Below are 57,671 nucleotides of genomic sequence, written 5' to 3' on the forward strand. Positions count from 1 at the left end.
AGGTTACACTCAATAAGTTTGTTGACAACCAGACCAGAGAGTTTCGGAGGAATAAGGAATTGAGCCGATAGCTCCGAAATATTGTAAGGCTTTTCCTGTTTGCAGAAGCGTTTTAGAATCACAGAAAGCATGGCGATTGACACCTTGCGGTGATAACCGGAAGATATGGAATCGGTCTGTTTTTCGAAAGAAAACATGTTGATGTTCTGTGACGAGCAGCAGACGAGCGCTCCGGCCAGTGTGATCAGCCATGAAAGCTGCATCCATATCAGCATAAGGGGAAGGAAAGAAAAACTGCCGTAAATAGCATTGTACTTGGCCACATAGACTTGCCCGGTAACGAAAAGCCATTGTAGGATCTGGAATGCTGTTCCGGCGAGGACTCCTGCAATAAGAGCGTTTTGAAAACGGACTTTTGTGTTGGGGATCAACATGTAGGCACCGGCAAAAAACAGCCATGACAAAGCCACCGACGCAAGGTCGAGAAGATCGCCGAGGAATGGCGTGATGTCTGCAAACGGCAGGAGTTTCTGGATGGTGGTCGACATGAAAATCTGTAGGCCGCTTGAGCAGATCATCAATACCGGCAGTATGATGAAAATAGCAAGATAGTCAGTCACTTTGCGGGCAAGCGGGCGGTCTGCAGTAATCCCCCAGATATTATTGAATGATTCTTCAACACTGTCAAGCAGTGAAATCAAGGTCCATAGCAGGAAGACGATGCCGACACCGACAAAGATGCCTTCCGAAGCCTGTGCGAGACAGGAGTCAACGAAAGAGAAGGCCATTTCGAGAGCCTTGCGTTGTGACGGAAGGTACTGATAAACCTGATTTTGCAACAGATTTTGAAATCCGAAACCGCGTCCGATGGCAAAAAGCAGTGCGAGCGCCGGCACAATCGCAAGCAAAGTGCGATATGTCATCGCACAGGCTTTTGACTGCAGATCGGCACTCATGAACGTCCTGATTGTCAGATTCAGAGTCTTGACAATCCGGATTTTAAGCGTGTCGCGCTTGTCTTCCCATACGCCTTTCGAACAATACTCCCAGATGTCCAGAGCCTTGTTTTTCAGACGCTCGAAAAGCGATTGCGGCTTATTGCTGTCAGCGGATATGTCTTTCTTTTTCTTTGTGAATATCATCTTGTTTTCAATAATGTGTGTTTGTGCAGTATGATTAAGAGTCTGTCTGTTGCCGGGCAAAAGGATCTACAGACATAAGGTTGTGGAGCCAATTATTTTGTGCTGTCTTTCTCCACAAATGTGCGTGACGCCTGACTGCGGGCAATGTCAACTGTCCGGCTCAGGCGCTCTTTTTCAAGCGATGCCACTTTGAAGCGGCGTATAGTGGCTGCATAGTCATAAGCCAACGCTATCTCGCGAGCTTCTTTGGACGGGAGGGTCATTGAATATGAGGAGGCGCCGTTGAACGTGAGTTTTATATCGCGATCGGTATTCTCACTGATGAATTTTCCCACTGAATCGCACTCTACCCCCATGAAGGTGATGACCTCTGCTCCCATAGAGCGGTCGTTGCGTTCGCCGTCATGGCTGACTACAGATGTGCTTGCTTCGCGGCCGCCGGCGCTCACGGTGACGGAAGTGCTTTTCACACTCTTGGCTTTCAGAGAGGATATAAGATAGAAATTGCCCTCAGGACTCACGCGGCCCTGCAGACCGTTGGTGCCTATGAATCTGGCAGGATCAGCGCTTGATGCCACATAATATCCTTCAATCGGATTTTTTATGTACTTCATCTGGCGCTGTAGCGAATCACCCAGTGCGCCTAAAACTGCGGTGAGCGAGTCGGCCTCCTGGAGTTTCATCACGCTCAGCCCTTCAGTGGCTCTTGTGGCCAGATGTAGAGCTTCGCGACGCACATCGATTTCGCGCGGATAACGGCTCTTAAGCGTGTCGATAAGCGCCATGACTTTCGAATAGTCACGGGCTTCATAGGCAGATTGGGCCTCATCAAGGAGGGCGTTGGCCTTTTCTGTGTCGCCTGATCCTGAACATGATGCTGCGATTGACAGCAGCAGGCACATTGAAGTGAGTTTTATAGTGCGTCCTAACAGTCTGCGGTCAGTTACTGCGTTGTACATCTTTTATTCCTTTTATGGTTTTGATTTTTTTGATTATATTGTTAAGAGCGTCCGTGTCACTGATCCCTATGACAAGGAAGCCTGAGAAAATGCCGTCAGAGGAGTCGATCGAGATGTTGCGCAGAGTGACGTCCTTCTCCTTGTTTATTATAGAGGTGATATTTGTGACGATGGTGATGTCATCGTTGCCTACAATCTTGAGTGTGGCGGCGAAATGGCTGCCGACCTTGCCTGACCAGCGGGTGCGGATCACGCGGTAGGGATATTTGTAGCGTATATGTTCGGCATTCGGACAGTCGTTGCGGTGGATCTTTATGACCCCTTCGGCCGAGACGAATCCGAACACATCGTCGCCGAAAATCGGATTGCAGCAACGTGAGAGCTTGTAGTTGATCCCCTTGATGTTGTCACCGATGATCAGAATGTCGTCTGACGCCGATTCCTGGCGGTGATCGCCGTTGTCAAGAAGTTCGAACTCTTCAGCGCTACGGCGTTCGCTTTCAGCTTTGCGGTCGGCATTCTCGATGAGCTCATACTGTGTGATCACGTCATTCACATCGATGATTTCATCGGAAATCGCCTTGTAGAAATCGGTGACAGTTCGGTAGCCCATCTTCTTGATGGTGCGCATCAGATAGCCCTCTTCCAGTTCTATCTTGCGGTTTTTGCACCGGCGCTGCAGAAGTTCCTTGCCGAGTTCGGCCGAACGGTTGGCGCGCTCGTTGAGCGTCTGTTTGATCTTGTTGCGGGCCTTGGATGTCACCACAAAACTGAGCCAGTCCTGCTTGGGGATCTGTCCGGGAGCAGTGGTTATCTCCACGGTGTCGCCGGAATGGAGCTTGTAGTTCAGCTTGCGGTTGCGCCCGTTGACTTTGCCTCCTACGCAGGTGCAGCCAAGTTTGGAATGGATGTTGAACGCAAAGTCAAGCACTGTCGCACCGAGAGGCAGGCGGTAGAGGTCGCCCCTTGGAGTAAAGACGAAGACTTCTTTGTCATAGAGATCCATCTTGAAGTTTTTCATCAGTTCCATAGGACCGTCGGCAGTCTCAAGGATGTCTCGGATATTGTTCATCCATGAGTCGAGATCGCCTTCGCTCTTTATACCCTTGTATTTCCAATGGGCGGCAAGGCCCTTTTCAGCCACAAGGTCCATGCGCCGGGTGCGGATCTGAACTTCCACCCATTTGTTGTCAGGACCTTTGACCGTTGTATGGAGCGATTCATAGCCGTTGCTCTTCGGAATTGACAGCCAGTCTTTCATTCTGGCCGGATTCGGAGTGTACATGTCGGTGACGATCGAGTAAACATTCCAGCAGTCGGCCTTTTCCCGGTCAAGAGGCACGTCAAGAATGATTCTGATGGCAAAGAGGTCATATATGCCTGAAAGTTCCACCTGCTGTTTGCGCAACTTATTCCAGATGGAATAGATTGACTTGGTGCGTCCTTTGATCTCATATTTCAGACCTGTGGTGTCGAGTTTGGCTTTAAGCGGGGCTATGAAGTCGGCTATGTATGCGTCGCGGGCCACCTTGGTCTCGTTGAGCTCGGCCGCAATCTTGCTATAGGTCTCGCGGGCTGTATATTTCAGCGACATGTCTTCAAGATCGCTTTTGATCTTGTAGAGGCCGAGACGGTGGGCGAGCGGAGCATAGAGATAATTGGCCTCGAAAGCGGTGTCGGCCACAAATTTTTCATCAGGATGATGGTTGATGGTGCGCATGAGAATCAGGCGTTCCACAATCATTATGATGATAACTCGAATGTCTTCCGCGAATGTCATCAGCAGTCTTCGGAAGTTGTCGGTTTTCACCACACCCTGTTTGCCGTAGAGGGTTGAAACCTTTATCAGACCTCCGACCATATGCTCTACATCCTCACCCCATAGTTTGCGTATCTGATCCTGAGAGAAGGCATCTTCCATGCAGAGCCCGTAGGTCATCGTGGCGATGATCATGTTGCGGTCAGGCGACACCATCTGGCAGAGGGCTATCGCGGTGCGCATCGAGTGGAGCACCCGGTTGATCCCGTGGCGGTCAACCGGCGATTTCTCTCCCGAATAGGCTCTGGCCACGGCATCCTTGACCGTAGCGAAATCTTTAGGTGACGCCACTTCAGCCGCCTCGCGCAGAAGAGTTCTGGCGAGGGCTTTCAGCTCGGTGGTTTCAGCGGATGTAAATATCGGTTTTTCCATTGTGTAAGTGAGGTTGGAGGGGGGAGTTACGATGTCTCTGGCCTGAAAACAGCAGATGTGATCAGTCGCGGCGGTGAATGCAGGCTCCGATTGAATTGAGTCGCGTGTCGATTGCCTGGTAACCGCGGTCAATCTGGTCGATGTTGTCAATTCTTGAAACTCCGCGGGCGCTCATGGCGGCGATGAGCATTGCGATGCCGGCGCGGATGTCAGGCGAGTGCATTTTGTTAGCCCGCAGCGGAACCTTGTGGTCAAGTCCTATGACCACCGCTCTATGTGGGTCGCAGAGCATTATCTGCGCACCCATGTCAATCAGACGGTCAACGAAGAAGAGGCGGCTTTCAAACATCTTCTGATGTATCAGAACACTGCCGCGGCATTGTGTAGCGGTGACGAGCATGACTGAAAGGAGGTCCGGGGTGAGTCCGGGCCAGGGAGCATCTGCTATTGTCGGGATCGAGCCGTCGAGATTGGTCTCGATTTCGTATGATTCCTGTGAAGGGATAAAGATATCGTCGCCGCGGCGTTCAAGGTTGATTCCGAGGCGGCGGAATGAGTCGGGAATGATTCCGAGGTTGTCGTAGCTGACATCCTTGATGGTGAGTTCGCTGCGGGTGATAGCAGCCATGCCGATGAAACTGCCCACTTCGATCATGTCAGGCAGAATCGTGTGATCGGCTCCGGATAGCTTATCTACGCCGGTGATACTTAGAAGATTCGATCCGATACCATCTATCTTCACGCCCATTTTGACGAGCATTTTGCAAAGCTGCTGCACGTAAGGCTCGCAGGCCGCATTGTAGATAGTGGTTGTGCCCTTGGCAAGAGCGGCTGCCATTACGATGTTGGCGGTACCGGTGACAGACGCTTCGTCAAGAAGCATGTAGCAGCCTTTGAGACCTCCGACAGAAACCAGATAATAAGCCTGACGGTCCTCATTGTATGCTATCATGGCTCCAAGTTTCGACAAGCCGGTGATATGTGTGTCGACTCTGCGGCGGCCAATCTTGTCGCCTCCCGGTTTGGCGAAGTATGCCTGGCCGAGTCGGGCGAGCAGAGGTCCTACCACGAGAACTGAGCCGCGGAGTGAGGCACAGCGTGCCACGAAATCAGCGCTTGAAATATAATCCTCGTCAAGATCGTCAGCCTGAAAACGATATGTGTCCTCGCTAAGTCTGTCTACTTTCACTCTCATGGCTTTCAGGAGATTGATGAGATTGATTACATCGAGGATATTGGGCACGTTGTGGATGGTGACAGGCTCCGAGGTGAGCAGTGTGGCGCTGATTACCTCCAGAGCTTCGTTTTTGGCTCCTTGTGGCTTTATGGAGCCGCTGAGTCTGTGGCCTCCCTCTATTATATAGGTGCTCATAATTGTTATGCAGGTTTTAGTTGGTGAGACAGTTGAAAAGTGATGCTAAAATAAGAATGCCTGATCCTCTAAATATGTTCAACCTCAGGGGTCAGCTTTATGCCGAAGCGTTGTTTCACGGAGTCGATGATCCGTGTTTCAAGACTGATTACTTCTTCAGGACTTGCCTGCCGGTCTGGATTTACAATGACCAGCGGTTGCAGATGCCACACACCTGTGTTGCCGTCGCGGTAGCCTTTCCATCCGCAACGGTCTATCAGCCACGCGGCCGGAATCTTGTAGCCGTCGCTGACTTTATAGTGAGGTGGTTCTGCCGGTGCTTCCTTGGCGCGGATTTCGGCGAAAAGCTCTTCGCTTATCACCGGATTTTTGAAGAAACTTCCCGCGCTTGGAACTTTGACCGGATCGGGCAGCTTTGAATTGCGGATCTCGATAATGGCCTTGCGGATGTCTGACGGCGAAAGTGTTGATTCATCGAATCCTTCAAAGTGGCTTTTGAGAGCCGGATATGAAAGATCGGGGGCGGGAATGGGGGAGAGTCTGTAGTCTACGGCATGGATTATATAGCGCTTCTTGAAATCGGCCTGCTTGAAAACGGAATCACGGTAGGCATAGTGGCACTCATCGGTGGTGAATGTGACAAACTCTTCCTCTACTTCGTCATATGCATGTACAGCCACAATGCTGTCAGCTGCTTCGGCTCCATAGGCTCCGACATTCTGCACGGCCGAGGCTCCGACTTCGCCAGGGATGCCTGAGAGATTCTCGATTCCCCAGAGTCCGCGCCGGCAGGCCCATAGAATCAGTTCATCCATAGTTTCGCCTGCGCCCGCTCTGACTATCACTTCTTCTGCAGTTTCAGACAGTATCTCAATTCCCTTTATGGCGCTGTGGAGTATTATGCCGGGAAAATCACCGGTGAAAAGCAGGTTGCTGCCCGCTCCGATATGGAATTTCTCTACGCCTTTTCTGATCGATGATATGATGAACGGAATGTCATCAGCTTTGGTATATTCCATAAACTCACTGCATTTCACATTCATTGCGAACGTGTTGTGTGCAGTCAGATTGTAATTGTCAAGAGTTCTGATCATGTCGGATGAATTGTTTGTGACGTGAGCGCGACGGAGCCGATAGGACATCGGGCTGAATTCATCCACAAAAATAACAAAAATTTTTGCAGCAAGCTTCTTTGACAGCTAAAAATTCACTTCCTGAAAGCGGGAACGGCAGATTTGTGGTCCGGAAAGCTGATTGAAAAACGTGTCAGTCCGTCCTGACCGGTAGCGAGTGAGAATTTGCATGAGTGCTTGTGGAGCACTTCGCTGACAAAAAGCAAGCCTATGCCGTGGCCGTTGACCTTCGTGGAGAAGAAGGGACTGAAGAGTTTTTTTGCCGCTTCAGGGTCAATGCCAGGACCGTTGTCAGTGACGGTCAGAGTGGCCGGCGAAGCGGATGTGGCCACGGTTATCAGTCCGCTCGAACCGATACTCTCTGCCGAGTTTTTCACGATATTGATTATTACCTGTTCCATTAGCACCGTGTCGGTCATCACGGGTATTGGCTGTGCTTCAAGCCGGAACTCAATTTTTATGCCATGTCGTCCGCAGAGGCTTTCGAGCATCACACGCCAGCTTTCTATCAGACTGTTCAGATCAGTCGGCTTGAGGCTGGCTTCAGGGATTTTAACCACATCGGCAAAAGCGGTTATGAATTTGCTCATCGACTGGCAGCGGGCCTCGCATACGCTGACCACTTCGCTCAGATCTGCGTAATCATCGCTGCTCTCACTGAGCATAAGCCGTGCGGTCGACAGCATGGAATTGACTCCGGCCATCGAATTGTTGACTTCATGCGCTATGACCCTGATCACCTTTTCGTAGCTCTTTTTTTCGGCGATCATCACCTCTTCGGTCAGTTTCTCTATAAGAAGGAAGGGGTGGGGATAGCCTTGATCCATGAATGACAGACGCGAACAGCGATAGATCATCGAGTCGTTCAGCCGCTCGGTGACGGTCTGTCCCTGACTGAGGCCGGAGAGCACTGCCGCAAGCTGGGAATCGAGGCTATCTACAGTCAGACCCTCCAGGGCCGAACTGTCGGCAAAGCCGAGAAATGCAGCAGCGGCTTTATTGGCTGTCTTGATACGGTCGGCGTCTGACAGAATCAGAATTCCCATCGGGGAGACGTCTACAAGCAGATCAAGAAAATGGTTCTGCTCGCGCAGCCTGAGCCGTTCCTCTTTGAGCGCCACCATCATGCCGTTGAACATGTCGACTATCTTGTCAGCTTCATGCTGATTGACGTGAGAGAGACGGCTGCTGAAATCCTGTTCGCGCAGCAGGTCAATGCCGTTTGTGATGCTGCGGATCGGTTTCATCACACTGCGGTAGAACACAATCAGCAGTATGATGGCGAGCACACAGGCTGACTGGGTGATATACAGCTCTGTCCCGGCTTCGGATACAGACAGCAGCAGGGAGCTGACAAGTGATGCTCCGAGCAAAAGGATGATTATGATCAGTATCCAGCTTATTCTCATGGGTTTGTAGCGCGGGTTAATTGCCTTTTATTCCGTACTTTTCCATACGGCGGTAGAGTGACTGCCGTGTGATGCCCAGAAGAGCCGCGGCACGTGTCAGATTGCCGCCGGAGTGGGCTATGGCCTGTTCTACGCTTTCCCGTTCCTGCATCTCAAGGCTGGAACGCGTCGGACTGTCAGGCATCGGAATGGCTCCGTCATACTGACTGCGGAACTCCCTTTCGTCAAGATGGTCGCCGGGGCTGACAAGCAATGTGCGCTCTATGAAGTTTTTCAGTTCGCGGATGTTGCCCGGATAGGGGAGAGAGCAGAGAAACGCCATAGCCTCAGGAGTGATTTCGGGAATCGGCCGGCCTGTCTGCGCGCAGTGTTCACGCATGATGTGGTCGACCAGCAAAGGGATATCTTCAGTGCGGTCACGCAATGGCGGAAGCGTGACGGTGATAAGGTTAATTCGATAGAACAGGTCTTCGCGGAAAGTTTTTTTGCCTACCATTGCCGGCAGATTGGCGTTTGTGGCGCACACTACTCTGACATCGGTGTGGCGCTGACGGCTGTCACCGAGCATTTCATATGTGTGTTCCTGAAGCACCCGCAGGAGTTTCACCTGACAGTTGAGGTCAAGTTCACCGATCTCGTCAAGGAAGATGGTGCCGCCGTCAGCTATCGCAAAACGGCCCTCCCGGTCTGCTACAGCACCGGTGAATGCTCCCTTCTTGTGGCCGAACATCTCGCTTTCGAAAAGTGACGATGCTATGCCGCCAAGGTTGACCTTGACCATGCTTTTGCCTTTGCGCCGGCTGTTGCGGTGGATGGCTTCGGCTATCAGTTCCTTTCCTGTGCCGTTTTCACCCATGATGAGCACCGGGGCATCAGTCGCGGCAATGCGTTCCACTGTGTCAAGCACGTTCATCAGAGCCGGTGACCGGCCTATTATGAATGAACGGTCAAAGCGTCCGGCGGGTAAGGAAGTGTCTGTTTTCGGGCTGTTAAGTTCCAGCGCCACATTTATGCGCTGAAGCAGAGCCGAGTTGTCCCACGGCTTTGTGATGAAGTCAAAGGCCCCGGCATGGATTCCCTCTACAGCAAGCGGTATGCTGCCCCACGCGGTCATCAGTATCACCGGTGTGTCAGGCTGGAAGATCTTGATCTGTCTGAGCAGGGTTATGCCTTCCTCTCCGGTTGTGGCCCGTGAGAAGTTCATGTCAAGCATCACCAGTTCCGGAGTTTCGGCGCGTACGGTTTCCATAGCCTCTTTGGGCGAAGCGGCCAGAACGGTCTCGAATCCGTTGCGCGACAGCAACAGTTTCAGAGACAGGCGTACTGCGGGATCATCATCGACTATAAGAATCATGATTGCAAAATTACGATTTTTTTCAACGTCGGACAATAGCTTCTATGTCAGCGTCGATGCTTCGGTTGGCCGAGAAATCCCAGAGGGCCACGCTGCGGAGCTGATAATAATAGTTCCAGTAGAGATAGAGTTGGTTGATGTAGGCCTGGCGGCTTTCATCTTTGCTCACCTGCGAGTCGTTCAGGTCAAGAGTGGAAATTTTACCGATCATGAATGTCTCTACATTGGTGGCATAGCGCTGGCGGGCTATGGTGTCGGCTCTCAGAGAGATTTCGAGCTGGCGGCGCTGATTGTTGAAACGCTCCACGAGTATGAAGATATTCTGGTCGAACTCCATCTGCTCTTTGCGCAGACGGCTCTGCACCACTTCGCGGTTGCTTTCGCTGACTTTGACCTTGCCGCGGCGTTTGCCCCAGTCGAGAATGGGAATTTTGAACCCGACTTCAACCACCTGGTTGTCCTTGAGCCGGTCATATGCCTCGCCGAAGCGGTCAGACGTGCCGGTGTAGCCTATCTGGGCGTAGAGCATTATCTGGCGCTGGTCTCCTTTAGCCTTGGCCACTTGGTAGTCGGCTTCGAGCTGACGGCGGCGGATGTTCTGTGCGAAACTGTTGTTGGCATGTGCCTTTTCGAGTACATCGTCATAGGAGACAAGGGCCTGGGGAATTGTGTCGGGGACAATTGGGTCAAGCGTCACGTCATCCTCGATGTCAAGAAAGGCGCGGAGCTTGAACATGTTTGCCTTGTAGTCGCTTTCGCAGTCGGTGAGTGTCGAGCGGGCGTTGAGCAGGTTCAGTTCAAGTTGCAGAAGGTCGTTTTTGCTGATCTGGCCCATCTCGCGCTTGGCTTTTGCCACTTCATAAAGTTTTTGTGCGTTGGCCAGATTCTGCCGGGCAATGGAAATATTTTCTTTTGACAGCAGCAGGGAGAAATAATAGTTTATGGCCGTCATGGCCACGTTTTCAGTAGCGCTGATAAAAGCCGCTTTGGCTTCTGCATAGCGCACGGGCTCGATGCGGCGGTCCCATTTGATGGTGTTGACACCGAAAATAGGCTGGGAGAGTGTGAGTGCCACCGGAATTGACATGAAGCGGTTGTAACGTGTGCCGGTCAGCTGCTTGAGATAGTCTATCGAAGTGTTTAGCGACAGAGTACCTCCGGTAAGCCAGATGTTTTGGTCAACCGAGATCTCGCCGTTCATTTCCATATAGTTGTTGCGGACAAATGTGAACGAGCCGTCGTCGAGCTGATAGCTGCTGTAGCTTTTCCGATAGCCGGGAGCTGTGGCGCTGAAGTTGATTTCCGGCAGAAGTTCGGCGCGATAGGTGCGGTATGTCCAGTAGGCGGTACGCAATTCGTTGAGTGCGACAGCGGCGTCTACGCTGTGTGACCGCGCTGTCAGTATGGCTTCGTCGAGAGTTATGCGACGCACCTCCGCTGCCATGCCTGCCGGCCTCGCGGCGGCAAGCATGAAGAGGAAAACCAATAATCTTAATTGCTTCATATGAATAGTAATGGAGGTGTTCAGAATTGAGATATGTTTATTTTGTGGATTGTGGCGATAGTTTTTATTCTTCGCCAAGAGCTTTGGCGGGAGCGGTGTTCATTGCTCTGTTGGCCGGGATGACGGTTCCGAGGAAAATCATCAGAGCCATAAGTCCCCAGGCAATGAGCAGGCAGCTGATGAAGCGTACCGGCTCGAAGTAAGTGCCGTGGTAATAGGTGTTCAGCTCCATCCTGGTGAGTCCCCAGTCAATGGCTGCGGCGAAGGGGGTGACAAGAAGCAATATCAGTTCTCCTTCGCTTATGACTCGGCGGAAGATGTCGGAGCGTGTGGCTCCGTTGGCCTTGCGGATGGCTATTTCCGGTACACGTTGTTGTGTGCGGAACCAGAAGGTGCCTAACAGACCGAGAAAGATGTTGAGAGCGAGGAAGGCTGCGCCTATGAAATAGTTGCGCAGATCGGCATCATAGTCTCGCTGATGGATTTCACGGATATCATCGAATGACTGGACCGAAGAGATGAAATAGTTGCCTGAACGTAGCGTTGTAGGAGCGTCTTTCATCAGGTTCTCAATGAAGTCATGGTCCATATTGTCTCTGACGCGGACCACCAACTCATTCAGATAGATATAGTCATCGGGGCTGCAGGTAAATATCATCGAGTGGGCCATATCTTCGCTGTTATAGTCATCATAACGAGCCGGTATAAAGGCGGCGGCAAGGACCAGTGTGTCATTGGTGGCATGGCTTGTAAATTCGTGGCCAATGAAGTCTTTCATATGGTTGATGCCGTAGTGTGAAAAGGCATTGTCTGAGATCAGGAAGGAGCGCGGATTGTTTCTGAGAATTTCAGCAAGTTCTTCGGGGCTCTCCCCGTTGGCTCCCATGATGCGGAACACCTTGGTGAAGTCAGGCGATACGAGGCGGCGCAGGAAGTAGTAGTTGCCAGTGTTGAACGTGTCGGTCTCCATATGGTTTCCGCTGTTTGAATGGTTATAGAAATACGCATTTTGTCCCATTGCCACGTATTCGATTTCCGGACGTTTTTCCAGTAGTTCAAGCAGGCGGAGCAGATTGTCGCTGCGCTCGGCCTTGTTCAGCTTGCCGGCATAGTCAGGGCTTTTGTCGTTCAGCTCACGGTACCCTATAAGATAACAATGGTCCGTATTAAATCCGCGCGGCGAGGTGTAGATTGATATGTTGGTGAATATATAATCTGAGACGAACCACATCACCACGCTGACAATGAGCAGTTCGATGGCGAGCCACACATTGTTTTGCCATTCGTTGGCTGTCTGTCTGAATAATTTTCTTTTCATGATTTTATGTAGGAGTGGTGAATTAGCGTTTGCCTGTCAGGGCGCTGACGATGTTGATTCGTGATGCGTTTAGTGCCGGGAGTCCTGCGCTGAGCAGATTGAGCAGGAAGCAGAAGAGCATTGTCCAGCCGAAAGTCGACCAGTGGAACAGAATTCCGAGGCTGATGCCGGACGATTCAATGGACGTTCCGAAGCCGGGGGCGAAGACCGTCCCTCCGAAAATCAGTCCGAAGCCGAGACTCAGAAGCAGGCCAAGCATACCGGCGAAAAGCGTGATGATGAGATTTTCAAGAAAAATATCGGTCATGATTACGGAACGACGTGCTCCGAATGCCCTGCGTACCCCGATCTCTTCCGACCGGCGGCGCAGGCGGCTGTGGGTCATGCTGCTCAGATTGACTGCCGGGACAAGGAGCAGTATCAGGTAGGTGGTGATCCGCCGGCGGTAGACTCCTGACATGTCAGGGCTGACGCTGGCCCAGGGGGTGTTGGCGGTGACTTCCTGTGTGTAAGGTCTCTCACGGAGTATGAATTTCCACCCGTTGATCTTTGCCTCGTCGCCGAGTTCGGCAAAAAGTCTGTCATATTCCTTCCGGATGGCCGGGACGTCAGCTTCATCGCGTGGCAGGATTGTCACACTGAGGGGGCCCATGTAGTCACACCAGCTGAAGTCTGCCGTGCTGGTCGATGTGAACGGAATCCAGGCCTGTGCATATGAGGCGGTGGCAAGATTAGATACGTCTTTGACCACACCGGCCACACGGAAAGTGACATAATTGAGCTGAAATTCGCGTCCGGCCGCATCGCTTGTCTGGAACAGACGTCGTGCTGTTGATTCCGACAGGACAGCCACCGGCAGTCCGGCCTCGAAATCTTCCTGTGTGTAAGGCTTGCCTGATATAAAAGTAAAGTCCATTACTTTCCAGAATCCTGCGTCCGTTGACAGTTCTTCCGCACAGAACGGAGCCTGACTGGGCACGGAAAACAGGCCGGTGGAAGGGGTAACGGTATAAGCTGTCACAGCCTCAGGGATCTCCATCCGGTAAAACACTTGCTTGACCAGATTGAATCCCATGCCTCCGTTTGATGAGTTGTCAGTGCCCCATGATTCGTTTGTGATGGAGGCATATTTCTGTACCAGCCAGCGGTCGCGGTTGCTTTCCGGTGCGAACGGGGCGGTCTTGACTTCCTCGATCATGACCACAACCATGATCAGGAAGATGGCGAGAGCCGTACCTGCAAGGCTTACGGCGCTGACAACCGGCTCTTGCTTTATGGATGACCAAGCCTGTCTGAAATAATTTATTTTCATTGGATGTTGTTTTCTTTGTTATCGCTTACTGTTACTGCACCTGACGGCCGTCGAAGAAACGGATGATGCGGTCTGTCTGACGGGCCTGCTGTTCGTTGTGGGTCACCATCATGATAGTGCGTCCGTCTTCCTTGTTAAGACTGTGGAGCAGATCCATTACCTCGGCTCCCATTTTTGAGTCGAGGTTGCCGGTCGGTTCGTCGGCAAGGATGATTTCAGGGTTTCCGACAATGGCGCGGGCTATTGCCACTCGTTGACACTGACCGCCGGAGAGCTGCGAGGGCATGTGGCGCAGACGGTGGCTGAGGCCTACACGTTCAAGCACTTCGCGCACATGGCGCTGACGCTCTGACGCGCTCATTGAGCGATAGATGAGCGGCAGTTCCACATTGTCGAGTACATTGAGCGAGTTAATCAGGTGGAAACTCTGGAAGACAAAGCCGAGTTTTGAATTGCGGAAGGCTGCGAGTTTGCTGTCTGACATTTTGCCGATTGTGGTATTGTCGATGATGACAGAGCCGCTTGTCGGTTCATCAAGCAGACCGACGATATTGAGCAGAGTCGATTTGCCACAGCCGGAGGGACCCATTACGCTGACAAATTCACCTTTTTCAATCGTGAGGTTCACATTTTCGAGTGCGAGGGTTTCGATTTCGTCTGTACGGTAGATCTTATTGATTTCTTTGAGTTCGATTGCGTTCATGATGTTATTGGGTATTGTTTGTGGGAGGTTACTGTTATGATTAATATAGTGTCTGATATCCGTTATTCTTCTCGTAGCGCTTCGATAGGGCTGATGCGGCTGATGCGCCGGGCCGGAAAATAGATACCGGCCATGACGGCTATGAGCATGATGACATAGATGACCAGCGAGACGATGGCGAAATGCGTCAGGAAATCATCATACCACAGAGGCATCAGCTGCTTGACTATTGTTATGTCATAGCCCATGAAACTGATGTCGGCCAGTCCGGAGTCATGAATGAAAAACCAGTACAGAATGCAGCCGCAGAGCCACGCCAGGGTGACCATTGCAAATCCTTCGCCGAGCATTTCGCGGATGATGAAGCCGCGCGAAGCTCCGAACGAGCGCATCACTCCGGCTTCCTCGCTGCGCTTGCGTGTCTGGAGATAGAATGTGCCGGTCATGCAGAGCAGTATGTTGACAAAGAAGAACAGAGCTATTGATTTGGCGATGAAATTGTCGTTGTTGACATCGCGGGCCATTCGTTCGCGCATATCGTTGTAGGGGGCAAGTGATTCGCAATAGATTTCGCCGAAGCGGTAGTCCTGTTCGATTTTCGGTTTCATGTCGCGGATGAACGCGCTCATGTCTACGCCTTCTTTCAGTCTGATCACTCCGCTGAGGGTTTCTACGCCTCCTTCGCGCTCCACATCTTTGTTGTTCCGTGGCTTGTAGACAATTGGGGAACGTCCGCTTGGTGAGCGATATACGGCATCATTGACGATTCCTACAATCATTTCACGTCCGTCTTTCTGTTCTTCGCCGTTCTTTTCGAAAAGAGAGTGGCCGATGGCACTTTCCCCAGGGAAGAGGAATTCAGCTATAGATTTCGAGACTATTATCTGGCTTTTGGTCATTGCTTGCTCCTCGAAGTCTGCCAGATTGGTCCCGGAGACATCTTTCAGACCGAATGTCTTGAAAAAATCCGTGTCGCGCCAGAAGTTTATATAAAAGGCGTTGATAGAAACTTTGTTTTTCTCGCCGGCGCTGTCGGAGGTCACTTTCGGGATGGTGTTCATCCACACACCCATTTTTTCAAAAGTATATTGACCTGTGATAGTTGCCGCTTCCACACGGCTGTCATCACGGACCATGTCAATGATGCGGATGACGTCGGCCATCTTACTGTCGATGTCGCGCTCTTCATAGCCGGAGGGCATGGCATCTGACGGGAGCTCTCTAAACTGAAACGTGACAAGCCGGTCTATGTCGTAGCCGAGCGGTGAGAGTCGGTTGTATTCGTTGACAATCACTTTGTCAAGCAGCTTCCAGGAAATGAACACCGCTATGCAGAGTTCAAGCATTATCCAGAAATAGCGCCGGCGGTGGGCAATGAGGTTTCTATATATAAGTTTTAACATGACGGAGATTATCGTTTTGAATTAAGGGAGTTGACTATCGGTCTGCGCAGTGACAGACGGGCCGGAATATAGGCAGAGAGGAGATTGAGCATGAGGCAGAAGAGAAGGGCTCCGATAAAAATTGCGGGGGCGAAAAGCATTTCGGCACTGATGTCTATCGGTGCGTCGATCATCTCCCATGAGCTGACAAGCAGCTGGAGCAGCTGACGGCGGCCTATGAGCACTATGCCCCAGGCTATCAAGAAGCCTATGAGACCACCGGTAAGGGTCAGCACGAAGTTTTCAAACATCACCTGGCGTATCAGATTGCCGCGGGTGGCTCCGAATGAGCGGCGGAGTCCGGTTTCAGCCAGGCGACGGTCCATCTGACCGCCGATCATGCCGCTGATGTTGATGGCAGGGACAATCAGCAGAACGAGGAGCATGATTATGAGTGATCTGACTGCATTTTCCAAGGGGATCGGCTCGGTCTCATTCCCTTCGAACAGCCCTTCATAGTGAGTCTTGATTTTGGCGCTGTTGATTTTGAATCCATCGGCATCTGCCGTCCGGCTGATCTTGTCATTGTACTCAGCCATAAAACGTTCGCGCTGTCTGCTGTCGCTGAATTTGATATAGGCGCAGAAGCTGCCGAGATAGTCTTTCAAAGATCCGTTATATCCGGACATTGACATTGGAGTTATGGTATAGGGCCTTATGATGTCCGCATAGGAGGTGTTGGCCACCGGGTTACCGCGACGGATCACTCCTACAACCTTGTGTGGACGGTAGTCGATGAGGATTTCACTCCCGACGGCATTTTCCGGGCTGCCGAAAACTCTCTCGGCGATCGTGTTGGTGATCACAACGAAAAAGGGTTTCTCGCTTTCAACCTCTATTTCACTGAACGGGCGTCCCGCAAGGAATTCATAGTCATAGAGCCTGAAAAAATTCCTGTCGGTCAGTTTTGAAACGGCTTTGATTGTGCCGTTTGGGGTAGAGATCGTTGCACCTTCATTTCTTGTTGGAGCTATGATACTGCAAAATTCGATGTTTTCGGAGTTGGCGATAAATTCGTCAATGAATTTTTTGCTTATAAGACTCCCTTGTGTGCTGGAGGTGCTGTCATTTCGTATCTGGATGTAGGCAGCGTAGCTTGTGGTGTCACGGTGGTATTCAGGATAAAGCGGGGCGATATTTACGTAGTAGATAATGGCATAGACCATCGTGAAAGCCACTGCGAATGCCACGCCGCCGATGTAGAGAGCCGTGAATCCCGGATTGGCCCGCGATTCGCGCCATAATTGTCTGAGTGATGAACGGATCTGCATGTCTGGTGGGGGATGTATATTGAAAAGGTTAAAATTTTTATTTCACTTTGACAGACGTGGCGTTGATGAAGCGTTTCATGTCGCTGACAACCACACGGTCACCGTCATTGAGGCCGTCAACCACTTCTACAAATTCGAAATTACTGTCGCCGAGGCGCACTGAGCGGCGTTCAAGTTTGTCATCGCCGTTGAAAACGAACAGTTCATATGAGCCCGGACCGGTGTAGAAGCTTCCGTTTTTGATGCGGCGGACATCTTCCATCACGTTACACATTATATATACGTCGGTTTTCAATCCTGAACGCAGGCGGCTGTCGGCATCATCGTCAAGGCGGACCGAGAAGGAGATTACGCCGTTGCGCGAGAGGGGAGTGACGTTGCTGACGGTCCCGTTCATGCGCTCGCTGCGGCCGATGCGCACCACGGCTTTGGAACCTACGCGGATGCGGTCGCCATAGGCATCGGCTATCTCTCCGTCAACCTTGAAATGGCTTAGGTCCGAAATGATGGCTATTTTTTCGCCTTCGGAGACCTTCTGTCCTATCTGGTCGTTGATGAATGTGAGAGTTGCTTTGCGCGGAGCCTTGATCTGCGCGTCATCGAGGGTGCGGCTCATCTCGCCGAGATTCTTGCGGGCTATGTTGATATCGAGGTTCTTGACGCTCAGCCCGGCGGCGGTAACTTTGCGCTCGTTGGCAAGCTGCTGGCGCATCTGTTCGAGTTCGAGTTTTCCGGTATTGAAGGCGAGTTCTGCCTGGCGTACGCGGTCGCCTGTGCCTGAGCCGAGGCTGTCGAGATAACGTTCGTTGCGCAGTTCGGCTTCGAGGCGGTTGACGGTCATTTCTTTTACTTTGACCTGCATGGCAAGGTCGCTGACACGGGTGTTGTTGTTGACCTTCTGCTGCTCAAGCTCGTAGTTCTTCATCTGTATCTGATCTTTGAGCTTGTTGAGTTCGGTCTCGGTGCTCTGCAGGTCGAGCCTCAGTAGGGGAGTGCCGATGTCTACACTGTCGCCGGCTTTGCAGTAGACCTCGATGATACGGCTGTTGATAGGCGAGTTTATGATCTCTTCGAAGGCCGGGACAATGCTTCCGCTTCCGGTTACTGATGTCTCGATGGTGCCGCTGTCCACTGTAGTTATCAGCAGATCCTCACGGTCTACGCTCTGGCGGCTGGCTATCAGCAGCGTGATCAGTCCGGCTGTAAACGCGGTTCCACCTATTATATAAGGCAGGTATTTGCGGCGCCGTGCGCTGTTGCGTTCTTTTGGGGTAAGTTCTCTATCCATTTGTGATGTCTGGGGTTATTTTCTGCAATACAATATTGCATTAATCGTGCCAAACTCACAAATGGTTGAAAATCAAGCGTAAGATTATTTCATCGGTGTCCGATTTCGGACATTTTCGTCCGTTGTACGCTCCCTGTCCGTACATCCGGGCCGGATGACGTATTCCTCATAGTAGGCAAGAAGCAGAGTGGTAAGAGGAAGGGCTATGATCATGCCTATCAGGCCCAGCAGTGTGCCCCATACCGATAGTGACAGCAGGATTATGGCAGGGTTCAGTCCCATTGCCTTGCCCATGATCTTTGGAGTCAGTATGTAGTCACAGGAGCACTGGCTTATGGCATAGACCAGCAGGCATTTTCCGAATTCGGTCCAGAAACCGGCTTCGCCGTTCATGGAGACTATCATGCAGACGAAGGCTACCGGAATGATGGTGATATACTGGAAATAGGGTATCATGTAGAGCACTCCCACAAGCAGTCCGAGCACAATGGCCATCGGTATGCCGACAATCGAGAAGCCGACACAATAGAACACTGCCGCACATAACGCCAGCAGGGCCTGTCCGCGGAAATAGCGGTTCATGCTGTTCTTGATGTCATTGCCTATCCGGATGGCTATCGGGCGGTATTTAGGAGGAACGAGCAGACCGAAACCGCGCATGATATGCTGATAGTCGAGTAGGATGAAAATCACATATATGAAAGCCAGAAACCATTCGAGCGTGTGGATCACAAAGCCGACTGATGCCGATATCACTGACGTACCTTTGCTGAGTATTGATTCAAGATGCTGGCCTTCAAGCAGCCTGACCATCGTGTCGTCATCGAAATAGGCAGTCAGATAGTCGTGAATTTCTTTGGGGATGAAGGGTAGCGACCTGTTGTGAGCCGAATAGTCGCGTATTATCGCAGCCATGTCATGGATTTCTTTCAGCACAGACGGCAGGAAGAAATAGATCAGGCCTCCGATAACAAGTGTCACTTCTGTCAAGGTGAAAAAAATAGCTGCAATGCGCCAGTGGAGATGCAGTTTTTTCAAATTGAATTCAACCAGAGGCTCAAGTATGTAGGAAATCAGGCAGGCCAGGAAAAATGGCAGAAGCACGTTGCTCAGTCGATTGACAAGCCAGTATACGCCTGTTACGAACGCGAGGCCTATCAGAATGCGGATGACTCTGTCAAATGTGAATGGGCGGGACTGTGACATGACAAAACCTGAATTGAAACGTGTCCTGAAAATAGTGTATATCTTAATAAAGGCTTACTCAGGCAAAAAGTTTTTTGTACCTTTGCAGAATATTGGTAAAATTAATGCCTGAAAAACTGATCTGGCTCTTTCTGAGTCGTGCAGATTGACAATAACTTAATCAAAATACCGGAATCAATGGAACTTAAATCTAAACTCCTGTCTCTCTCCCTGTTACTCGCTGCCGGATTTTCGGCCCAGGCCGAATTCAAGCAGTTTCCTGACGGAAGCCCGGTGCCGGCGTGGTTTAACGACGCGCATCAGCCGGCGCTCAACTCTCTCGGAAAGCAATATGTGGTGACCGAACATGGTGTGGTCAATGACAGCACCGTCATCCAGACCGAACGTATTCAGGCTGTCATTGATCTCGCAGCTCAGAATGGTGGAGGTGTGGTTGTGATCCCTGAAGGCACTTTCCTCAGTGGCTCGCTCTTTTTCAAGCCGTCTACCCATCTGCATCTTCTCAAAGGCGGCAAACTGAAGGGCAGCGATGCTATAACCCACTATGAGATCGTCAAGACCCGTCTCGAAGGCCAGACTCTCGATTATTTTGCTGCTCTTATCAATGCCGACAACTGCAATGGCTTTACCATCAGTGGCGAAGGCACTATCGACGGCAACGGCCATCGTTTCTATGATGAATTCTGGCTTCGCCGCAAGGTCAACAAAAAGTGTACCAACCTGGAGGCTCTTCGTCCGCGTATGGTCTATATTTCCAACTCCAAAGATGTGACCGTAGGCGGTGTGCGCATGGTCAACTCCGGTTTCTGGACCAACCACCTTTACAACTGCGAACGTGTGAAATATCTCGGCGTGACCATCCTTGCTCCGACCGACGGTTATCCAAAAGGCCCCAGCACCGATGCGATTGACATGGATGTCTGCAACGACGTCTTGATCAGCCAGTGCTACATGAACGTCAATGACGACGGTGTATGTCTCAAAGGCGGCAAAGGCACTTATGTCGACACTATTCCCGGCAACGGACCTGTTACCAATGTGATCATCGACCGCTGTACTTTTGGCAAAACAAATGCCGGCGTGACCTTCGGTAGCGAGGCCTGGGACTGCTCCAATGTCATAATGAAAGACTGTAAGTTTGAAGACACCTACCATGTGCTTCTTTTCAAGATGCGTCCCGACACCCCGCAGCAGTATCGCAATGTGCTGATCGACGGAGCCACCGGCCGTGTGCGCACAGCTCTTGAAGTCCAGACCTGGCGCCAGTTCTTCAACAAGGTTGAGCGCGATCCGATGCCTGAGTCAGGTGTAGACAATGTGGTGTTCCGCAACGGACATCTCGAATGCACCCGTGATTTCTACCGTCAGGGGCAAGGTGACTTCTACACCCTCAAGAACTTCATCTTCCGCGACATCTGGGCTACCGATCCCGCAGGCGGTGCATTCGACACCAACGGCATTCAGGACTGCATAATTCAGAACGTCACCATCAATGATGTGAAAAGATAAACCGTTCTGATAACAAATAAAAAGCAAACAGGCTGTGCGAGTGTGCTGCACAGCCTGTTTGCTTTTTATAAGGAGCTAAAATGTTATTCCACATTCTGGCGGACGCGGGCGAGGTAGGCTTTCATGGCTTCGCTGTCGTGGCGCTTGATGATGTCAAGAAGTTCAGCCATCTGCGACTGGATTTTCATCAGCTGCTCCGGGGTGTTGGGGTTGAAGAGTATCTCGCTGACAAGGTAATCGTCTTCCGACATGAGACCGCGGGCTATCTGCATGTGGCGTTTGAAGGTTGTGCCCGGCGCTTCCTGATGCTTCATCACTCCGGCAAATGCCAGTGTGGCGGCAAAGGGTATGGAGAGCGAATAGGCTATGGTTTCGTCATGCTCCTTGAATGTATATTCTACGATGTTCAGGTGCAGTCGCGAATATATGTCGCGGAAGAAGATCTTGCCGAGGTGGTCTCCTTCGCTGATGATGATGGCATTTTCGTTGCTCAGATTGCTGAGTGAGGCGAATGTCGGGCCGAACATCGGGTGGGTGCTGACATAAGGGTGTCCGCATCCGGCGTAGAACTCAGGCAGGCCTGTCTTGACTGAGGCTATATCGCTGATTATGCACGATTTTGAAAGGTAGGGGAGCACGGCCTTGAAGGCATCAAGGGTGTACTTCACGGTGGAAGCGTTGATAACGAGCTGCGGGTCGAATTCCCTGACTTCTTCAAGCTCTTTGAAGCGCTGGGCGTTGAATGTGAAGCGCAGGCGTTTGGGGTCTGGATCATAGACGGCTACATCATGATCGAATGAAAGCAGGTCGCAAAAGAAACTGCCCATTTTCCCGGCTCCGAGAATCAGAATTTTCATTATCTTGTGAGGAGGCTTCAAAAGAGTTTCTTATTTGTTGATTTCTACCTGAAGACGTACAGATTCCTCGTGGATGGCCGAAAGGATCGAGCGCATGAATTCTTCTCCGATGCCCATTGATTTGGCTGCAAGGATTCGGGTGCTCATCACATCGCCGTAACGATTGGGCTGGACCACAGGCATGTTGTGGTCACGTTTGTAAGTGCCGATCTCGCGGGAGATGTTCATTCGCTTGGCGAGTACTTCAAGCAGTTCGTTGTCGAGCTGGTCGATCTGACGGCGCAGTTGCACGAGGCTTTCTGCGGGAGCCGGAGCATCGCGGTAGACGAGGTTGTCGAGAATCACACTGAGCACTTCAGGTGTGATCTGTTGGTTCTTGTCACTCCAGGCACAGTCGGGGTTGCAGTGACTCTCGATGATCAGGCCGTCAAAGCCCATGTCGAGCGCCTGCTGAGAGAGTGAGGCGATAAGTTCGCGCTTGCCTCCGATGTGACTCGGATCACAGATGATGGGGATCTGCGGATAGCGGATGCGGAGTTCGAGAGGAATGCGCCACTGGGGATGGTTGCGGTAGATGTGTTCGCCATATGTAGAGAATCCGCGGTGGATCACACCGAGGCGGGTGATGCCTGCGTTGTAAAGGCGTTCAAGTGCGCCGATCCATAGCTCAAGATCCGGATTGACAGGATTTTTTACAAGCACTGGAATGTCACGGCCGCTTTCGCGGAGCACATCGGCGATCTCCTGCATTGCAAACGGGTTGGCCGATGTGCGGGCTCCGATCCAGAGAAGGTCCAGGTCATATTCAAGCGCGGCTTCGACATGGCTGCGGTTTGCAACCTCAGTCGAGATCTTCATGCCGGTTTCCTTGCGGACTTTATTGAGCCATGCGAGTCCGGGGACGCCTACACCCTCGAATCCGCCGGGCTTGGTTCGGGGTTTCCAGATGCCGGCTCGGTAGATTTTCACTCCTTTGCGTGCAAGCTGGGTGGCTGTTTCGAGCACTTGTTCTTCTGTTTCGGCGCTGCAGGGGCCTGAGATTATAATGGGTTTTGAGAGTTCTACTCCGTCAATTGCGAGCGGTTGAATATTTTCCATGACTGTTGTTGTGTATAGAGGTGTGTGGGTTAGTATATTATCTTATTTCTGGCTGTCGAGCGCGAGAATTCGCTGCAGGGCTTCCTTCATTCGGTCTTCTGTGGCGCAGAGCGAGATGCGTATATAGCGTTCGCCGTTTGATCCGAAGATAAATCCGGGAGTGAGGAATACTTTAGCCTCTTTGAGCAGACGGTCGGCAAGAGTTTCTGATGTCACATCCGGATCGTTGATGCGTCCCCAAAGGAAGAGGCCTTTCTGCGATGGGTCGAATGAACATCCGAGGGCAGTCATGAGCTCCTCGGCTACTTTGCGGCGAGAACCGTAGAGGGCATTGACTTCGTCATACCAGCTTTGGTCTGCTTCAAGAGCCTTGGCGGCGGCAAGCATGAGCGGCTTGAACTGTCCGGAGTCTATGTTGCTCTTGACTTTCAGTATCCAGGAAATGAATGTGGGGTTTGAAGCTGCCATGCCCACACGCCAGCCAGGCATGTTGTGGCTCTTGCTGAGCGAATTCATTTCAATAGCTATCTCCTTGGCTCCCGGCACCTGAAGAATGCTCATCGGATGATCGTTGAGGATGAATGAGTAGGGGTTGTCATTCACTATCACTATGCCGTGTTTCTTGCCGAAAGCAATGGCTTTCTCAAACGTCTCCATTCTGGCTGCTGCGCCTGTCGGCATGTGGGGATAGTTGAGCCACATGAGTTTTATGCGATCAAGAGGAAGCTTCTCAAGAACCTCGAAATCGGGCTGCCATCCGCTTTCCTCTTTGAGATCATAACTGAAGATTTCGGCTCCCACAAGGCGGCTGATAGAAGAATAGGTAGGATAGCCGGGGTTGGGAACGAGCACTCCGTCGCCAGGATTCAGAAAGGCAAGTGAGATATGAGTCACAGCTTCTTTAGATCCGATCAGCGGCTGAATCTCTGATTTGGGATCAAGTTCGACACCATACCACTTTCTGTACCATCCCGCAAAAGCCTGGCGGAGTTCCGGCAGGCCTACGTGTGGCTGATAGCCGTGATTGTCGGGGGCTTGCAATGCAGCTGCCATAGTGTCGATCACATCTTTGTGAGGCGGACGGTCTGGGCCTCCGATGCCGAGCGAGATGACATCGTGTCCGGCGGCTTTCATTGCGGCCACTTCCTTGAGTTTGGTTGAGAAGTAATATTCCTTTATGTTTTCAACTCTTTGAGAGGGGCGGATTTCCATCGTAATCTAAATTTATTGAGAGATCAGCCGGCGCAGTTTCCCAGAGTCGGCTTTGAACTGAATTATAGTCTGTCGGATTAATGTGTCATTTGGGCTTCGGCATATTCTCCGAGCACTTTAAGATCTTTGATCAGAGGCCTGACGGCTTCCATTGCCTGATGATAGCGCACGAGGCTGTCAAAAGTGAAATCAACATAGAACCGGTATTCCCACTCGCGGCCTATTATAGGCATCGACTGTATTTTGGAGAGATTGATATCGAAAAACGAGAGTATGGTCAAAATTTTCGACAGCGCTCCTTGTGTGTGGGGGTGGTGAATACGATCGAGGCTTTGTTGATGTCTCTTTCCGCAGGTCCGTATTCTGCTGCGAGCAGCGGATCTGCCAGAATAAGGAATCGGGTGAAGTTGCGTTTGTTGGTCTCGATCCCTTTTTCAAGTATGTTGAGTCCGTAGAGATTGGCGGCATATTCTCCACAGACCGCTGCGTGGCCTGTCAGATTTCCTTCGGCTATCTCTTTGGCGCTTCCGGCTGTGTCAAGGCGCTCTACGATTTTGAGGTTGGGATGGCGGCGAAGAAACTGTTCGCATTGCATGAGAGCCATAGGGTGGGAGTTGACCTCCGACAATTCGTCAATAGTCTGTCCGGGAAGAGAGGCTATCACGTGTGATATTCGGAGTTTCAGCTCTCCGATGATCGAGAGATTGCTCTGACGCAGCAGTTCGTGGTTCTGCAGGAGGCTGCCGGCTATTGTGTTTTCAATCGCCATTATTCCGAAGAGTGACGCATCGTTGGCCAGAGTCTCGAACATGGCCGGAAACGTTTCGCATGCCACTGTCTGTATTTCTTCTCCGTTGAAGTAGAGGTGTGCGGCGGCATCGTGATAGCAGCCGGCTACTCCCTGGATCGTGACCTTTTTCATTGTCGGTTATGATAATTAAAAAATCCCGTTTTCACATTGGAGAACGGGATCGTTATTCGATATTATAAAAATTAGTCTGATGCAAAAAATCACATATGCAAATCCCGTTCTTATTTTTTGTCAAAATAAAAATAATAAAAATAGGAGTATGCGTAAAATCGCTTCATGTCTGATTCTGAAAAATTATTTTTGAAATCTTTGTCACAAAAATAGGCATTCTTAGAGGAACTGCCAAATAAAATTTAATAAAATTAGTGTGCAGAGCTGTAAAAATGTTATATTTTTGCTGTTTTTTCAAGAAAATAGCAATATTTTGCTCTGTCAGACAGCAAATTCAACTATTTCGCCACTGTCGAGATAGTAAAGATAGGCACGGAGATTCTGATATCCGAGTTCCGCGAGCAGACGGGCGTATTCTATCAGCTGCCGGCGATATTTGCCTGCCGGCTGCGATCCGCTTTTGAAATCGATGATGTCGATATGGCCGTCGGCGGTCCACACCACGCGGTCAGGGCGTCGTGATTCTGACGGAGATAGAACCACAGGTCGCTCTATCAGCAGCCGCGTGTAGCCGTCGAACCATCGGGCCGCCCGCGGATCCTTTACCCTGCTCTCTATGATCGCGTGGATTTCCTCAATATCCGTCTCTGTCAGTTCTTTTGCTTTTTTTGAATGGCGCAGATTATTGACTGCCACCGGTACATCTGCCACCGTGCGTATTGCAGCCATTGTGTCATGAAGCATTATGCCGCGGTCGCGGGCATCTTCGATATTGTAATATTTCTCTTCGAGATGCGTATTGTCCCAGAACGAACGGTGTGACTTGGAGTCGTAGCAATCCACTTCAAGCAGTCTTGATGGAGTGAGAGACGTTTTCTCCGCATGTTCTTCTGTCGATTTGACCGATGGCTGGCCGAGAGTGATCAGGCTGTCGGCCAGCGAGAATGACGTGAATGGCGATTGCGAGAGATCGTGAATGCCATTGATCTGTTCGAGACCCCGGCAGAAGGTTGGATCGCACATTGTCAAGGCATTGTAGATGTCAGGACCTATGCTTGCACCCTTTGCTTCTGGTGAAGTTATGCCTATATGCAACTCATCGACGGCTCTTGTGAAAGCCACATACAGAAGATTGACAGTGTCAAGTTTTGCCTGGGCTGTCACTTCAGCGTACCTGTCGGCAAAGACAGTCCCCTCCATTGACGATGACAGTTTCAGCGGAATCATCGGCGGAATGCAGTCGGTCGGAACGCCCGGAATTTCATCAATCTCGAACCAGGCGAGTTCCGAATGTGACCCGCTGTTCATCTGGGCGAATGGAATGTGCACGCAGGGATATTCCAGACCTTTGGATTTGTGGATGGTCAGGATGTTGAGCGCGCTGTCGTCCTTGGCTCCGGCTACAGCCGATTTGTGGCCTGATTCGTCCCACCACCTCAGGAATGCTCGTATGTCACCCTGCCCGCGCCCCACGAATTCAGTGACCAGATCCTGAAATGCGGTGAGGTAGAGATTTTCATCACGGCGGCTTTTTTCGGGAACGAAATTGACAATGATGTTCTCGACCAGGGATACGAGGTCGATTGAAGTCGGGTTCTGACCGGTTGATCCGGACTCTTTCTTAGGGTCAGCCATTTCGCTGACGGTATTTCCCTCTGCACGTAAAGCGAGATCGAGAGCGGAGGCCGGGGTCATGGCGCTGTCGGTGCGCAGTGATTCGTAACGGTTGATGAGGTTGGCTATCTCGCGTTGGGTCTTTTTGCGCGGACTTGTAGAGAAATCCGTAGATGAAAGAAGACGCAGCCGGCTCAGAATAAGAGACACCGCAGGAGAGTTGCCGATGAGAAGCGAGGAGTCTGACACGATCCTGAACACAGGGAACGACGGATCTGCTTTCCTGACATCCTCAAGATGACCGATCACTGCATTTCCTTCATCCCATCGTCTGACAAGGATAGCAATGTCCCCCGGACGATAGCCCGACATCAGTTGGCGACGCAGTTCCACGGTCAGATTGTCAAGAGCCTCGGTCATCCAGTCTTCTTTCTTCGTGCCGGAATAGACTTTGACTCTGACATAGCCGCGGTGAGAGAGGTGTTTCGGTGAAATCTGCTGGGCTACATTGGAATATATGTCCTCATATCCAAGGTTTTTCACCAAAGCGGAGAAAAAAGTGTTATTGAATCTGATAACATCGGCCGATGATCTCCAGTTGGTATTCTCTTCAATGGTATTTCCGCTGATGACGGTGCGTCCCTGGGCCATTTCTTCGGTGTGGAGATTGTGCAGCAGGGTGGGGTCGCTGTTTCGGAAGCGGTAGATACATTGCTTTTCATCACCGATGACAAGATTGTCGTTATCATAGGCAAGGCTTTCGCTGATCAGTGGCCTGATGTTCTGCCACTGACTGTGGGATGTATCCTGAAATTCATCGATCAGATAATGCTTGAACCACACTCCGACTCTTTCATAGAGAAACGGAGCGTCTTCGTTGCCTATGATCTTTGCAATAAGCGCGTTGGTGTCACTCAGCAGAATAGTTGAGTTTTCTTGCCGGAATTTGTCAAGATATGCTGTAAGAGTCGAAAGCATACCCAGCTGATAGAGATTCGCGGCTATGATTTTCAGCGGTCTGACATTTTTTGCGCAGAATGACATTGATGCCACGGCATTGCTTATCAGCCCGTCGAGTTCCGGTGTGCGTAGCGGCGATGTCTTGCCTTTCTTGACGTATGCCTGCTCTATGTCGTCTTCGACCTTGGCTATCGTAGCGGAAAGAGCCTTGCTGTCATAGCCGTTCTTCTGCCATTTGACAAGGGGCTTGTAGACATTCGTCAAGATTATGTCACGTGATTTTTTGTCATCAATGGCATCTACCGCAGCCTTGCATGCGGCAGCAGTCTGGCGGGTGATTTTGCCTATTATATTATATATGTGGTTCTTGAAATTGTCAAATTTCTTTTCATCGGCAAAATACTCCATCAACCGGCTCTCATTTTCCCGGAAAACGTCATCAGTGATGTCGTTGATGAATGAAATAAGATCACGGTGAATATATGAACTGCGGTTGAATATGTTGAACGTGCGCCCGTCCTCGATCAGATGAGTCATGTAGCTGGAAAGCCAGTTGATGAGATAATTCGTGCGGGCAGTCTGTTCTCCGTGGTTGAGGTCTTGGAGCAGTTTGTCAACACTCATTCCTATCACACCCTTGTCATCAAGCTCAAGTTCGTAGTTGCCTGACACTTCAGCTTCGCGTGCGAATGACCGCAATATGAGCTGGAAGAAGGAGTCGATGGTCGAGACGCTGAAGAAGTTGAAATCGTAGAGCAGGCCGCGCAATGCAGTGGCGGCTGCGGCTTTCAGGTCTTCGGATGTGCAGCGGAATGCAGCACACAGATCAGCTTCATAGGGGCTTGTCTTGGTCCAGCCTTTCTCCAGTCCGGCAATGACGGCAAGTTCATGGATGATTCGGATTTTCATTTCCTCTGTGGCCTTGTTGGTAAACGTGATGGCCAGCACGGATCTGTGTGATCCGCTTGCAGATTTGCGCAGATGGTATCTGCCCGATTCATCTTTTCTGCCGAGAAGCAGTTTGATATATTCACGGGCAAGGGTAAATGTCTTTCCGGAACCGGCCGAAGCCTTGTAGATGTTAATCATTGAAAGGAGGAAACAGGGGGAGGTGCTTGCTGTATATGATGTGGCGCTGGAGGGCTATGGTTTTATCTGACCTTATAGCCCATTTCAGAGAGCAGTTTTTTCAACTCTTCTTTGCGGTCGCCCTGGATGAGAATCTCTCCACAGCGGGCCGATCCGCCGGTTGAGAGGCGCGATTTCAGTTGCGACGCAATTTCTTTGAGCCTGTTCTCGTCACATTTGAACCCGACCGCAAGAGTGGCGGTTTTGCCTTTGCGCCCTTTCTTGTCAAGAATTACTTCAATGGTCTCAGGCTCTTTTGCCTGGGTCGGCTTTTCTTCAATAAACTCTTCCCGGTCTATCTCGCCTGATGCGATTTTCTGGGATAACAGATCTTTCCAGTCCAAATTCAGAGGCGTTTAAAAAAGATTATGTTTAATGCTTTCGCCGGCCAAGGGGGCCGGCGAGGCTGTCATAGGATATGTTGTTTCAGTGGATATGTCCGCAGTCCTGATTGATGGAATCGACAACGGCCGGATCAGTGACTTTGCCAATTTCAGTGGCCGGAACTTCCCAGTCATGATCCGATGGGATTTCGCGCGGATTGTCCAGCGCATGGACTATGGTAGATAGGGTCATGGCGTATTTTTCCTGCTCTACCGGGAGCGTACGATAGAAATTCTGGGCCGAATCTGCATTCAGTTTGAAAGCCTCCCGATAGCAGCGGGCAGCCAGCTGGATGTCATCAGGATTGTCCGTACGGTCATTGAGCTGCATATAGAGTATTGAAAGCCGGGCATAGTCAGAGGCTTCGATCCCCTCTTTTTCGGCGGAGGTCATGATGCCGTTGCAGATGTCGCGGGTCGCATTCATGTCTTCATCGGCAATAGCTATTTCCGCTGCGGCAAACTGATCGGAAACCGAATGGCCTTTGCCACACGAACTGGTTGACAGCGACAATCCGACAATAGTTACTGCCAGAAGATATTTCAGGTTGTGTGCCATTGTAAAGATTCTGAGTGAGACATTAGGTGGTTGTCATTCATTGCGGCGCTGGAAGAGGTAGCTTACTCCGCCGCTTTCAAGCTGAAGAGAGAAGTCATTGTGTGAAATTATTTTCCGAGCCACTCGTGTCGGAATATCTCCGATCAGAGTGCTGTCTCCGTCAAAGTGAATGGAGCCGGGGGTGAGTTCTATGATCAGAGAGTCATTGGCCACATCCCAGTTGCCGTCCACGCTGTATGTGAGCACACCCGGTTTCATCGCGGTGACTGTGCATGTAGCATCCTTGCGCAGTTGCATCACGGGTTCAGTCTGTGACAACTCAGGGTTGTAATATGTGCCGATAATCTGACGGGCTTCCTTGCTCAGATGGCTGCAGGATGCCACAGCTAAGCTTCCAAGGAGAAGAAGAGAGATACGGAAATTTTTCATTCGGGTTGATTGTTATGTCAGATGCAGCCGACGATTTCGTTTATGTCATTGATCCCATGACGGATGCAGTAGTCTTCCATGAAATCAATGACTTTCATTGTGACTGCTGGGTCTATAAAGTTGGCTGTGCCGATTTCAACAGCAGTGGCTCCGGCAAGCATGAATTCGATGGCGTCACGGCCATTCATGATGCCTCCGAGGCCGATCACCGGGATGCTGACTGCTTTGGCCACCTGCCAGACCATACGCACTGCCACCGGACGTACCGCAGGGCCAGAAAGACCGCCGGTGACTGTTGAAAGGTGAGGCTTACGACGCTCTACGTCAATCGACATGCCCATAAGGGTGTTGATGAGCGAGACCGAGTCGGCTCCTTCGGCTTCAACAGCTTTGGCGATGTCGGCTATGGATGTTACATTGGGCGAAAGCTTTACAATGAGTGTCTTGTCAGGGTAAGCCTGACGCACGGCGCGGGTTACTTCTGCCGCGCCGTTTGTGGTAGTGCCGAAAGCCATTCCACCTTCCTTCACGTTCGGACACGAAATGTTGACTTCAATGGCGCTTACATCATCGAGGCCGTGAAGCCTGCGGGCTGTCTCTGCATAGTCATCGACATTTGCGCCGGAGACGTTGACAATCAGTTTTGATCCGAGACTGCAGATGCGCGGGTAGATATGTTCGATGAAATAGTCCACACCTTTGTTCTGCAGCCCTACCGCGTTGAGCATACCTGACGGAGTTTCGACCATGCGTGGATAGTCATTGCCTTCACGATGGTTGAGGGTAGTACCTTTTATTATATATGCACCGAGGCGGTTGATGTCTATGAACGGAGTGAATTCTTCGCCATAGCCGAAAGTGCCTGATGCGGTCATCACCGGGTTTGAAAGCTGGAGCTTTCCTATGTTGACTGATAGATTTGCCATTTTTATTGATTCCAGGTAAGGGATTCGATATTGAACACAGGGCCCTCGGTGCAGACGCACACATTGCCTTTGACTGTTTTCTCTACACAGCACAGGCAGGCGCCGAGACCGCATGCCATCATGTTTTCAAGTGAGACTTCGCAGTTTGTGCCGTTTTTATAGGCTATGGACGCTATGGCTTTCATCATCGGCGCCGGTCCACAGCAATAATAATGCTCATAGCTTTCGCTTAGCGTGGGGTGTGTGGTGACGAGGCCTTTTATGCCTTCCGATCCGTCTTCGGTGCAGATGTGTACAGGGCCGATGCTGCGGAATTCGTCAAGTGACAGCAGGTCGCCTGCCGAACGCGCACCCAAGAGAAATTCCGGATGGTGGCCTTTGGCCTTGAGCTCGCGTCCGAGATAGAGCAGGGGTGCGACACCGACGCCGCCACCTATGAGGAGTAGCCGTGATCCGGCTTTACATTCGGTGGTAAACCCGTTGCCGAGCGGAAGCAGAATGTTAAGTTTTTCTCCGGCGTTCATGCCGATAAGGGCGGCTGTGCCACGTCCGGCATTTCTGACAAGCAGGGTCAGAGTGTTTGACTCACGGTCTACGTCGTTGATCGATATCGGACGGCGCAGAAACACATCCGGGGCTTCGACTGCTACCTGCACGAATTGTCCCGGCAGAATGACTGGCAGAATGGCTCCGTCAGCCGGCGATAATATCAGCTTGGAATAACTGCTGTTTATGCTGATATTCTCGATGATTATGAAATCCTTTACTTGTTTCACGATAATGAGGTTAGGATTAGGAAGGTTTATTCCATCTCCACAAAATTACAACTTTTTGCTAAAAGATCAAACCGAATCATCTTAAAATCTGCGTATGTCTCCGCAGCCGTATGTCTCTGCATCTATCCCGCGGGTTTCGGATAAATTTAAATAAGTCTAAATTCGAGGTTGCAGCCACAGGATAATGGCTGATTTTTACTAATTTTGTGCTAAAATTAGTTCCAAACCATGAAAACTTGTGCTGATGGAGCACAATGAACTTATAATGAAAAAAGTAACAATCTCAGTTCTGTTATTGCTGCTGGCATCAGGACATTCTTTAGTTTCCGCTCAGGCTCCGGCTTTTCCGGGCGCTGAAGGTCATGGCCGTTATACAACCGGAGGCCGTGGCGGAAAAGTCATTCATGTGACCAATCTTACAGACGATGCCAACAATCCGGCTGAAGGTTCGCTCCGATGGGCTTTGAATCAAAGCGGGACAAAGACTATAGTGTTTGACGTAAGTGGTTATATTGATCTTGCAGCGGATCTTAAAATTTCCAAAAATACTACTATTGCAGGCCAGACTGCTCCGGAGGGTGGTATCACTTTGCGATATTACACTCTACGGATGAGTGGCGACAATATCATTGTCCGTTTCATTCGCTCGCGTCGTTCGCAGGTCAGAGATACAAATGACGGAGCTGATGCCATATGGGAACGTAACAGGAAAAATCTGCTGCTTGACCATTGCTCGTTTTCATGGAGCATTGACGAAATCGCTTCGTTCTATGATAACCGTGATTTTACCATGCAGTGGTGTGCTCTTGGTGAAGGACTCGCAAACCCCGGACATACAAAGGGCGCTCATAGCTATGGTGGCATATGGGGCGGAAAGAATGCGTCGTTCCATCATAATTTTATAGCGCATGTGCAGAATAGAGCGCCGCGTTTCAATGGTTCACGCTATGGATGGACCGGATATGATACAAGCAAGTATTCTTCAGCTGTTGATGCCGAACGCGTGGATTTCAGGAATTGCCTCATGTATAACTGGGGTACCGGTACGGCATGTTATGGAGGCCCCGGTGGCGGTTATATAAATATGGTGAACAATTATTATAAGGCCGGACCTGGCACCAAAAACAAAACCACTGTCACTCAGGTGTCGGTTGCAACATCCGGAAATGCCGATTCGAAGCACCCTGAGCTTTATGGCCTTTCATCGCGCTACTATGTGAGCGGGAATTATATGGCTGCGGCATCTTCCCCGGAAAATTATGACTGGTCCGGGGTTAAATATGACAGCGGCCTGAAAATGATCGGTGAAGATCGCTATATCCCTGATGCCGGTCATCAGTTCGGAGAAAACGTGACATATGTCAGCATTTCAGGTGTTGATTGTGTGAAGCTTAAGCTCGACGAGCAGGTTGATCCGGGAGAAGTCACCACCCACTCGGCTGTGGACGCATATGAAAAGGTTATGGCTTATTCCGGATCGAGTCTTTATCGTGATGCTGTCGATGCCCGTTATATGGAAGAAACCCGCACCGGGACTGTGACTTATTATGGTGATGTGGCCTATGTAAAGGATGACAAAAAATATCCTACTTCAAATACTAAAGGTATTCTTGATTTTATAAATGATCCGGATGGCGAAGCCAATCCTAAGACAGCAAGTTTCCCGGAGTTGCCGGAGAATGTGCGTCCGGCCGGATTTGACACCGATGGCGACGGCATGCCTGATGACTGGGAAATTGCCAACGGCCTTGATCCTGATGATGCTTCTGACGGTGCGAAATATACGCTGGATACTGAAAAGGGATGGTACACCAATCTTGAAGTATATCTGAACTCGCTCGTTGAGAAAATCATGAAAGCCGGCAATGAGGGCGCTGTCGATGCGGTTGATGAATATTATCCTGCATGTAAAGGCGTTGATTCCGGGATTGAAGATGTGTTTGTAGGGTCGGAAATCGAAAGTATTGAGTATTATGACCTGCGCGGTGTGCACCTTCTGGTGCCCGCCGACGGGTTGAATATCCGCCGTATCCGTTACAGTAATGGCAAGGTGGTTACAGATAAAGTGATTAAGCGCTAATCAGAATTTAAAAGAAACAGAATGGATATGAAAAAGGCTACAGTTGTATTTGCTGCCTGTCTTATGTCATCGCTTGTCGGATGGAGCAAGGCTCCGGAAATTCCGCGTGACACATCTTTTACGGCATATTCCACCAATAAAAAAATCCGGAAATACCATCCGGAGGCAGTCCTTGCCCTGCCTGAATTGCCAGCCGGCGTCAGGGAGTATCGCGATGTGGTTTATTCGACCCTCCCGAAGACTCCTTACGGCCGCCGTGATCTCCATGTGGATATTTTCCGTCCGGATGATGAAAAGATTTATCCGGCTCTGCTGATGATCCACGGTGGTGGATGGAATTCCGGTGACAAGAGTTTGCAGGTGCCTATGGCGCAGCAGATTGCTAAAAACGGCTATGTGACAATACCCGTGGAGTACCGGCTGATTCCGGAAGCTGTCTATCCCGCAGGCTTGCATGATGTTAAGACGGCAATACGTTGGGTAAGGGCTCATGCGGCGGAATACGGTATTGATCCTGATTGCATTGCGGTGTCTGGGTGTTCGGCCGGTGCGCAGCTTGCCACTCTTGCCGGTGTGACCAACGGCTCCAGGCGTCATGAGGGGAAAGGACAGTGGCGTAAAACTTCAAGCGATGTGCAGGCTGTTATCAGCATGGACGGCATCGCGACTTTTGTCTCGGAGTCTAATATTGCGGATGCGGAAGAGCGCCTTCAGAAGAAGGGGGAACTGCCTGTGAACGCAAAATGGCTCGGAGGACTCTATAAAGATTCTCCAGAAAATTGGAAAGAGGCTTCGGCCTTGTTGTGGATTACTCCCAAGTCGGCTCCCGTCTGCTTTATTAACAGTGGTCTCCCACGGTATAGCGATGGCCGTGATGAGCTGGTGGCTGTATATGATTCTATTGGTATTTATACCGAACGACATCGCATACCTGTTGATGTTCACACTTTCTGGTTTTTCCATCCCTGGTTCGAGACCACTGTTGAACGGGCAGTCGGATTTCTTGACCGTGTGTTCAAGGGCGAAAAGGTTGCGCCAAGATTTAAGCTGACTGATCATGGAGTAGCCAACGATAGCACCGTAGTGCAGACGGCTGCGATCCAGCGTGTGATCGATAAGGCTGAGACTATGGGTGGTGGAGAGATCATCGTGCCTCCGGGGACATTTCTCAGCGGCGCTCTATTTTTCAAACCGGGCACTACTTTGCGTCTGGAGGAAGGCGCGGTGATCAAAGGGTCGGACAATATAGAGGATTATCCGCTTATTCCATCTCGAATGGAGGGTCGCAGCATCTATTATCATGCGGCGCTTATCAATGCCTACCATGTCGACGGTTTTGAAATAAACGGCCCCGGCACAATCAATGGCAACGGTTATAAATTCTGGGTGCAGTTCTGGGATAATCTTGAACGGGCCCGTGAGGAAAACCGCAGCTGGACCAACCTTGAAGTGCGCCGCCCGCGCCTTGTTTTTCTGTGGGGGTGCGACAACGCCCGGCTTAGCGGTGTGCGTATGATTAACTCGGCATTCTGGACTTCGCATTTTTATCTGTGTAATGATCTGATCGTGGAGAATTGCGAGGTGCAGGCGCCGCGTGAGCCTGTCAGAGCTCCGAGCAGCGATGCGATAGATCTTGACGGTTGTCACAGAGTGATCGTTAGGGGCTGTTATCTCAATTGCGATGACGATGGCGTATGTCTGAAGGGCGGCAAGGGCGTTTTTGCCCATAAGTCTCATGAAAATGACAGCGTGACCGATGTTCTGGTCGAGGGTTGTGTCTTTGGCCCGAATCTCCACGGTACTCTGACTCTTGGAAGCGAGTGTGTTCATGCGAATAATGTGGTTTTGCGCAACTGTCGTCTTGACAACGACTGTTCGCTGCTGCGTCTGAAGATGCGCCCGGACACATATCAGGTATATGAAAATATCAGAATTGAAAATGTTACCGGCCGCTGTGGTTCGGTTGTGGAGGTGCTTCCGTGGAAGCAGTTTTTCTCGCTGGAAGGCACGGATGAGAAGCCTGTGGGGCTGATACGCAATATTTCGATCAAAAATGTCGACCTGAAATGCAACGGTCTTGGAGTTATTGCGGCTAATCCTGATGACAAGGTTGAAAATTTCGAATTTGAGAACGTGACTGTAAAGGCTGAATCGGATATTTTCCGCTGCAATTATCCGGATGTGAAACTCAAGAATGTGACTGTCAACGGCAAGCGGCCGGTGATCATGACCGCTGATGAAGAAATGAAAGACAAGCTGAATTTCGATGCTGTGGATCTCGACAAAAATAATGAGAAGTAAGAAGTGATTCTTGCTTGATTCATATTTGCAGGAGCGGGGAATTTTATGTAACTTTGCGCCGTGATTGACATAGCGCAACATATAGAATTCCTGCTCCTGCATCATGACTGCGTGGTCGTGCCGGGGCTTGGCGCGTTCATCGTTAATGATGAGGGCGCGCGCTATGACTCGCGGCGCCACGTGTTTATGCCGCCTTCGCGCACCGTCGGGTTTAATCCGGAAGTGCGCCACAATGATGCGATGCTCATAGGGAGTATTTCGCGGCGCAATGGGATTTCCCTGTCAGCAGCCAGGATGGATCTCGAAACTGAAGTGGCCTCTCTTCATCATCAGCTTGATGTGGCCGGGGAGTTTCCTTTGGGTGGATTAGGAATGCTTATGCGCGGGGCGAGTCCCGAATATCCCGTCTTTGAGCCTGCGGCAGATTCGTTGCCTCTCAGAATGTGTAAAAGTTTTGCGTCTGTGGATTGCTGTCCTCTGGTTTCAGATGACTCCACAGAAGATGGTGGGGCTTGCGCCCGTCAGAGAATTGTGGCAATACCCGCCCCGCTTAAAATAGTTGCGTCTTTTATTGTTGTTATGGTGGCGCTTGGGATACTCTATTCCACCACCGGTCTTATAAACGGACCAAAGGTAAACTCGGCTTCGCTTGACACCGGACTGAGCTCGCGCATTGAGCAGTCGGCTCCGGTTTTTGAGGTAGCTGCTGATGAGGATGTGTCCCGCGAAATAGTGCTCAATATCGCAATGCCGGCAGAGCAGCCTGATATGGCTCAGTCTGACTGTGCGGCAGAGCAGACGGAAGAAGCGCCGCAGCGCTATCTGCTTGTTGTCGGCTCGTTCCCCACATTGGCATCAGCCAACCGCCACATATATTATGTGGGTGATACATCCCTGCGTGTGATCGAGATGGCCGGGAATTACCGCATCTATGTCGCATCGGCTCCGACTATAGAAGAGGCCCGTCGGCTTTCGGCTTACATATCCAAGACTTATCCGTCAGTGTGGGTGTGTCGCCGATAGTAACTGATTTTAAATCCCCTCTTACATTATTATATATTATTCAATCCATGAACTTCAATCAAATGCTCGTGGAGCGTCGCAGCATACGCCGCTACACCACAGAAAAAATAGATCCCGAACAAGTAAAACTCATTCTGGAAGCAGGCTTGCTGTCTCCCACATCGAAATCTGCGCGCGCCTGGCACTTTGTTGTTGTGGAAGAGCCTGACATGCTTGAGCGTCTCGCCCAGTGCAAGCCGATGGGTGCGGCTCCGATATCCAAATGTCCGCTTGCTGTTGTGGTCGCGGTTGACAGTACAGCTACCGAACCGTGGGTTGAGGATGGTTCCGTAGCTGCTTCTTATATGCAGCTGCAGGCACAGGCGCTCGGCCTTGGTTCATGCTGGATTCAGGTGCATGGGCGCTTTACGGCTGACGGAACCCCTTCAGAAGAGTATGTTCAGGAGCTGCTTGGCATTCCCGAAACATGTCCGGTAGTTTGTGTGCTGACATTCGGGCATAAAGACGAGGTTCGCAAACCTCAGGATCTTGAAAAACTGAAATGGGAGAATGTGCACATCGGTAAATTCTGATGCCTCCGCTCCGTTGCGCATAGTTGTTATAGGGGCCGGGAATGTGGCCTCGCATCTCGCACCGACTATTGAAAGTTCAGGGGTCGGAGCGGTGGTGCAGGTCTATAGTCGTAAATTGCAGTCGGCGCGTGAGTTGACACGCAAATTGCAAAATGCTCAAGCAATTGATTCAGAAGCAGCTATCTGTGATGATGCTGAGGTCTATCTTGTCAGTCTCGTGGATGATGCCATAGGTCCGCTTGTCAGCCGTATGCCGAAAAGGGGCAATGCTCTGTGGCTTCACACTTCCGGCTCGGTCGGAATGGAGGTCTTGGCGCCAATGTCGGAACGTTATGGCGTGTTCTATCCGTTGCAGACGTTTTCCAAAGGTGTGGAGGTCGATGTTTCGAAAGTGCCTCTGTTTATAGAGGGATGCACTTCCGGCGTTGAAGAAGAGATCCGTAGGTTTGCCACGCCGGTGTTTTCGCATATTTACCATGCCGACAGTCATACTCGACGGATGATGCACATCTCGGCTGTGTTTGCCTGCAACTTTACGAACTATCTGTGGACCATCGCCTCGGAATTGCTTAAAAAAGAAGACTTGCCCTTTGAGGTTTTGCATCCGCTGCTTGAAGAGACTCTAAAAAAAGCATTCGCTGTATCTCCTGAAAAGGGGCAGACCGGCCCGGCTGTCAGGGGCGACTTGGCTATAGTCAACAAGCATCTATCTGTTCTTGATGGTCAGTCAAAAGAAATCTACAGTCTGCTGAGCGAAGCCATAATCTCCCATCACCACAGCTTCGGTAAATAAGAGCCGGTTCGACAATAACTGTTAACGTCTGGGCTGCAGATTTTTCAGCAGATTGTGCACTGCTGAATCAGGATTGTACTTGATGTACACGACTGATTCAAAGCGTGCAAGAAGCAAAAAAAAGATGCAATCGAAAGCTAACTTTCTTTCCCGGCCTTTGCATTTGTTGTCGACCCGGCTCTAAGTGCTGGCCCGCACTTGTGGACATTGGGTATAATGTGACATATAAATCGAGCAGGAGGCAAACACTAATCATCAGGTGTTTACCTCCTGCTCGATTACGGGAGATTTTGAATTTCCCGGATTCCGAAATGCAATTCTCTGAAAGAGTTACAGACCGACTACATTGATTATATGCTCCTCCATGCCATCGGAATGGGAACTGACGGAATGCGAGAGTTTGAAAACCGCTACATGGACAACGGTATCCTTGATTTTCTACTCAAGGAGCGTGAAGCCGGACGCATCCGCAATCTTGAATTTTCGTATCATGGTGACATAAAGGTATTTGATTACCTGCTGTCGCGCCATGACGAATATAAATGGGATTTTGTGCAGATTCAGCTCAACTATCTCGACTGGCATCATGCCAAGGAAATCAATCCGCGCAATACCGATGCGGAATATCTCTATGGCGAACTGGAGAAGCGTGGCATTCCGGCCATAATCATGGAACCGCTTCTCGGCGGCCGTCTGTCGAATCTTCATGACCATGTGGTGAGCCGTCTGAAACAGGCTGAGTCTGAACGGAGCGTGGCTTCATGGGCCTTCCGCTTTGCCGGAACATGGCCCGGAGTGCTGACTGTGTTGAGCGGAATGACCTATATGGAGCATCTCGAAGACAATCTGCGCTCTTTCTGCCCGCTGAAGCCACAGACAGAGGAAGAAAATAAATTTCTTTTGACACGGCAGACCTGATGATGCAGTATCCGACAATTCTTATATATAATTATGTCCTCTTATATATAATAAGGTGGTAAAAATATCCTCCGCAGACGGATTATTTTGAATTTTTCAGCATGTCATTGACCACATCGATCTGTCGCTGGAGTTTTTCCATTTCCTCTCGGAGTGCGTCTCTTGATAGCATTTGTGATTTCTTGGCTTCGTTTTTAGCAGTTACTTCCTGAAGCGAGCTCACCACGAGAGCGACCACGATGTTCAGAATGACATAGGACGCTATCAGCACATAAGTCACAAAGTAGACCCATGCTGCAGGATAAATATCCATAACCGGACGTGCTATGCCCATCGACCAGCTTTCCAGAGTCATGATCTGGAAGAGAGAATACATGGAGCGCCATACGTTGCCGAACCAGTCAGGGAACTCATTGCCAAAGAAAGTCGAGCCTAAAAGTGCATAAGTGTACATGATAATGACAAACAATATGGTGGTCCATAGCATGCCGGGAATCGCATTGAAGATGGCTTCGACAATAAGTTTAAGTTTGTCGGCCGAACGGACCACACGGAGGATGTTGAGCTGGCGGAACACACGGAATATTCTGAACACACGGAAGGAGGAGAATGTGCCTAACTGTGCGGCAGATGACAGCACGACTATTATTGTGTCAAACCAGTTCCAGTAGCGGTTGCGTCCTGTGAAGAAGCGACCTTTTTCGAGCGAGAGCCTGATCATAAGCTCGACAATAAAGATCAGTATGCTCAGGTCGCAGAACGATTCGAGTTCCGGCCCGATGCGGTCGGCGATAGAAATGTCGGTAAGCAGTCCAAATGCAAGAGCATTGAGAACGATAAGCAGATTGCAGAAGGTGTAGAATTTCCGTGTGACCTTTACAACAGCCTTGCGCGTCGAGAAGGCAGGTGAGATAATGGAGAATGAAGCCATGATCTATAGGCGGTTAGAGTTTTTAGAGAGTCAGGATAATTGGTTTAATGATGCAAAGTTACGCAAAATCGTCGTAATGGACGAAAAATATAAAAATTGACAAGCCGTTGTTATTTATAGCAAAAGTTTTGGAAAATGATGAAATATGTGTAACTTTGTAGCGAAAAAGAAATTTAATCTTTCATTTTGTCGTGAAAGAAGTGTTATAGATAATAAATTCCAATAATATATTTTCCATATTAGGTATGAATGCACTAAGCGTAATTGACGATCTGAAGCGTCGTTTCCCCAATGAGCCGGAATACATCCAGGCAGTGGAAGAGGTATTGACCTCGATTGAAGATGTCTATAATGAAAATCCTGAATTCGAACGCTACAATCTTATTGAGCGCCTTTGCATTCCTGATCGTATTTTCGCATTCCGCGTATCATGGGTCGATGACAAGGGCAAGGTTCACAATAACATGGGCTATCGCGTTCAGCACAACAATGCGATCGGTCCTTACAAAGGAGGCATCCGTTTCCACTCTTCGGTCAACCTCTCGATTCTCAAATTCCTTGCATTCGAACAGACTTTCAAAAACTCTCTGACCACTCTCGCTATGGGTGGTGCCAAAGGCGGCAGCGATTTTTCGCCCCGTGGCAAGAGCGACATGGAAGTGATGCGCTTCTGCCAGGCTTTCATCCAGGAACTGTGGCGTCAGATCGGTCCTGACACTGATGTGCCCGCCGGTGATATCGGTGTTGGCGGACGTGAGGTAGGCTATATGTTCGGCGAATATAAGAAGATGGCCCGCGAGTTCACCGGTACTTTCACCGGCAAGGGCTATGAATTCGGTGGTTCGCTCATCCGCCCGGAAGCTACAGGCTATGGTAACGTCTACTTCCTCCTTGAGATGCTCAAGACCCGTGGCCTCAGCATCGAAGGCAAGCGCGTGGCAATCTCCGGTTCCGGCAATGTAGCCACTTATACAGCTGAAAAACTTCTCTCGCTCGGAGCCAAAGTGGTTTCAATGAGTGATAGCGATGGCTCAATCTACGTGCCCGACGGCCTCTCTCAGGAACAGCTTGACTATATCTTCAAACTCAAGAATATCTATCGCGGACGAATCCGCGAGTTTGCCGAGGAATACGAATGCCAGTATTTTGAAGGCGAACGCCCTTGGCAGCACGTGGCCTGCGACATCGCCATGCCTTCTGCCACTCAGAACGAAATTGACGGTGACGATGCCCACGCTCTCATCGCAAACGGCTGTATCGCTGTCAGCGAAGGTGCAAACATGCCCTCCACCCCCGATGCGATCCGTGAATTCCAGAAAGCCCGCATCCTCTATGCTCCCGGCAAGGCTGCAAACGCAGGCGGTGTATCTGTTTCAGGACTCGAAATGGCCCAGAACTCACAGAAACTCTCATGGAGCGCCGAAGAAGTCGACCGCAAACTTCAGGATATCATGACCGAAATCCACAAGCAGTGTGTGAAATATGGCACTGAGGAAGACGGCTACATCAACTATGTCCGTGGTGCCAACGTGGCCGGTTTCATGAAAGTGGCTCGTGCTATGATGGCTCAGGGTGTGCTCTAAGAGGGTGTTTCATAACAACTGTTAAGCCACAAGAAGCAGACATAAAAACGATTTCAGCCCCTCTGCCCGCAATCCGGGCAGGGGGATTTTTGATTTTCACTGGCTGATTATTTGCCGGATAGAATAAATTTTTGTTATTTTGCGTTGAATTTCCGGAGGCATGGCAGCCTCGATCGTGTTTTGTGCTGAATGTGCTGGCTATCAGCTGATTTTCAACTTAAACACTCATATCTTAATAATAGGTAACAACACATAAATAGATTTTAATTGTGGAAAAGGATTCAAAGATTTATGTAGCAGGCCATCGCGGCATGGTAGGTTCGGCTATTGTCCGTGAGCTGAAACGTCAGGGATACAACAATATCATCACACGTACGCACTCGCAGCTCGACCTGATCAACCAGCAGGCCGTCAATAAATTTTTTGCGGCTGAAAAGCCTGACTATGTGTTTCTTGCAGCCGCTAAAGTCGGTGGCATAGAAGCCAATCAGTCTGCGCTCGCTGATTTTATGTATGACAATATGATGCTGGAGATGAACGTGATCCACGCAGCCTGGCGCAATGGTGTCAAGAAACTCGAATTCCTTGGATCATCGTGCATCTATCCCCGTCTTGCTCCGCAGCCTATGCCCGAAAGCTGCCTGCTGACATCTTCGCTCGAACAGACCAACGAGGCTTATGCACTTGCCAAGATTTCCGGTCTCAAATATTGCGAATATCTCAACCGCCAGTACGGAACTGACTATATCTCTGTCATGCCTACCAACCTCTACGGGCCCAATGACAACTATCATCCTACCCATTCACACGTGCTCCCGGCTTTGATCCGCCGTTTCCATGAGGCAAAAGAGGCCGGTTTGGAAGAGGTAGTGTGCTGGGGCGACGGATCGCCGTTGCGCGAGTTCCTTTATGTAGATGATCTTGCCAACCTGTGTGTGTTCCTGATGAACAACTATTCTGGCAACGAGACCGTCAATGCCGGCAGTGGCAAGGAGCTGTCAATAAAAGAACTGTCGGAGCTGGTTGCAAAGACCGTGGGCTATACCGGCCGCATTGTCTGGGACACCACAAAACCCAATGGTACTCCGCGTAAGCTGCTTGATGTGTCGAAAGCCGCCGCTCTTGGCTGGACTTATTCAACTGAGCTGCCTGACGGCATCCGTCTCGCTTACGAGGACTTCCTCTCGAATCCGATGCGTGCAGAACGTTAAATTTTTGTCAGACAACCTATAAAACAACAATTGTGAATCAGCCGCGGCTGATTCACGATTGTTGTTTTAGGGAAATACGTTGTTGCCAGCCGATTTAGGCTGACTTTGTAGCCGAAGAGAGGGTCAATAATTTTCAGCTCTCACCTCGAAGTAGCTCTGCTGGTGGAAGCAGACAGGGCAGACTTCCGGAGCTTCGGTACCGATGCAGATGTGTCCGCAGTTTCGGCATTCCCAGACTGTCACACCGCTCTTGCGGAATACTTCGTGAGCCTCTACGTTTTCCAGCAGTTTGCGGTAACGCTCCTCATGGGTCTTCTCTATGGCTGCCACTCCGCGGAACTGTTTTGCAAGATCATGAAATCCTTCGGCATCGGCATCTTTTGCAAAACGGTCATACATGTCGGTCCATTCATAGTTTTCACCCTCGGCTGCATGCTGCAGGTTTACGGCCGTGTCCTGACTGACACCGCCGAGAGCCTTGCACCACAGTTTGGCGTGTTCTTTCTCGTTGGCTGCAGTATGTTCGAAAATCGCGGCGATCTGCTCGAATCCGTTTTTGCGTGCAACTGAAGCGAAGTAGGTGTACTTGTTGCGTGCCATGCTTTCGCCGGCGAAAGCTTCCTGAAGATTCTTCTCAGTCTTTGTGCCGGAATACGGGTTTGTAGGATTGTCAGCCACATTGTCGGTGATGGTGACTTTCTCAAAGTCAGATGCCGGATGCTTGCAGATCGGACAGATAAAATCAGCCGGAATCTCGTCACCGACATATTCGTAGCCGCAGACCTTGCATCGCCAAACCGTATGGGCCGATCCGGCAGCTGACGGCTGTGCGGGCTGTGGTTTAATGTGCTCCTGATAATAATTATATGTGGCTGATGCCACATCGTCAAGCACCGCCATTTCGGTCACTTCGCCTATGAACATCATGTGGGTGCCGAGATCAATCTTTTGCGCGACTTTCACGCTGAAATATGAGTTGGTGCCGCATGTCACCGCCAAAGTGCCATTGTCAAGGCGCTTTACGTCGGCGAAATCTTTAAACTTGTCTACCTCGCGGCCCGACTTGAAGCCGAAACGCTCAAACAGACTGAAATCTGCGTTTTCGCTGATTACAGACACAGTGAAAGCTCCGGCCTTTTCAATCATCTCGCATGTCAGGGAGCTTTTGTTGAGACACACAGAAGCCTGGGCCGGTGTGCATGTCACTTGCTCAAAAGTATTGGAGATGCAACCGTTGTCTCGTCCGTCAGCATTCACGGTGACGATATAGAGACCATAAGGAATCTTAAACAAAGGATTTTCCATAGTTATAGAAATTTTCAAAAATAGGAAATCGCGTTAAGCGTTTCTGAATTTATAACATGCCCGCTCCTATGTTTGTTTGCTCCGCTTCTCGGATAACTTTCATATTGACCTCCTCCCTGTAAGTCAGCATGAGTTTGAATATAAAAAGAGGGCTGTATCGGGATAGAACGCCGATACAGTCCTTGGCTATTTGGATTGGAGAAGTGTATAAAGCTCGTATGATCAATAGTTTTCGGCTTTGCGCTCAAAGTAGCCTTGCTCTTTGCCGCATACCGGACAGCGTTTGGGCGCCGATTTGCCTTTGTGGACATAACCGCAGTGCATACACTGCCATTCTTCCTCTTCTTCGCCTGAAAATTCCTGACCGTTGGTGAGGCGTTCGAGAAGGCGGAGATAGCGCTGTTCGTGTTCGATTTCGACTTTAGCCACCATCTTGAAGAGAGCTGCGATGTCCTTGAAGCCTTCTTCTTCAGCTGTAGAGGCAAATGAAGAGTAGAGGTCGCTCCATTCCTCGCGTTCGCCGGCAGCAGCCTCGCGGAGGTTGGTCATTGTGTCGGCCACCATGCCCGCGGGATAACCGGCATTGATTGTCACCACACCGCCTTCAAGGCGTGAGAAGAATAGCTCGGCATGGCTGAGTTCCTGCTCGGCAGTGATCAGGAAGATGCGGGCAATCTGTTCGTAGCCTTCTTCACGGGCTTTCTTTGCGAAAAGTGTGTAGCGTGAACGGGCCTGGCTTTCACCGGCGAATGACGCGAGAAGGTTGTGTTCGGTCTTTGTACCTTTTATAGATTTTTTATCCATAGATCTGAATATATAAGCGTTAATATCTGCTGATTTGGATCAGTCTAATATATAAACACTCATATGCCGGATTTGGTTCATCTGACCGGAATCCTCACCTTGTCATGACTGCGGATTCATGTATTGGCCTTTGGTGCCGGTCTTGTCGCCACACATTACGGCATGGCGTGGACACACATGGTAGCAGGCGAGACAAAAGGCGCAGTCTGTACCCCATACCGGCCGTTTGCGCCTGCGCTCACTGCTGTCTGTCGATTTGCCTGAAGGCTCGCTCATGGTGATGTTGCGCAGAGGGCAGATGGCTGCGCACTTGCCGCACGAAATACATTCGCGTGTGTAGCGGAATGGTTTCGGCGACATGGCATGGCGGACAAACCAGGGATAGATTATTCTGGTTTTGATCCATGCAAAGCGACCGCGGACCACGTCAGCCAGCTCATTTGGGCAGTCTCCGGAGCCTGCCCGGAAATCTGCGATCGAGCGCGCGATTTCTCTGATGCGCAGTGATGCGGCCGACAGTTTGTGCTGTGCGAGTTCTGCCGTATCGACATCAAATCCGCTCATGCAGACGTAATTGTTAGGCATCGTGACTGAAAAAGCCAGTCCTGACAGCCAGCCACGTTTTGCAAGATCGCTGCGCCACATCTCGGCTGTCAGACCGCAATCATCACCGCAGGTCAGCACCAGATGGTGTATTAACGGTGCTGATCCAAGGTCTACGTTTTTAATGATTGCGCGGACATAGGGTGGCAGGCCCCAGGAATAGACGGGGCAGACCCATATGACGGTATCGTCATGCGGCGCCGGTGTCAGGCTGCCGTTGCGGAGATCCGGAGTGAGCCTGCGCAACGACTGGCCCAGTTCGGCTGCAAGCATTTCCGCTACATACCGGGAATTGCCTGTGCCTGAAAACCATAGAATCATGGGTAAACGGATGTTATGGATTTGAGGTTGTGTCAGATGGTTACCTGAGTGGCTCCGAAACCGTATTCACGAAATGAGGCATCCTGTACGGTATGACCTTTGTAGCGGTGGTTAAGTTCCTTCATGAGAGCCGCGCGGAGCACGCCTTCGCCTTTACCGTGGATAAAGACTATTTTCTGACCCTTGTGTTTCAGGTTTGCATCCATCACCTTGCGGAATTCGTCGATCTGAAGATTCAGGATTTCGGCAGCTGACAGGCCGGCCGTGGTGTCGACAAGCTCAGATATATGAAGGTCTACTTCAATTATCTCAGCCCGTTTGTCGGAACTCTTTTTCTGTACAGGCTTGCGGGCGGGACGATCAACGGCATTCTTGGCTTTGATCCCTTCTTCAATACGTGAAGAGTCGATCACCATGCGTTTGCGTGGAATATCATTGGTCACGATGTCTACAGCGATTACATCTTTGTCAAAATACACATTGCTGCGGAAACAGTGGAGCTTGAAAAATTTCGTGGTGTCAAGGGCCGTCTCTACGGCTACAGGGGCCTTCATCTTAAATTCCTTGTCAGACTTGAAGGCTATCATCTGTACAGCGATGCGGTCTATCGAAGGGAGGTCGGCTCCGGAGATCTCTTCAAGGAACACCTGGATGTTAGGTTCGACGATTCCGGCATAGCGGGTGGTCCAGCCGGTGGATTCATCAGCGCGTGTGAGATATGTGAAGTAGAGATAATAGTTGGAGTCGTTGACAAGATAGACATCAAATGTGGTGGAGTTGAGATGTTTTATGTCGGCAGGTTCGTATGCGAGCACCACATTGAGTTTCTCACCTTCCGGAGTCTCCTCAATAGCCGGAGTCTCCTCCGGTTTCTGAGCCGCCTTTTGCGGCTGGGACTGCGGAGCGGCCGGTTTGACGGCATCCTGGGTCAGAGCTATTTTCTTTTCTGTAGTCGCGGCTTCGGCCACCACCACGCATTCGCGCAGAAGAGTGGGGGTTTCAAAGCCGTTGTCATCGACATATGCGATGTTTCCTTCTATTTTTTTGATGATGCCGCCACCCACTGAGTTGAGGAAGCGGACACGGTCACCTATTTTTGCCATAATATTGCTGTCTGTTGAAGAGTTAATGATTATAATATTTCAGAGATGCACAAGGCAGGAGTGTCTGCATTCAGACTCCCTGCAGTTTCTCTTTCAGAAAATGACCGGTGTATGAAGCCGGATTTGCGGCGATCTGTTCGGGAGTGCCGGCTGCCACAAGGTTGCCTCCGGCATCGCCTCCTTCAGGGCCTATGTCAATGACATGGTCGGCACACTTGATGACATCCATGTTATGTTCGATTATCAGAATCGTGTGACCCATAGATATAAGGCGGTCAAAAGACTTCATGAGAGTGGCTATGTCATGGAAGTGAAGTCCGGTTGTCGGTTCGTCAAATATGTACATGGTAGGCTCCGGTTTTTCCTCTGCGAAAAAAGATGCCAGTTTCACTCTCTGATTTTCACCGCCTGATAGAGACGAGGAATTCTGACCGATCTTGATATATCCGAGGCCAACATCCTGGAGAGGTTTTAGACGCTTGATAATGCGTTTTTCCTGTGCTCCGGCTTCTTCTCCGAAGAATTCCACAGCCTGATTGATAGTCATCTCAAGAATGTCATAGATATTCTTGCCGCGATATTCAATTTCGAGAATTTCTTTCTGGTAGCGCTTTCCGTGGCACGATTCGCAGGGAATGGTGATATCGGCCATGAACTGCATCTCGATGGTGATATATCCGTCACCCTTGCACTCTTCGCAGCGGCCTCCGTCAGAGTTGAATGAAAAGTCTGACGCAGAGTAGCCCATCTGTTTCGCTCCCTGGGTGGAAGCGAAAAGTTTGCGTATCTCGTCAAATGCTTTGAGGTAGGTAGCCGGATTCGAGCGGGATGACTTGCCGATCGGATTTTGGTCGACAAACTCTACGTTTTTGATGCGTGAGAGATCTCCCTGCAGTTTGCGGAAGGTTCCGGGCGCATCTCCGGTGTTTCCGAGATGACGGTTGAGAGCCCGGAAAAGGATGTCGCGGACAAGAGTGGATTTGCCTGAGCCGCTGACTCCGGTGACCACCGTCATGACTCCGAGAGGAAATTTTACGTCAATGTCTTTCAGATTGTGCTCTTTGGCACCGATGACTTCGAGCGAATCACGCCACTTGCGTCTCTGTTTCGGCACGGGGATTGACAGTGTGCCTGTCAGATAGCGCGCGGTATAGCTCAGTGGACTATCCTCTTTGGCTTGCGACGGCACAAGTTCGGCCGGGTTGCCCTGATAGATGATTTGGCCTCCGAGACGTCCGGCATCCGGGCCGACATCAATAAGATAGTCGGCGGCGCGCATGATTTCTTCATCGTGTTCAACTACAACGACCGTATTGCCGAGATCGCGGAGTTTTTTCAGCACGGTGATCAGGCGTTCGGTGTCACGGGAATGGAGTCCGATTGACGGTTCGTCAAGAATATAGAGCGAGCCCACAAGGCTGCTGCCGAGCGATGTGGCGAGATTGATGCGCTGGCTTTCGCCGCCGGAGAGGGTTGACGACAGTCGGTCGAGCGTCAGATAGCCGAGTCCGACTTCTTCCAGATAGGAGATGCGGTTATTGATCTCCTTGAGAAGACGTTCGGCTATGGCTGCGTCAGTGGCATCAAGCTGGAGGTTTCTGAAAAATTCTATCAGACGGCTGACAGGCATTGAAACGAGTTCCCCGATGGTGGCTCCTCCGACTTTGACATACGATGCTGTCTTTTTCAAGCGGGAGCCGTGACAGGCGGGGCATACGGTCTTGCCCTGATAGCGGGCTTTCATGACGCGGTATTGTATCTTATAAAGATTTTCGTCGACCATCCTGAAGAAACGGTCTATGGAGGGGAAGTCACCATATGTGAGTTTTATGCCCGGCTGCGAAAGCTGGCGGTCAGTAGGTCCGTGCCACAGCAAATCTTTTTCTTCTTGCGAGAGATCAAGATAAGGCTTGTGGATAGGGAATCCGAATTGGGCGGAATCACTGATGAAAACTTTCTTCCATTCGCTCATCTTGTCGCCGCGCCAGCAGGCCACGGCGTTGTCATAGATGGAGAGTGTGTTGTTGGGGATGACAAGGCGTTCGTCGATTCCCATAACTTTGCCGAATCCTTCGCATGTTGGGCAGGCTCCGACAGGGTTATTGAAGTTGAACATCATGTCAGTGGGAACTTCAAATGTCATGCCGTCGGCCTCGAACACGCGGGAAAAATCCTTGGCCACGATTCCGTCATCAGCCCAGATCTGCAATTTCAATCGGTCGCGTCCTTCAAAAAACGCGCTTTCCACAGAGTCGCGCAGACGACTCTGTTCGTCAGCCTCCGAGGAGACCGCAAGGCGGTCTACGAGCAGCTGATAGTCGGCCGGGTTGTAGTCTGCACCATCACCGGCGGCGCGGACTTCAGTCAGCAGTTCGTCAATGTCAATGAATTCGCCGCCACGCATCAGACGCGAATAGCCGGCTTTCAGATATACGTCAAGCTGCGAGGCGAATTTGCGGCCTTCAGGCAGAGTGACCGGTGCGGTTATGGCCATGCGGGAGCCTTCGGGATAGGTCATGGCGAATCTGACCACATCGTCAATAGTGTGCTTTCTGACTTCTTCACTGCTGATGGGGGAGAATGTATGACCTACACGCCCGAAGAGAAGCCTCAGGTAGTCATAGATCTCTGTCGATGTCCCGACAGTGCTTCGCGGGTTGCGGGTGTTGACTTTTTGCTCAATGGCGATGGCCGGCGGGAGTCCGAGTATTGCTTTGCATTCCGGCTTGGGCATTTTGCCCATGAACTGACGGGCGTAGCTGCTGAGGCTTTCCACGTAGCGCCGCTGGCCTTCCGCATATAAGGTGTCAAAGGCGAGAGATGATTTCCCGGATCCCGAAACACCCGTAATCACAACGAGCTTTCCGCGGGGAATCTCTACGTCAACGTCCTTGAGGTTGTTGACTTTGGCGCCTAATACTTTTATATTTTGTTCGTTCTGCATTTTTTCAGATTCGTTCGAATGTAACATACAAAGGTACCAAATTTTTCCTTAAATTCCGATTGCGGAGATTGATTCTAACAAAAATTCACTTGGGAACGCCGCGATAATAAATTTTGCAAATTCATCGTGGTGTTCCCAAGTGAAATGTGGTCCGGTTTGAAATCCTGTGTCAGTCCCAGTTTACTTCAAGGTCGCGCAGCAGGGTGGCCGATGCACCTGCCGAGCCGGTGTGCTGGATGGCAAGCGATGTGCCGTCGGTCGGAGACACAGTGGCTGAAAGGCTCACATCTGGTTTTATGGCCGGATCGGCTGCTTCCGCAGCCGGAGCTCCAGTGCGGGCCAGTGCTGTCAGGCGGTCTCCGCACAGTTCGACTACAATGGTACATGGATTGCGGTAGCAGCTTGTGGCTACGGCTTTGCTTATCGGGCTGACAGCGCCGCTGGAATATCGCACGAGAGTGAATGTCACGGCTTTGTCAAAGTCTGGCGTCCGTTCGATGCGCAGGGCGTAGCCGGTCAGAGAGACAGGGTCGAATTTGATGCAGATGTCCATATATTGCCCGGTGGCACTGCCGAATCCCTGCCCTGGACCTTTGCATGGTTCTGCGATGAGGCTGACACGCATGTTGCGGCATTTTTCACGCACCGGGGTGTAGAACAGGCGCGCGCCTTTGGTTGACTGCACGAGTCCGGTTCCGGTTGCAGCATCTGTGGCTTGGCCGTAATACCAGCCTGCTGATCCGTCAGGAGTCCAGTCGTGAATAGCTGTGTCAGAAGGTTTGAATGTGTCGAAGTGCCAAAAGCCCTGCCGCCCCGGAGTGCCTTTTCGGATGGGGACCTCGGCGAAGGAGGTGACGATTGATTTTTCGCTTTTCTGCAGTGAGCGGAGCATGATGGTGTTGACCGGTGCTGACATTGAGGCTACCATAGCGTGGCCTTCTTCCGAGTCGGCGTTTTTCGGCATCACGGAGGCTGAGATATAGAAGCCTCTGTCTGCACATGTCAGCGGGTAGGAGCGGGCGCTTAGGCCGCGTCCGTGACGAACGGCCACACTGTCGGAATGGTCGGGACGTGTTGACCTGTACCAGATGATATGGCTGTCGTCACGACTGTTGCCTGAGAGGCTGTAGTCGAGTTTCAGTGTGTTCTTGTCAGCGGTGATAACCGGTGTCGAGGTGAACTGCGGTGCAGTTTTGAGCCATGCATCGACTGTTACGGATGTCGCGCCTGTCAGGCCGTATGGAGAGACCGCAGAAATTTCACAGATCATCTCGCGCGGGAAGCTGTTGGCGCTGACAATTGCGGTTGAGTTGGCAGATGCGGAGAGGCGCAGTGTTGTCGGTGCATTCCAGGTCAGGCCGGATGCTGATGCCGGGGCCGGATAGTCGCCCCACAGACGCAATGATGGTTTGAGAAGCATGCTGTCACCTTGAGCCGAAAGCTTTTTAGACGGGGTCTCGATTTTTAAAGCCACGGGTAGTCCTGTAAGGGTGGCTGACAGTGCTTTTTCAAGTTCTGCCATAGATTCTGACTGGTCGAGAGGGTCCCAGCCGTCGGTGCCGCCGAGCAGATTCAGAATGTTGTAGACGGTTTTTCCGCCTGATGAGATTTTGTAGGCGCGTAGGAGCGGAGTGTCACTGATGTCAGCGCTGAGTTCTGGACGTCTGGCGTCAATTGTGATTGCTGTGCCGTTGAGTGTGATGCCGCTCTGATAGCAGCGGACGGGTGAGCTGTCACGTGTCCACTGAATGTCTACGGGCGAGTCTGAAGTCCAGCGGGTGTCGATCATTGACACCATGCCGGGTACTTTGGTGAGATATTGTGAGCCACGGACTTTGGTGTGGATGTCGCAGTTGAGAAATATGGCTCCTGTGGAAGCGGTGGAGTAGAAAGGTTTACCGCTGAAAAATGTGAAACGGCAGTCGAGGTAGACAGCTGAGCCTGAGAGGGCATCGTCGGTGCACTCGAAGTAACAGTCTTTGTAGAGTGAGCGCCGTGCTCCGGATAGAGGGCAGAGATTGAGGCGGCTGATGAAGCGGCAGTTGCGCGCAAAGAGCCGGTCGGTGTTCTCGCATATTCCGACCTGGGCCTGGACGATGGGATCGCGGCGTTTCGGCCGGTTAAGCGAAGGATTGCGCGGGTAGATGAGATCAACGTTGCAGTAGTTGCCGAAAGTTATGTTTTCGGCTGTCAGACAGAGGCCTTTGAAATGGAGCATGGTGTAGTTGCCGAGAGCGCCCTGGGTCTGGCCACGGTTTACCGCGAAGACAATGTCGGCCGGATCTTCTGAGAGTCCTATGAGTGAAAGTGTGTCACAACTGATTTCTGCGGCATAAGGAATGGCTCCGGAGTTTTTGGGATTGCGTCTGACGGCAGGGTCATCGGGGTCATCAAGCCAGTAAACTCCCGGAGTCACAAGCAGCGTTGCGTTGCCGGATGAGTTTTTGCTGATGGCTTCAAGAGCTTTGAGTGCATCGGTAAAAATGTAGGGCGATGAAGTTGCGCCGGTTTCGGCTGTCAGCAGAAAAGTGCCGGGGCCTAAACGGAAGGCGTGTCGGTCTGCGGTGACTGTCTGTGTGGCGGGGTCGAGAGTATATCCGTCATTGGGGCGGCCATGAATTGACGGAGCGGTTACGATGGTGCCTGCGAGCAGCAGATGTTTAAGCATGGCGGATTGGATTTTCGGTAGTGATGGAGTGGCGATTGTGTCATCTCATGACGACGCTGCGGGAGAGGACTATGAAATTGTAAACCCCGGACAGGGTGATAAACGTTGGTTTTTCGCCGGTGTCCGGGGTTTATGATGCAGGTTCAGGTCTTGACAGGCTTGATTATTCGTTTACTTCAAGGTTGAGGTTGAATTCCTCGTTCCAGGGAAGACCGTCTTTGGCAAGTTCTGCGAGGAATGGATCGGGATCGAACTCTTCAACGTTGTTGACACCCGGTTTTACCCATTTCCCTGTGAGGAACATCATTGCGCCGACCATTGCGGGAACGCCGGTTGTGTAGCTGACAGCCTGCATGCCGGTTTCCTTGTAAGCGGCTTCGTGAGAGCAGTTGTTCCAGATGTAATAGGTGAGATGCTTGCCTTCCTTGTCAAGACCTTCGATGCGGCAGCCGATCGAGGTTTCGCCGTGGTAGTTCTCGCCGAGATCCTGTGGGTTGGGGAGGACGGCTTTGAGGAACTGCAGGGGCACGATCTTCTGTCCGTTGTAGTCTACTTCGTCGATGCGGGCCATGCCGATGTTCTGAATCACACGGAGGTGTGTGAGATATTCCTGACCGAATGTCATCCAGAAGCGCGCACGCTTGATTGAGGGATAGTTCTTGACGAGCGATTCGAGCTCTTCGTGGTAGAGAAGATAGCTTTCGCGCTCTCCGATGTTGGGATAGGTGAGTGTCTTGTGGATTTCAAGCGGGCCGGTGGTCACCCATTTGCCGTCCTGATAGTAGCGGCCGTTCTGAGTGATCTCACGGATGTTGATTTCGGGGTTGAAGTTTGTGGCGAAAGCTTTGCCGTGATCACCGCCGTTGCAGTCGACAATGTCGAGATACTGCATGTCAGAGAAGTAGTGTTTTGCGGCGTAGGCTGTGAATACGCCGGACACACCTGGGTCGAATCCGCAGCCGAGGATTGCGGTAAGACCGGCTTCTTCGAAGCGCTGTTTGTAGGCCCACTGCCATGAATATTCGAAATGTGCCACGTCCTTGGGCTCATAGTTGGCGGTGTCAAGATAGTTGACTCCGCAGATGAGACAGGCATCCATGATGGTGAGGTCCTGATAGGGAAGGGCCACGTTGATGACGAGTTCGGGTTTGTGGCGGTTGAAAAGCTCCACAAGCTGGGGGACGCTGTCGGCATCGACAACGTCTGAGCTGATGTTGGGCTTTCCGATGGCCTCTACAATGGCGTCACACTTGCTGCGGGTGCGGGAAGCGATGACTATTTCTGTGAAAACTTCGGGGTGCTGGGCACACTTGTGAGCCACGACGGTTCCGACACCGCCGGCTCCGATGATTACGACTTTTGCCATTATTGTATATTAAGGTATATGATTTCAGTGATAAGAGTCTGTTTACACGCTATCAGTCGCGCTGGCTTCCGAAGAAGCGGAGCAGATAGAGGAAGAGGTTGATGAAGTCGAGATAGAGACTCAGTGCGCCGATGGTGGCGAGATGGCTGATATAGGCCGGAGGCGTTGTGAGAGCCATACGCTTGATTTTCTGAGTGTCCCATGCAGTGAGACCGATGAAGATCAGGACGCCTGCGATGGAGATTATCCAGTCAAGCTGGGTGCTTCTGGTGAAAATATTGACCAAAGAAGCGATGATCAGACCCATAAGTGCGTACATCAGGAAGTTGCCCCAGCTTGTGAGATCTTTGGTGGTAAAATAGCCATAGACACTCATGGCTCCGAAGGTTCCGGCGCAGATGAAGAATGTCTTGGCAATTGATGTCATGGTATAGACCAAGAAGATCGGGGCAAGAGCCAGGCCGTTGATCGCGGCAAAGACATAGAAAAGCAGGTTGGCCGTTGCCGACGAGATGCGGGTCAGACGGGTCGAGAGATATATCACGATGCCTACTTCTGCGATCAGAAGGCCCCAGAAGAAGATGCGGTGGCCAGACATAAAGCTGAGATAGGCGGATGAGGTAGCGCAGAAAAGAGAGACGAACGCAGTCACAAGCAGTCCGAGGAACATTTTGAAATAGACGCGCTTCATTACTGACGAAGTTGTCTGGACGGCCTGCTGCTGAGAGTTGTGGTAGCTGTTGTAATTGTCGCCTCCGCCGAAGTAGGGGGGAGGTGTCTGCTGGTTGTAATTCATATCAGTTAATAGGAGTTGGTTATCGTTTTTATTTATAAAACAAATTTGACTTACATACGTTCAGGTACGTTGATGCCAAGGAGGTTCATGCCTGACTTGATGACGCGGGCGGTCTGGCGGCTGAGTTCAAGACGCAGCGAGCGCACAGCGCTGTCTGTTTCCTTGAGGATGGAGCAGTCGTGATAGAACTGGTTGTAGCTCTTGACAAGGTCATAGACATAGTTGGCGATCAGTGCCGGACTGTAGGTCTGGCCTGCGGCCTGGACTGTGGCGGGGAAGTCGGCGAGGGCCTGGATAAGGGCTATTTCTTTTTCGCCAGGTACTACTGCCGAGTAGTCGCCGATGGCCATGCCTTCGTCAGCGGCTTTGCGGAGCACAGAGCAGATGCGTGCGTAGGTGTATTGGATGAAGGGGCCGGTGTTGCCGTTGAAGTCAATTGACTCTTTGGGGTTGAAGGTCATATTTTTGCGCGGGTCTACCTTGAGAAGGAAGTATTTCAGTGCTCCGAGGCCTACGGTTTCCGAAATGCTGTCGATCTCTTCCGGGCTGAGGCCGTCGAGTTTGCCGAGCTCGGCTGATACGGTGCGGGCGGTGGAGACCATGTCGTCCATAAGGTCGTCGGCATCGACTACTGTGCCTTCGCGTGATTTCATCTTGCCTTCAGGCAGTTCGACCATGCCGTAAGAGAAGTGTACGAGGTCTTTGCCCCACTTGAAGCCGAGACGGTCGAGAAGGATTGAGAGCACCTGGAAGTGATAGTTCTGCTCGTTGCCTACAACGTAGATCATCTTGTCAATGGGATAGTCGCGGTAACGCAGTTTGGCGGTGCCGATGTCCTGGGTCATGTAGACAGAAGTGCCGTCACTGCGGAGAAGCAGTTTGTGGTCGAGTCCTTCACCGGTAAGATCGGCCCATACAGAGCCGTCTTCCTTGCGGTACATTTTACCTGCTTCGAGGCCTTCGAGAACTTTCTCCTTGCCTTCGAGGTATGTTTCGCTCTCATAATAGATTTTGTCGAAGTTGACACCCATGCGCTTGTAGGTCTCATCGAATCCGGCGTAGACCCAGGAGTTCATCATTTCCCAAAGCGAACGGATTTCAGGATCTTTGTTTTCCCATTTCACGAGCATTTCGCGGGCTTCTTTCATGAGCGGAGATGCTGCTTCGGCTTCTTCTTTGCTCATGCCTTTCTCTTCAAGTTCCTTGAGCTCGGCTTTGTAGTGCTTGTCAAAGAGTACATAGAAGTCACCTATAAGATGGTCGCCTTTCTTGCCGGTGGATTCCGGAGTGGCACCTTCGCCCCACTTTTTCCATGCGAGCATGGATTTGCAGATGTGGATGCCGCGGTCATTGACAATGTTGGTCTTTATGACGCGGTTGCCGCAGGCTTTCAGGATTTCGGCAAGGCTGAATCCAAGCAGGTTGTTGCGTACGTGGCCAAGATGGAGAGGCTTGTTTGTGTTTGGCGATGAGTACTCTACCATTACAAGAGGCGAGCTTTCATCAGCAGCTGTAAGTCCGAAGTCAGTGGTGCCGGCTATGTGTCCGAGCACTGAATTCCAGAACTGCGGTGCAACGGTTATGTTAAGGAAGCCTTTGACCACGTTGAACTTCTCGACCGCAGGTTCGTTGGCCTGAAGCCATTCGCCGATTTCCATACCTACCGCTTCAGGCGATTTGCGGGCGGCTTTCACCCAGGGGAAAACGACAACGGTGATATTGCCCTCGAATTCTTTTCGGGTGGCTTGAGGCACGATGTTTTCGGCGGGAGTTTCAACGCCATACAGATTTTTGACCGCGTTGCTGACGGCCAAAGCTATGATACTATCGATCGACATTTTTATTGTGATAATTTTGTCGGTTTTGAATTGATAATTTTTAACAAGTCGCGAGTGCGTGTCTGCGATGAGACCGAACACTCTCTGAATATACAAAATTACAATAAAAATACGATATATCCTAACCTTTGTCCCACATACGGCCACGTTTAGGGTATTTTGAACCTGCAAGAAGCAGTCGGAGGGCTGTGTTGTAGCTGAAATAAGCCCAGAACCAGCTGACGAGCACGCTGATTTTGTTGCGCATCCCCATGAGTGAGATGAGGTGGATGAACATCCATGCAAGCCAGGCGATGAAGCCGTCGAGATGGAGTCTGCGCATGTCGACAACCGCACGGTTTCGGCCGATGGTGGCCATTGATCCTTTGTCGTTGTAAGAAAATTCCCGGTTCCATTTTCCGGAGTTGAGGCTGCGGGCGAGGAAGCGGCCTTGCTGTATGGCCAACTGGGCAAGCTGCGGGAGTCCTGCGGGATATTCTTCGGTGGTCATGAGGTTGACATCGCCGATGGCGAATATATCATCAAGGCCGGTCA

Annotated in this window: 43 protein-coding genes and 3 pseudogenes (2 of these 46 running past the window's edge); 9 read left to right on the forward strand and 37 right to left on the reverse strand. The window is 50.9% G+C overall.

Translation table 11 applies throughout. The features are described from left to right. The 15 genes from FDZ78_RS13150 to FDZ78_RS13220 all read right to left on the reverse strand — a co-directional run. A protein-coding gene (locus FDZ78_RS13150) for a YihY/virulence factor BrkB family protein (RefSeq protein WP_136408738.1) crosses the window boundary here: on the reverse strand, window positions 1-1,142 show its 5' portion. 256 nt of this gene lie to the left of the window's left edge; the window shows 1,142 of its 1,398 coding nt (coding positions 1-1,142); its start codon is at window positions 1,140-1,142; the stop codon falls past the left edge of the window. Between the two features lie 92 nt (window positions 1,143-1,234). Next, on the reverse strand, window positions 1,235-2,101 hold the full coding sequence (locus FDZ78_RS13155) for a hypothetical protein (protein ID WP_107031871.1): 867 nt from the start codon (window positions 2,099-2,101) through the stop codon (window positions 1,235-1,237). Continuing rightward, complete coding sequence (locus FDZ78_RS13160; protein WP_136408739.1) at window positions 2,082-4,292, reverse strand: bifunctional (p)ppGpp synthetase/guanosine-3',5'-bis(diphosphate) 3'-pyrophosphohydrolase; 2,211 nt, start codon at window positions 4,290-4,292, stop codon at window positions 2,082-2,084. The genes FDZ78_RS13155 and FDZ78_RS13160 overlap by 20 nt, the downstream gene beginning before the upstream one ends. A gap of 61 nt (window positions 4,293-4,353) precedes the next feature. Next, the gene (murA, locus tag FDZ78_RS13165) at window positions 4,354-5,664 is read right to left on the reverse strand and encodes a UDP-N-acetylglucosamine 1-carboxyvinyltransferase (protein WP_107031873.1); all 1,311 of its coding nucleotides are present in this window, start codon (window positions 5,662-5,664) and stop codon (window positions 4,354-4,356) included. 68 nt (window positions 5,665-5,732) lie between these two features. Then, on the reverse strand, window positions 5,733-6,758 hold the full coding sequence (murB, locus tag FDZ78_RS13170; protein WP_168182081.1) for a UDP-N-acetylmuramate dehydrogenase: 1,026 nt from the start codon (window positions 6,756-6,758) through the stop codon (window positions 5,733-5,735). Between the two features lie 113 nt (window positions 6,759-6,871). After that, window positions 6,872-8,206, reverse strand: a complete 1,335-nt coding sequence (locus FDZ78_RS13175; RefSeq protein WP_136408741.1) for a PAS domain-containing sensor histidine kinase — start codon at window positions 8,204-8,206, stop codon at window positions 6,872-6,874. Between the two features lie 16 nt (window positions 8,207-8,222). Further along, entirely contained in the window at window positions 8,223-9,560 is a 1,338-nt protein-coding gene (locus FDZ78_RS13180) for a sigma-54 dependent transcriptional regulator (RefSeq protein ID WP_136408742.1), read from the reverse strand. Between the two features lie 22 nt (window positions 9,561-9,582). After that, window positions 9,583-11,031: a TolC family protein gene (locus FDZ78_RS13185; RefSeq protein ID WP_370291908.1), complete on the reverse strand. Its 1,449-nt coding sequence runs from the start codon at window positions 11,029-11,031 to the stop codon at window positions 9,583-9,585. A gap of 97 nt (window positions 11,032-11,128) precedes the next feature. Further along, complete coding sequence (locus tag FDZ78_RS13190) at window positions 11,129-12,382, reverse strand: ABC transporter permease (RefSeq protein WP_136408744.1); 1,254 nt, start codon at window positions 12,380-12,382, stop codon at window positions 11,129-11,131. Between the two features lie 22 nt (window positions 12,383-12,404). Then, window positions 12,405-13,694, reverse strand: a complete 1,290-nt coding sequence (locus tag FDZ78_RS13195; RefSeq protein WP_136408745.1) for an ABC transporter permease — start codon at window positions 13,692-13,694, stop codon at window positions 12,405-12,407. A gap of 31 nt (window positions 13,695-13,725) precedes the next feature. Further along, window positions 13,726-14,397: an ABC transporter ATP-binding protein gene (locus FDZ78_RS13200; RefSeq protein WP_136408746.1), complete on the reverse strand. Its 672-nt coding sequence runs from the start codon at window positions 14,395-14,397 to the stop codon at window positions 13,726-13,728. Window positions 14,398-14,459: 62 nt separating this feature from the next. After that, the gene (locus tag FDZ78_RS13205) at window positions 14,460-15,800 is read right to left on the reverse strand and encodes an ABC transporter permease (RefSeq protein ID WP_136408747.1); all 1,341 of its coding nucleotides are present in this window, start codon (window positions 15,798-15,800) and stop codon (window positions 14,460-14,462) included. An 8-nt stretch (window positions 15,801-15,808) separates the two neighbouring features. Continuing rightward, window positions 15,809-17,110 (reverse strand): ABC transporter permease, encoded by a 1,302-nt coding sequence (locus tag FDZ78_RS13210; RefSeq protein ID WP_136408748.1) that lies wholly within the window; start codon window positions 17,108-17,110, stop codon window positions 15,809-15,811. Window positions 17,111-17,147: 37 nt separating this feature from the next. Next, window positions 17,148-18,398 (reverse strand): efflux RND transporter periplasmic adaptor subunit, encoded by a 1,251-nt coding sequence (locus FDZ78_RS13215; RefSeq protein ID WP_136408749.1) that lies wholly within the window; start codon window positions 18,396-18,398, stop codon window positions 17,148-17,150. Window positions 18,399-18,482: 84 nt separating this feature from the next. After that, the gene (locus FDZ78_RS13220; protein WP_136408750.1) at window positions 18,483-19,604 is read right to left on the reverse strand and encodes an AI-2E family transporter; all 1,122 of its coding nucleotides are present in this window, start codon (window positions 19,602-19,604) and stop codon (window positions 18,483-18,485) included. A 177-nt stretch (window positions 19,605-19,781) separates the two neighbouring features. Between FDZ78_RS13220 and FDZ78_RS13225 the strand changes: the two genes are divergently transcribed. Next, complete coding sequence (locus FDZ78_RS13225; RefSeq protein WP_123398604.1) at window positions 19,782-21,113, forward strand: glycoside hydrolase family 28 protein; 1,332 nt, start codon at window positions 19,782-19,784, stop codon at window positions 21,111-21,113. An 83-nt stretch (window positions 21,114-21,196) separates the two neighbouring features. On the opposite strand, the gene FDZ78_RS13230 is transcribed toward FDZ78_RS13225, so the two are convergent. From FDZ78_RS13230 to FDZ78_RS13275, 10 genes and pseudogenes are all read right to left on the reverse strand, one after another. Then, window positions 21,197-21,970, reverse strand: coding sequence for a prephenate dehydrogenase/arogenate dehydrogenase family protein (locus FDZ78_RS13230; RefSeq protein WP_107031885.1), 774 nt, complete (start codon window positions 21,968-21,970; stop codon window positions 21,197-21,199). A 30-nt stretch (window positions 21,971-22,000) separates the two neighbouring features. Then, the gene (locus tag FDZ78_RS13235) at window positions 22,001-23,068 is read right to left on the reverse strand and encodes a bifunctional 3-deoxy-7-phosphoheptulonate synthase/chorismate mutase type II (RefSeq protein WP_107031886.1); all 1,068 of its coding nucleotides are present in this window, start codon (window positions 23,066-23,068) and stop codon (window positions 22,001-22,003) included. A 42-nt stretch (window positions 23,069-23,110) separates the two neighbouring features. After that, on the reverse strand, window positions 23,111-24,280 hold the full coding sequence (locus tag FDZ78_RS13240; protein WP_123398606.1) for a pyridoxal phosphate-dependent aminotransferase: 1,170 nt from the start codon (window positions 24,278-24,280) through the stop codon (window positions 23,111-23,113). A 77-nt stretch (window positions 24,281-24,357) separates the two neighbouring features. After that, window positions 24,358-25,202: pseudogene (locus FDZ78_RS13245) on the reverse strand (prephenate dehydratase). Between the two features lie 321 nt (window positions 25,203-25,523). Continuing rightward, window positions 25,524-28,865, reverse strand: coding sequence for an exodeoxyribonuclease V subunit beta (locus FDZ78_RS13250; RefSeq protein ID WP_136408751.1), 3,342 nt, complete (start codon window positions 28,863-28,865; stop codon window positions 25,524-25,526). A gap of 62 nt (window positions 28,866-28,927) precedes the next feature. After that, window positions 28,928-29,248, reverse strand: coding sequence for a translation initiation factor (locus FDZ78_RS13255; RefSeq protein WP_160631349.1), 321 nt, complete (start codon window positions 29,246-29,248; stop codon window positions 28,928-28,930). A gap of 82 nt (window positions 29,249-29,330) precedes the next feature. Continuing rightward, window positions 29,331-29,846: a hypothetical protein gene (locus FDZ78_RS13260; RefSeq protein WP_107031891.1), complete on the reverse strand. Its 516-nt coding sequence runs from the start codon at window positions 29,844-29,846 to the stop codon at window positions 29,331-29,333. Between the two features lie 33 nt (window positions 29,847-29,879). Further along, complete coding sequence (locus FDZ78_RS13265) at window positions 29,880-30,275, reverse strand: hypothetical protein (protein ID WP_107031892.1); 396 nt, start codon at window positions 30,273-30,275, stop codon at window positions 29,880-29,882. Window positions 30,276-30,292: 17 nt separating this feature from the next. Then, window positions 30,293-31,201, reverse strand: coding sequence for a dihydroorotate dehydrogenase (locus FDZ78_RS13270; RefSeq protein ID WP_107031893.1), 909 nt, complete (start codon window positions 31,199-31,201; stop codon window positions 30,293-30,295). 2 nt (window positions 31,202-31,203) lie between these two features. Beyond that, window positions 31,204-31,977, reverse strand: coding sequence for a dihydroorotate dehydrogenase electron transfer subunit (locus FDZ78_RS13275; protein ID WP_136408752.1), 774 nt, complete (start codon window positions 31,975-31,977; stop codon window positions 31,204-31,206). A 265-nt stretch (window positions 31,978-32,242) separates the two neighbouring features. Between FDZ78_RS13275 and FDZ78_RS13280 the strand changes: the two genes are divergently transcribed. From FDZ78_RS13280 to FDZ78_RS13305, 6 genes and pseudogenes are all read left to right on the forward strand, one after another. After that, window positions 32,243-34,057 carry a pectate lyase gene (locus tag FDZ78_RS13280; protein WP_240740288.1) on the forward strand — a complete coding sequence of 605 codons (1,815 nt, stop codon included), beginning with the start codon at window positions 32,243-32,245 and terminating at the stop codon, window positions 34,055-34,057. A 27-nt stretch (window positions 34,058-34,084) separates the two neighbouring features. Next, window positions 34,085-36,358, forward strand: coding sequence for a glycosyl hydrolase family 28 protein (locus FDZ78_RS13285; protein WP_168182083.1), 2,274 nt, complete (start codon window positions 34,085-34,087; stop codon window positions 36,356-36,358). Window positions 36,359-36,418: 60 nt separating this feature from the next. Further along, window positions 36,419-37,381, forward strand: a complete 963-nt coding sequence (locus FDZ78_RS13290; protein WP_136408754.1) for a hypothetical protein — start codon at window positions 36,419-36,421, stop codon at window positions 37,379-37,381. 47 nt (window positions 37,382-37,428) lie between these two features. Beyond that, window positions 37,429-37,953 (forward strand): nitroreductase family protein, encoded by a 525-nt coding sequence (locus FDZ78_RS13295; RefSeq protein WP_136408755.1) that lies wholly within the window; start codon window positions 37,429-37,431, stop codon window positions 37,951-37,953. After that, complete coding sequence (locus FDZ78_RS13300; protein WP_136408756.1) at window positions 37,931-38,746, forward strand: Rossmann-like and DUF2520 domain-containing protein; 816 nt, start codon at window positions 37,931-37,933, stop codon at window positions 38,744-38,746. Before FDZ78_RS13295 ends, FDZ78_RS13300 begins: the two co-directional genes overlap by 23 nt. 315 nt (window positions 38,747-39,061) lie before the next feature. After that, window positions 39,062-39,684, forward strand: a pseudogene (locus FDZ78_RS13305) (aldo/keto reductase); the annotation flags it as partial. Between the two features lie 62 nt (window positions 39,685-39,746). Here FDZ78_RS13305 and FDZ78_RS13310 read toward each other — a convergent pair. Next, complete coding sequence (locus FDZ78_RS13310; protein WP_107031899.1) at window positions 39,747-40,595, reverse strand: ion transporter; 849 nt, start codon at window positions 40,593-40,595, stop codon at window positions 39,747-39,749. 245 nt (window positions 40,596-40,840) lie between these two features. Here FDZ78_RS13310 and FDZ78_RS13315 point away from each other — a divergent pair, with 245 nt between their 5' ends. Together FDZ78_RS13315 and FDZ78_RS13320 are read left to right on the forward strand one after the other, a co-directional pair. Then, on the forward strand, window positions 40,841-42,178 hold the full coding sequence (locus FDZ78_RS13315; protein WP_123398613.1) for an NADP-specific glutamate dehydrogenase: 1,338 nt from the start codon (window positions 40,841-40,843) through the stop codon (window positions 42,176-42,178). A gap of 266 nt (window positions 42,179-42,444) precedes the next feature. Further along, window positions 42,445-43,389: a GDP-L-fucose synthase gene (locus FDZ78_RS13320; RefSeq protein ID WP_123398614.1), complete on the forward strand. Its 945-nt coding sequence runs from the start codon at window positions 42,445-42,447 to the stop codon at window positions 43,387-43,389. A gap of 123 nt (window positions 43,390-43,512) precedes the next feature. Here FDZ78_RS13320 and rbr (FDZ78_RS13325) read toward each other — a convergent pair whose 3' ends face one another. The 11 genes and pseudogenes from rbr (FDZ78_RS13325) to FDZ78_RS13370 form a co-directional block, all read right to left on the reverse strand. Then, window positions 43,513-44,235, reverse strand: a complete 723-nt coding sequence (gene rbr, locus FDZ78_RS13325) for a rubrerythrin (protein ID WP_240740405.1) — start codon at window positions 44,233-44,235, stop codon at window positions 43,513-43,515. Window positions 44,236-44,241: 6 nt separating this feature from the next. Further along, a pseudogene (locus FDZ78_RS14880) lies at window positions 44,242-44,694 on the reverse strand (flavin reductase family protein); the annotation flags it as partial. A gap of 222 nt (window positions 44,695-44,916) precedes the next feature. Further along, on the reverse strand, window positions 44,917-45,498 hold the full coding sequence (rbr, locus tag FDZ78_RS13330) for a rubrerythrin (protein ID WP_123398616.1): 582 nt from the start codon (window positions 45,496-45,498) through the stop codon (window positions 44,917-44,919). 102 nt (window positions 45,499-45,600) lie between these two features. After that, entirely contained in the window at window positions 45,601-46,422 is an 822-nt protein-coding gene (locus FDZ78_RS13335; protein WP_136408757.1) for an EFR1 family ferrodoxin, read from the reverse strand. A gap of 32 nt (window positions 46,423-46,454) precedes the next feature. Further along, the gene (locus FDZ78_RS13340; protein WP_136408758.1) at window positions 46,455-47,525 is read right to left on the reverse strand and encodes a DUF2027 domain-containing protein; all 1,071 of its coding nucleotides are present in this window, start codon (window positions 47,523-47,525) and stop codon (window positions 46,455-46,457) included. A 70-nt stretch (window positions 47,526-47,595) separates the two neighbouring features. Continuing rightward, window positions 47,596-50,469, reverse strand: coding sequence for an excinuclease ABC subunit UvrA (gene uvrA, locus FDZ78_RS13345; RefSeq protein ID WP_136408759.1), 2,874 nt, complete (start codon window positions 50,467-50,469; stop codon window positions 47,596-47,598). Between the two features lie 169 nt (window positions 50,470-50,638). Further along, window positions 50,639-53,137 carry a hypothetical protein gene (locus FDZ78_RS13350; protein WP_136408760.1) on the reverse strand — a complete coding sequence of 833 codons (2,499 nt, stop codon included), beginning with the start codon at window positions 53,135-53,137 and terminating at the stop codon, window positions 50,639-50,641. Between the two features lie 163 nt (window positions 53,138-53,300). Next, window positions 53,301-54,503: a saccharopine dehydrogenase family protein gene (locus FDZ78_RS13355; protein ID WP_123398620.1), complete on the reverse strand. Its 1,203-nt coding sequence runs from the start codon at window positions 54,501-54,503 to the stop codon at window positions 53,301-53,303. Window positions 54,504-54,555: 52 nt separating this feature from the next. Continuing rightward, complete coding sequence (locus tag FDZ78_RS13360; RefSeq protein WP_107031909.1) at window positions 54,556-55,299, reverse strand: Bax inhibitor-1/YccA family protein; 744 nt, start codon at window positions 55,297-55,299, stop codon at window positions 54,556-54,558. Window positions 55,300-55,349: 50 nt separating this feature from the next. After that, window positions 55,350-57,137 (reverse strand): arginine--tRNA ligase, encoded by a 1,788-nt coding sequence (argS, locus tag FDZ78_RS13365; protein WP_136408761.1) that lies wholly within the window; start codon window positions 57,135-57,137, stop codon window positions 55,350-55,352. Window positions 57,138-57,258: 121 nt separating this feature from the next. Beyond that, a protein-coding gene (locus FDZ78_RS13370) for an NAD(P)/FAD-dependent oxidoreductase (RefSeq protein WP_136408762.1) crosses the window boundary here: on the reverse strand, window positions 57,259-57,671 show its final stretch. The gene runs 877 nt beyond the window's last position; only the last 413 of its 1,290 coding nucleotides appear in the window; the start codon falls outside the window, past its right edge — the gene reads right to left on this strand; its stop codon occupies window positions 57,259-57,261.

The sequence above is a fragment of the Duncaniella sp. B8 genome, assembly GCF_005304985.1.
In the GTDB taxonomy this organism is placed as follows: Bacteria; Bacteroidota; Bacteroidia; order Bacteroidales; family Muribaculaceae; genus Duncaniella; species Duncaniella muris.

Bases quoted from the DNA above. Each gene is read 5' to 3' on its own strand.
- FDZ78_RS13155 (WP_107031871.1), bottom strand. From the start codon at position 2,101: ATGTACAACGCAGTAACTGACCGCAGACTGTTAGGACGCACTATAAAA.
- FDZ78_RS13160 (WP_136408739.1), bottom strand. From the start codon at position 4,292: ATGGAAAAACCGATATTTACATCCGCTGAAACCACCGAGCTGAAAGCC.
- murA (WP_107031873.1), bottom strand. From the start codon at position 5,664: ATGAGCACCTATATAATAGAGGGAGGCCACAGACTCAGCGGCTCCATA.
- murB (WP_168182081.1), bottom strand. From the start codon at position 6,758: ATGATCAGAACTCTTGACAATTACAATCTGACTGCACACAACACGTTC.
- FDZ78_RS13175 (WP_136408741.1), bottom strand. From the start codon at position 8,206: ATGAGAATAAGCTGGATACTGATCATAATCATCCTTTTGCTCGGAGCA.
- FDZ78_RS13180 (WP_136408742.1), bottom strand. From the start codon at position 9,560: ATGATTCTTATAGTCGATGATGATCCCGCAGTACGCCTGTCTCTGAAA.
- FDZ78_RS13185 (WP_370291908.1), bottom strand. From the start codon at position 11,031: ATGCTTGCCGCCGCGAGGCCGGCAGGCATGGCAGCGGAGGTGCGTCGC.
- FDZ78_RS13190 (WP_136408744.1), bottom strand. From the start codon at position 12,382: ATGAAAAGAAAATTATTCAGACAGACAGCCAACGAATGGCAAAACAAT.
- FDZ78_RS13195 (WP_136408745.1), bottom strand. From the start codon at position 13,694: ATGAAAATAAATTATTTCAGACAGGCTTGGTCATCCATAAAGCAAGAG.
- FDZ78_RS13200 (WP_136408746.1), bottom strand. From the start codon at position 14,397: ATGAACGCAATCGAACTCAAAGAAATCAATAAGATCTACCGTACAGAC.
- FDZ78_RS13205 (WP_136408747.1), bottom strand. From the start codon at position 15,800: ATGTTAAAACTTATATATAGAAACCTCATTGCCCACCGCCGGCGCTAT.
- FDZ78_RS13210 (WP_136408748.1), bottom strand. From the start codon at position 17,110: ATGCAGATCCGTTCATCACTCAGACAATTATGGCGCGAATCGCGGGCC.
- FDZ78_RS13215 (WP_136408749.1), bottom strand. From the start codon at position 18,398: ATGGATAGAGAACTTACCCCAAAAGAACGCAACAGCGCACGGCGCCGC.
- FDZ78_RS13220 (WP_136408750.1), bottom strand. From the start codon at position 19,604: ATGTCACAGTCCCGCCCATTCACATTTGACAGAGTCATCCGCATTCTG.
- FDZ78_RS13225 (WP_123398604.1), top strand. From the start codon at position 19,782: ATGGAACTTAAATCTAAACTCCTGTCTCTCTCCCTGTTACTCGCTGCC.
- FDZ78_RS13230 (WP_107031885.1), bottom strand. From the start codon at position 21,970: ATGAAAATTCTGATTCTCGGAGCCGGGAAAATGGGCAGTTTCTTTTGC.
- FDZ78_RS13235 (WP_107031886.1), bottom strand. From the start codon at position 23,068: ATGGAAAATATTCAACCGCTCGCAATTGACGGAGTAGAACTCTCAAAA.
- FDZ78_RS13240 (WP_123398606.1), bottom strand. From the start codon at position 24,280: ATGGAAATCCGCCCCTCTCAAAGAGTTGAAAACATAAAGGAATATTAC.
- FDZ78_RS13250 (WP_136408751.1), bottom strand. From the start codon at position 28,865: ATGATTAACATCTACAAGGCTTCGGCCGGTTCCGGAAAGACATTTACC.
- FDZ78_RS13260 (WP_107031891.1), bottom strand. From the start codon at position 29,846: ATGGCACACAACCTGAAATATCTTCTGGCAGTAACTATTGTCGGATTG.
- FDZ78_RS13265 (WP_107031892.1), bottom strand. From the start codon at position 30,275: ATGAAAAATTTCCGTATCTCTCTTCTTCTCCTTGGAAGCTTAGCTGTG.
- FDZ78_RS13270 (WP_107031893.1), bottom strand. From the start codon at position 31,201: ATGGCAAATCTATCAGTCAACATAGGAAAGCTCCAGCTTTCAAACCCG.
- FDZ78_RS13280 (WP_240740288.1), top strand. From the start codon at position 32,243: ATGAAAAAAGTAACAATCTCAGTTCTGTTATTGCTGCTGGCATCAGGA.
- FDZ78_RS13285 (WP_168182083.1), top strand. From the start codon at position 34,085: ATGAAAAAGGCTACAGTTGTATTTGCTGCCTGTCTTATGTCATCGCTT.
- FDZ78_RS13295 (WP_136408755.1), top strand. From the start codon at position 37,429: ATGAACTTCAATCAAATGCTCGTGGAGCGTCGCAGCATACGCCGCTAC.
- FDZ78_RS13300 (WP_136408756.1), top strand. From the start codon at position 37,931: ATGTGCACATCGGTAAATTCTGATGCCTCCGCTCCGTTGCGCATAGTT.
- FDZ78_RS13310 (WP_107031899.1), bottom strand. From the start codon at position 40,595: ATGGCTTCATTCTCCATTATCTCACCTGCCTTCTCGACGCGCAAGGCT.
- FDZ78_RS13315 (WP_123398613.1), top strand. From the start codon at position 40,841: ATGAATGCACTAAGCGTAATTGACGATCTGAAGCGTCGTTTCCCCAAT.
- rbr (WP_123398616.1), bottom strand. From the start codon at position 45,498: ATGGATAAAAAATCTATAAAAGGTACAAAGACCGAACACAACCTTCTC.
- FDZ78_RS13335 (WP_136408757.1), bottom strand. From the start codon at position 46,422: ATGATTCTATGGTTTTCAGGCACAGGCAATTCCCGGTATGTAGCGGAA.
- FDZ78_RS13340 (WP_136408758.1), bottom strand. From the start codon at position 47,525: ATGGCAAAAATAGGTGACCGTGTCCGCTTCCTCAACTCAGTGGGTGGC.
- uvrA (WP_136408759.1), bottom strand. From the start codon at position 50,469: ATGCAGAACGAACAAAATATAAAAGTATTAGGCGCCAAAGTCAACAAC.
- FDZ78_RS13350 (WP_136408760.1), bottom strand. From the start codon at position 53,137: ATGCTTAAACATCTGCTGCTCGCAGGCACCATCGTAACCGCTCCGTCA.
- FDZ78_RS13355 (WP_123398620.1), bottom strand. From the start codon at position 54,503: ATGGCAAAAGTCGTAATCATCGGAGCCGGCGGTGTCGGAACCGTCGTG.
- FDZ78_RS13360 (WP_107031909.1), bottom strand. From the start codon at position 55,299: ATGAATTACAACCAGCAGACACCTCCCCCCTACTTCGGCGGAGGCGAC.
- argS (WP_136408761.1), bottom strand. From the start codon at position 57,137: ATGTCGATCGATAGTATCATAGCTTTGGCCGTCAGCAACGCGGTCAAA.